This is a genomic window from Variovorax sucrosi, assembly GCF_051216635.1.
Lineage (GTDB): Bacteria > Pseudomonadota > Gammaproteobacteria > Burkholderiales > Burkholderiaceae_C > Variovorax.
In genome coordinates this window covers 1-54,414 of sequence record NZ_JBPJZU010000015.1, presented here as the reverse complement: position 1 = coordinate 54,414, position 54,414 = coordinate 1, and the positions used below count along the sequence as shown (strand labels likewise).

The window sequence follows — 54,414 nt, the reverse complement described above, 5'->3', positions numbered from 1 at the left end:
ATGAAGGGCGACACGTGGAATCGCTTGGCGCAGTGCTGGTCGATGTGCGCGGCCTCGCGCTGCGCATCGTCGACCGGGATCAGGTAGCTGTGGCGCTGGCCGAAGGTGTTATTCACCTCGTAGAGGATGGCCTGCAGTCCGCCCTCGGGTCGATCGCAGTAGTACACGCTCAACGGGTTGAAGGCATAGCCGAGGATGCGCGGCATCGTGAGCAGCCGGATCGCGCCACCGCCCGCCAGGCCGGCCGCGTGCAATTGGCGCTCGACATGCGCACGCAGGCCGTCGCCGTCGCTGGCACCGTAGTCGCGCTCGTGCAGGCTGAACAGGTTGAAGCGGTTCAGCGAGAACAGGCGCAGCCGCTGTGCCACCGCCGGCAGCGCGTCGATGTCGACCAGCAGCGAGAAGACGCGGTACTGCAGCCGATGGCGCGCCGGCTTCAGCCGCTGGTGCATCACCCGGCCGCTGTAGAGCGCACCGTCCGCCGTCAAGGGAGCGCCTCCGCCACCGATTTCGCGCCCAGGCGGATGCGGCCGGATTCGTTCGCCACCGACCAGGGCCGACGCACCCCGCCCAGCGCCTCGGCCACGGCCAGCCCGGCCTGCAGGCCGTCTTCGTGGAAGCCCGAGCCGAAGTACGCGCCGCAGAACCAGGTGCGGCGACGGCCCTGCAGCGACCACAGGTCGTCCTGCGCACGGATGGCTGCCATGTTGAACAGCGGGTGCTCGTAGATTTCGCTGCGTATCAGGTGCTCCGGCCGCGGCTCGCGGGTCGGGTTGAGCGTGAGGAACAGCGGCGTGGCCTGCGGAATGTCCTGCAGCCGGTTCATCCAGTAGGTGACGCACGGCGGCTGCTGGCGGCGGCGGTCGGCCGCGTAGTTCCAGCTCGACCACACGGCGCGGCGCTGCGGCATCAGCGCCGAGTCGCTGTGCAGCACGGCACGGTTGCGGCTGTAGCCGAAGGCGCCCAGCACGCGCTGCTCGTCGTCGCTGGCGTCGGGCAGCAGGCGCAGCGCCTGGTCGGCGTGCGTGGCGATGACGACCTGGTCGAAGCGCTCGGGGCTGCCAACGCCTTCGGCTCGCACATAGGCGCCGTCGACATCGCGCCGCACCTCGACCGCTGCGCTGTCCAGGCGCAGTCGATCGCCCAGGCCCGCGGTCAGGCGTTCCACGTAGCGCGCGCTGCCGCCGGCCACGGTGCGCCAGCGCGGGCGGTTGGTCAGCTGCAGCAGGTGGTGGTTCTCGCAGAAGCGCACGAAGGCTTCGGTCGGGTAGTCGCCGACGCGCGCGGCCGAGGTCGACCAGATGGCCGCTGCCATCGGGTAGAGGTGGTCGTCCCGGAAGGCCTGGCCGTAGCCACGCGCATCGAGATAGCTGTCGAGCGGGATCAGCCCGAAGCGCTCGGCGTCGCCCGGTGCCTGGCGGTAGAAACGCACCAGGTCACGCAGCATCGACCAGAAGCGCCCGCTCAGCAGATTGCCGCGCTGCGCGAACAGGCCGCGCAGGTCGGTGCCCGAATACTCGAGTGCGCCCTGGTCCAGGCTGACGCCGAAGGACATTTCCGAGGCCTGCGTCGCCACGCCCAGGTGCGCGAAGAGCGCGCTGAGGTTCGGGTAGGCGGCCTCGTTGTAGACGATGAAACCGGTGTCAACCGCGACCCGACCTGAGGCACCCTGCACTTCCACCGTGTTGCTGTGCCCACCGGGCCGGCTGTCGGCCTCGAACATCGTCACGCGGTGCCGCTGCGACAGCAGCCAGGCGGCCGACAGCCCTGAAATGCCGCTGCCGATGACGGCGACATCGAGCACCGCGCCGTCCCCGAGGGTCGGCGGCAGGCCATCGTCGTGGGCGGTGGCGAAGGTCACGGGCGTCTCCGGAAGTTCATGCGTCGAGCCTTCTACGCAGCTGTCGCCGGTTTGGATTCGTTTCATATCACCGTGATCCAGTCGCGCCGATGGTGCGTATGCTGGGCATGAACACCGCCCGACAACCCACGGCGCCAGCCTCTTCGCGAAATCCATCGCGCTCGCCCTGGCTGTCGATCGTGACACTGCACCCACGCCGCGACACGATGCCCACAAGCGAAGAACTCAACAGGCTGGCCCAAGCCGTGGCGCAGTCCGCCGACCGGCAGGCCTTCGCGGCCCTGTTCAAGCATTTCGCGCCCCGCGTGAAGACCTACCTGGTCCGCCTCGGCACCGCCGACGGTCTGGCCGAGGAGCTGACGCAGGAAGCCATGGTGAGTGTTTGGCGCAAGGCCGCCAGCTTCGATGCCGAGCGCGCCAGTGTCTCGACCTGGATCTTCACCATCGCCCGCAACCTGCGCGTGGACCATTTCCGCCGCATGGGCAACCGGGTCGTCGACGCCGAGGCGCAGGATGCGGACGAGACGCCCGACACCCAGCCCCAGCCCGACGAACTGCTGCTCACGCACCAGCGGGAGCAGGGCTTGCGACACGCGATGGAACGACTGCCGGCCGAACAGCTGCGCGTCCTGCGCCTGTCTTTCTACGAGGAGCAGCCTCATGCACAGATTGCCCGGGAACTGGGCATTCCGCTGGGCACGGTCAAGTCGCGCGTGCGGCTCGCCGTGATGCACCTGCGCCGACTTCTCGACGGACTCGAATAATGACGATTCAACACCATCCCGACGACGACCTGCTCCTCGCCCTGGCGGCCGGCAGCCTGGCGCGCGGCCCCTCGGTGGTTGTGGCCATTCACCTGGAACATTGCGCGCATTGCCGACAGCGGGTCGAAATGCTCGAAGCGGTGGGCGGCGCGATGCTGGAAGGGCTCCCGCCGGCACCGCTCGAACCTGAAGCGCTGGCCCGCACGATGGCCGCCATCGACGCACCTGAAGAACACGTCAAGGCAGGCAAGCCGGTACCTCACCCCGAGTTGCCGGCCGGCATGCGTTGGCCGCAATCGCTGGCCGGCTGCAGCGCCACCCGCTGGCGCTGGCTCGGCCCCGGCATGCGTTGGAGCCGCGTGACCCTGCCCGACGACTCGGCAGCCAATGTGTTCCTGCTGCGCATCGGCGCCGGCAAGAACCTGCCGGCGCACACCCACAGCGGCTGCGAGTTGACCCAGGTGCTGTATGGCGCGTTCCACGACGGCCGCGCCCGCTTCGGACCCGGTGACTTCGACGAGGCCGACGGCAGCTTCGAGCACCAGCCGGTGGTCGAGGCCGGCGGCGAATGCATCTGCCTGGCCTCGGTCGACGGCCGCGTGCTGTTCAAGGGCGCGATCGCGCGCACGCTGGGCGCGCTGGTGGGCATGTGAGCGCCGCGGCCCGCGCCGCCGCGGGCCGACCGATCAGCGGGTGGTGATCGCCATCGTGATCCGTGCTGCTGCCGCCGCCGACACGGCTGTCACGAAGGTGCCCCAGCAAAGGTCGGCGATGGTGACCGTCCACGACCAGTTCTTGAGCGTCGCCTGGTTGGTCAGGTCGTAGGTCGCGTAGGCCACGAGCCCGAGCATCGCGCCGTAGCCCAGTGCCGTCACCCACCGTCCACTCTGCAGGGCCGGCGCAACCGCGAACACCACGACGCCCGCGATGTAGATCAGATAGAACGCCGCGGCGGGCGCCAGCGCGAAACGCTCCAGCATGATCGAGCCCATCGCGGGCCGGTAGAGCCGATCGGCCATCGTGCCGAGCCAGAGGGCGTCGAGCAGCAGGAAGACGACGGCCGTCGACACGTAGGCGATGGCGTGGTGCCGGATGGACATGAAAGCTGCTCCTGAAATCGATGGTGCGGCACGGATCGTGCCCCGACGCCTTACGCATCGGGCCGGCGCCCGGATCACTTCAGCCGATAGCTCAGCTTGCGCCCACCGCCGACGGTCGAGTCCAGCCCGACCCAATCGCCCTGCGCGGTGTACCAGACATCCACCGGCTGCGCCGGCCCGTCGATGCGCCAGCGCACGGCCGGTACCGTCTGCCCGCGTGCCTCGACCGGGCCGCTGCCGACGCGGCTGACCTGCACCACTTCGTGGCGGCCCGTCTGTGCGTTGAGCAGCCGCGACTGCTGGCGAATGGCGGGGTTCCAGTAGGCGAAGCTCATGACGCAGCCATCGATTGACTGCGTGCCCTCCGGCGTCGTGACCTTCAACGCATCGTCCGCCGCTTCCGCCGTGACGCGGCTCGCGGTGCCGTCGTCGTCCGTGCTCGCCACGAGCGAATGCAGGCAGTTGCCGCGCCACTGCTCGACCGCGCGGTGCGTGTAGCGGTACACCGTGAGGCCCAACAGCTTGACCGCGAAGCGCGCATCGCTCGTCACCGAGCGCGCCTCGGCCGGCCCGCCGACGGTGAAGCGGTGCTCGCCGATGGGCTTGCCGTCGAGGAACACCTGGAAATCGAAGGTGGTCTCGGCGGCGGCGGACAAGTGCGACACGGCACTCAGCAGTGCCGCGATGCCCAAGCGCCATCGCGCACTCACGCCGGGTCCTTCGGCGGCCCCGGCACGAAGGCGTTGGTGCGCGCGATGTAGTCGCGGTAGGCCGGGCGACGCTCGGTGATGTCCTTTTCCAGCAGGCTCACGCCGGACACCTTGAGCAGCAGCATCGTCATCAGCAGCGGCGACACCACGCTCCATGCCGCGCTCCAGCCCGCGCCGCCCAACGCGCCCAGCCACAGGCCCCACCACACGCAGGCCTCGCCGAAGTAGTTGGGGTGACGGGTGTAGCGCCACAGCCCGCGGTCCATCACCTGGCCCTGGTGGCGTGGGTCGGCCTTGAAGCGCGCCATCTGCGCGTCGCCGATCGCCTCGAAGAGGATGCCGAAGGCCGCGAGCACCAGCCCGGAGACATCGAGCACGCCCCACGGCCGCGTGACGCCGAGCGCGGCCAGGAAAGGCGCAGCCACCACCCAGGCCAGCACCGCCTGCAGCAGGAACACCAGGTACAGGCTCTTCCAGCCGAAGTTCGGCTGGTTGCGTTCGCGGATCTGCCGGTAGCGGCGGTCCTCGCCATGCCCCCAGTTGCGCCAAGTGATGAACAGGCTCAGCCGCAGCGCCCAGACGCTGCCCAGCACCAGCATCCACAGCGGATGCGGGCCAGCATCGGGCGTCTGCAGGAAGAACACCCAGCCGGCGCCGACGATGGCGACGGACCAGACCCGGTCGACCAGGCTCGCGTCGCGTCGCACCAGGCTCGCGACCCAGGTGAGCAGCAGCAGACCCGTCGTGAACGCCAGGCCGGCGAAGGCCACGGGCCAGCGCGCTTCAAGCATCAGCCCACTCCGTCACCGCAACGCCATCCAAACGCGTCGCGAGCATCACCAGCACTGGCATCAGCACCGCCCAGACCAGGGCCAGCGTGAGCAGCGCCTCGGTCGGACGCAGCAACTGCGCCCCACCCAGCCGCGCGCCCGAACTGAAGGACAGCGGCCCCAGCACCGCGCCCAACACGGCCGCGAGCAGCAGGCGGCCACGCAGCCAGCGCATCGTCACGTTGAGCGCAATGGCGAGCAACCCCCACAGCGCCACGATCCAGTACGGCGCCAGGGTCGGCCACGGTTGGCCGGAGGGATAGGCCATGTGGCCCTGCCGGACGATCGCCGACTCGACCACGAAGCCGATCAGGCACGCCAGCGCGACCAGCCACGCCTCTCGCGCGGGCCGCGCCGACACAGCCAGGTGCCAGGCGACGGCGGCCACCACACAGGCGGTGCCGAGCAACGGCCGGTGGTGCGCGGCACCCAGAACCGCGGCGAACCAGGCGCATTGGAAGACGACCGCGTTGGTCCACTGCATCGCGCGCGTGGGCCGCAGCGTCGGCGGCGTGGCGCGTGGGGCGGGGATGTCGACGGACACGTGCATCACGCCACCTGCGAGGCGACGTTCGGTGCCGACTGCACCGGCGCCAGCCGCCGCGCCTCGACACGCGCCCGCTTCTCGAACAGGTAGTGGCTGACCCACCAGCGCTGACCGCCGTCGTAGCCGAACAGCTCCGACACCGAGAGGAAGAACAGCCGCCACCGGACCCACCACACCGAGGCGTCGGTGCCGTAAACCTGACGGAACAACGGCATCAGCGTCGCAGCGCGATCGTCCATGTTGCTCAGCCACGCCTCGGCAGTGCGCTCGTAGTGGGTACCGTCCCAGCGCCATTGCCGCAGCACCCGCAGGTCGTCCTGGCAGTGCAACGCAAGGTCGTCGCTGGGCATCATGCCGCCGGAGAAGAAGTGGCGGCTCATCCAGTCGCTCGCATCGCGCTCGACGAAGGGGTACGGCGCGCCGCGATAGGCAAAGACGTGCATGAAGAATCGCCCCTCGTCGCGCAGCCAGCGCGCCACGTTGGCGAAGGCCTGTGGCCAGTTGCGCAGGTGTTCGAACATCTCGACCGACACCACGCGGTCGAAGCGCGCGGCGGTGTCGAACATGTTGATGTCGCAGGTGATGACCCGCACGTTGGTCAGGCCGCGGCGCTCGGCCTCGGCCTCGATATGGGCACGTTGCGAGTGCGAGTTCGACAGCGCGGTGATGCGGCTTCCCGGGTACCGCGTCGCCATCCACAGCGTGAGCGAACCCCAGCCGCAGCCGAGTTCGAGCACGTCCTGCCCGTCGACCAGGCCGGCACGAAGGCAGGTGGCCTCGAGCGCGGCCGCCTCGGCGGCCGACAGCGTCTCGACACCCTCGGGCCACCAGCAACTGCTGTACTTGCAATGCGCGCCCAGCACCTCGCCAAAGAAGGCAGCGGGCACTTCGTAATGCTGCTCGTTGGCCTTCTCGGGCAGCGGCGCCAGCGTGGCACCGCGCATCGCCTGCAGGAAAGCGGCGGTCAGCTCGGCCGCCGCCTCCGTGTCGTCCACATGCATCTCCGCGAGGCGCTCCTTCAACAGGCGGCGGATGCCGATGCGAATGACGCAGTCGGGCACCAGCCCCCGTTCGACGGATCGGATCACGATTTCTGTGGCATGCGGCATGGGCGTCCTCGGGCACGGGCCCCCGGATGACGGGAGGAATGACCGGAGATACGCAGCAAAGGGGGTCCTGGATCAGCCGCTGCCGACCTTGTCGCCCTGTCGGCTGCCGTGGTTCGCTCCTACAAGACGACTGCGCGCCCACCGAGCGCCTGCATCCCCTGTTCGCGGCACGCTGTGGGCTGTCCCAACTCACACCCCGACTGGAACCCGTTTCATGAAAATCGTCCTGTGGATCATCGCCATCATCTTTCTCATCGGCCTGGCGGTCGTGCTGGGGCTCGGCAAGCTGATCTTCTGAACCTCCCGCACCCGCACCCGTCCTCGCTCGTCGGCGGACACCTTGCGCGCAGAATGGCGACATGCCTATCCGCTATGACATCGTCCACACCACCGTCTACCGCTACCGCACGCCCGTGACCTTCGGCGAACATCGCGTGATGTTCCGCCCGCGCGACAGCCATGACCTGCGGGTGCTGGCCACCGACCTGCAGGTGAGCCCGGAGGCGATCGTCCGGATGATCCAGGATCCGCACTCCAACTCGGTGGCTCTGGTGCAACCCATCCGGCCGGCCACCGAGCTGCGGCTGGTGTGTTCGTTCACCATCGAGCGGGCCGACGTGACGCAGGACCTGTCGCTGCTGTCGCCTTCCGCCGAGCACCTGCCCTTCGCCTACTCCGTGCAGGACCGGTTCGACCTGGAGCACTACCTGCGCCCGCACCACGACGACCCGGACGGGAAGCTCATCGCCTGGGCCCACCAGTTCTTCCGGCACGATGGGCCCACCGGCACGCGCGACCTGCTGGAGCGCATGAACCAGCACATCAACCAGAATTTTCGCTACGAGACGCGAGACGAGGAAGGCACGCAAACGCCGTTGCAGACCCTGGCGCTGTCCAGCGGCAGTTGCCGCGACTACGCGCTGCTGATGATGGAAGCGGCGAGGCGCCTGGGCGTGGCGACGCGCTTCGTCTCGGGCTACCTGTACGACGCGGCGCTTGACGACAACACCGTCGGCTCTGGCGAAGCGATCACCGGTGCTGGGGCCACGCACGCCTGGCTGCAGGCCTACCTGCCGGGCGCCGGCTGGGTGGCCTACGACCCGACCAACAACCTGCTCGGCGGCAACCAGCTGATCCGCGTCGCGGTGGCGCGCGACCCGGCCTTCGCGGCGCCGGTCTCCGGGAGCTGGTTCGGAGAGCGTGATGCCTACGAAAGCCTGGAAGCCACCGTTCAGGTGAAGCGCCGGGCCGGCTGACGACCTCCAGCTTCGACGGATTCGCATCTGTTGCCGGCGGCGCGCCCTTATCCGCACAAGGCCTTCAATCGCCCGCCAACCCGCATGGCCACTGGTGAATATGCTTATCCGCATAATGCGCAAACCAAAAAATAGTTGGTTTCCCTGAGCGTGACTTCTAAAGTCGATGCCCTCCGGGCGGTGCCGAATGCACCGCGCGTCAAGATTCACACACGATGTACCAATACACAGATTTCGATCGCCAGTTCGTTCGCCTGCGCGCGGCGCAGTTCCGCGACCAACTCGAGCGCTGGCAGGCCGGCAAGTTGTCGGAGGACGAATTCAAGCCGCTGCGGCTGCAGAACGGCTGGTATGTGCAGCGCTACGCGCCGATGCTGCGCGTGGCCGTGCCCTATGGCGAGCTGTCGAGTGCGCAGCTGCGGGTGCTGGCGCGCATCGCTCGCGAATACGACGAACCCGAGGCCGCCGTCTACCGCCGCGCCCTCGACATGCAGGGCAAGCTCGGTACCAAGCACATGCCGACGCATTACGGGCACTTCACCACGCGCCAGAACGTCCAGTTCAACTGGATCCCGCTGGACAAGAGCGCCGATGTGATGGATTTGCTGGCCACGGTCGACATGCACGGCATCCAGACCAGCGGCAACTGCATCCGCAACATCACGAGCGACGAGCGCGCCGGAGTCGCTGCCGACGAGGTGGCCGACCCGCGGCCCTTCGCCGAGATCATGCGGCAGTGGAGCACGCTGCACCCCGAATTCGCCTTCCTGCCGCGCAAGTTCAAGATCGCGATCACCGGCGCCACCGAAGACCGCGCCGCCACCGGCTGGCATGACGTGGGCCTGAAGCTGCGCAAGAATGAAGCCGGCGAGCTCGGCTTCCGGGTACAGGTGGGCGGCGGCATGGGCCGCACCCCCATCGTGGGCACGGTGCTGCGCGAGTTCCTGCCTTGGCACCAGGTCATGAATTACCTCGAAGCCGTGGTGCGGGTCTACAACCGATACGGCCGCCGCGACAACATCTACAAGGCGCGCATCAAGATCCTGGTGAAGGCCGAGGGCCAGCGCTACATCGATGACGTCGAAGCCGAGTACAAGCAGGTCGTCGAGCACGACGGCGCGCCGCACACGATCACCCAGGCCGAATACGACCGGGTGGCCGCCTCCTTCGTGCCGCCGACGCTCGCCACCCGTGTGCTGCAAAGCGCCGAGAAGACCGAGGCCGAATTGCAGAAGCATGCCGCCGACGACACGCTGTTCGCGCGCTGGCTGCAACGCAACGTGGCGCAGCACCAGAACCCGGCGCTGCGCGCCGTCACGCTGTCGTTCAAGCGCCTGAGGCAGGCGCCGGGCGACGCGTCCGCCGACCAGCTCGACACGGCCGCGCGCCTGGCCGACCGCTTCAGCGCCGGCGAGGCCCGCGTCACGCACGACCAGAACCTGCTGCTGCCCTGGGTGCATGCCGAAGACCTGCATGCGCTGTGGCTCGCCGCCCGCGAGGCCGGCTTCGCCAGCGCCAACGTGCGCCTGCTGACCGACATGATCGCCTGCCCCGGCGGCGACTTCTGCGACCTGGCGAACGCCCGCTCGATCCCGATCGCCGAGGCCATCACCGAGCGCTACCAGGACCTCGACGAGCTGGACGACCTGGGCGAGATCGACCTGCATATCAGCGGCTGCATCAACAGCTGCGGCCACCACCACAGCGGCCACATCGGCATCCTCGGCGTCGACAAGGACGGCAAGGAGTGGTACCAGGTGACGCTGGCCGGCTCCGACGGTTCCGCGCTCAGCGGCCCGGCCCAGGCCGGCAAGGTGGTCGGCCCGTCGTTCACCGCAGCGGAGGTGCCGGAGGTGATCGAGGCCGTGCTCTCGACCTACCGCGACACCCGCCAGATCGTCGACGGAAAGCGCGAGACCTTCATCGACACGCTGCGGCGCGTCGGGCCCGACCCGTTCAAGGCGGCCGCCAACGGCGCCCGTTTCAAGGCCGAAGAGGTGGCGGCATGAGCCGCCGGGCCGCTCCCAAGGCGAATACCGCAGCGCGTAGCGCGGAGGTTTCCGAATGAACAAGACCCTGCAACTGATCGCGGCCGAAGACCATGTCGACGACGGCAGTCCGAAGGTGCTGCAGCTGGCCAACGACGCCGATCCGCTCGCGATCGCCGTGTGCCTGCAAGACATCGAGCGCATCGACCTGCACTTCCCGAAGTTCACCGACGGCCGGGCCTACAGCCAGGCCTTCCTGCTGCGCCGTCGCATGGGCTTCCAGGGCGAGATCCGCGCCACCGGCGACGTGCTGATCGACCAGTTGGTTCAGATGCAGCGCATGGGCTTCACCAGTGCGGTGCTGCGCGAAGGCGTCGACGCATCGGCCGCCCAGCGCCAGTTCGATCGCTTCGCGGCCTTCTACCAGGGCGACGCGGTGACGGCCGAGCCGATCTTCAAGCGCGAGCACGCCTGACGGTCCCTCGGTGACCACACCCGGGCCGCGCTCTCTGCGCGGCTTTTTTTTTGGCCGTACAGGGTGTGCCAGGGTGACGGTCTCCATATCCAGGTTCGGACCCAAATCGCCCCGCAACCCGCATGAACACTGGCGCATTTGCTTATCCGCATAAAGCGCGAACTAAAAGATCGTTTGCTTCCATAAAGGCTCTCCCTACAGTTCGGGCTCCCACGAAAACTTCTGTCCCATGAGCATCGACCTCGCACACGTCAACACCGAATTCGGCCGCAACGCAGACGGCCTGGTCGACTGGGCCATCGGCCTCGGCCAGCCCGCGATCATCACCACCAACTTCCGACCCTTCGAGGCCGTGATCCTGCACATGGTCACGCGTGCCAAGCCGGACGTTCCCGTGGTCTGGATGGACAACGGCTACAACACCGAGGCCACCTACCGCTTCGCCGACGAGGTGACCAAGCAGCTGAAGCTGGACCTGCACATCTACCTGCCGCGCCGCTCACGGGCGCACCGTGAGGCAGTGGAAGGCCCGACGCCGGCGCTGGACGATCCGCGCCATGCGGCCTTCACGGAAGAGGTGAAGCTGGAGCCCTTCGCCCGCGCGCTGCGCGAGACGGCGCCGAAGGTCTGGTTCACCGCGCTGCGTGCCACCGACACCGCCGTGCGCGCGCAGATGGACCCGGTCAGCATCAACCCGGACGGACTGATCAAGGTCGCGCCGCTGCTGCACTGGTCGTCCAAGGAGCTGTACGCCTACTGCGAGACCCACGGCCTGCCCAACAACTTCGACTACGTGGACCCGACCAAAGGCGAAGACAACCGCGAATGCGGATTGCATCTCTCGCACTGAGGCCCCCCCGATGAACGCCCGCACCGACTCCGAACTGCTGACACCGATGCATTCCCCCGAGCGCCTTTCCAACACGCAACTCGATGCCCTCGAGGAAGAAGCCATCTTCATCCTGCGCGAGGTCGCTGGCGCCTTCGAACGGCCGACGCTCCTCTTTTCCGGCGGCAAGGACTCGCTGGTGCTGCTGAAATGCGCCGAGAAGGCCTTTGGCACGGGCCGCATCCCGTACCCGCTACTGATGATCGACACCGGCCATAACTTCCCCGAAGTGACCGACTTCCGCGACTTCCGCGCCAAGGAACTGGGCGCCGAACTGATCGTGCGCAGCGTCGAGGATTCGATGGCGCGCGGCACCGTGCGGCTGGCACACCCGGGCGAATCGCGCAACGTGCACCAGTCGGTCACCCTGCTTGAAGCCATCGAGGAATTCCGCTTCGACGCATTGATCGGCGGCGCCCGCCGCGACGAGGAAAAGGCGCGCGCCAAGGAACGCATCTTTTCGCACCGCGATTCCTTCGGCCAATGGCAACCGAAAGACCAGCGCCCCGAACTCTGGACGCTGTTCAACACGCGCCTCGCACCGGGGGAGCACTTCCGCGTGTTCCCGATCTCCAACTGGACGGAGCTCGACGTGTGGCAGTACATCGAACGCGAGGCCGTCGCCCTGCCCTCCATCTACTACACGCACAAGCGCGAAGTGGTCGAACGCCGGGGCCTGCTGGTGCCGGTGACGCCGCTGACCCCTGCGCGCGATGGCGAGACCATCGAGACGCGCGACGTGCGCTTCCGCACCGTCGGCGACATCACCACCACCTGCCCGGTCGCCAGCCTTGCGGCCGACGCCGGCGATGTGGTGCTGGAGACGCTCAGCGTCGACGTGAGCGAGCGCGGTGCCACGCGCATGGACGACATGACCTCCGAAGCCTCCATGGAAAAACGCAAAAAGGACGGGTACTTCTGATGACCGCCACCACCCTCGAATCCGACATCGCGGCCGACACCGGCGCCGCCCTGCGCTTTATCACCTGCGGCTCGGTCGACGACGGCAAGAGCACGCTCATCGGCCGCCTGCTGGTCGACAGCAAGACCGTGCTGCAAGACCAGCTGGCCGGCGTGCAGCGCGGTGGCGAGACCGATCTGGCGCTACTGACCGACGGCCTCTCGGCCGAGCGCGAACAGGGCATCACCATCGATGTCGCCTACCGCTACTTCGCAACGGCCAAGCGCAAGTTCATCATCGGCGACGCGCCCGGCCACGAACAGTACACGCGCAACATGGTCACGGCCGCTTCGAGCGCCGACGCCGCCGTGGTGCTGGTCGACGCCACCAAGCTGGGCTGGGCTGCAGAAGTGACCGACGGCGAAGTCGTGAAGGGCGAACTGCTGGCCCAGACCCGCCGCCATGCGCTGCTGTGCCATCTGCTGCGCGTGCAGTCGATCGTGTTCGCGGTCAACAAGCTCGACGCGATCACCGACGCCGAACTGGCCTTCGAGCGCATCTCGAACGCACTGAACGCCTTCGCCACGAGCGCCGGCGTGCAGGTCGCGGCCATCGTGCCGATCTCCGCGCTCAAGGGCTGGAACGTGGTGTCCGCGCACGAAGGCTGGTGCGGCTACGCCGGCCCGGCCCTGCTCGACCTGCTCGAAGGCTTGCCGGTGACCGCGCAGGACGAAGACGTGCCCTTCGCGTTTCCCGTCCAGTGGGTCGAGAAGTTCTCCTCGTCGTCGGACACCTCGCAGGGCCGCCGCGTGTTCTGGGGCCGTGTCGCCAGCGGCCATGTCGAACCCGGCCAGCAAGTCACGGTCATGCCCAGCGGGCAAACGGCGACGGTGGCCCAGGTGCTGGGCCACACACGCCAGCCGAAGACGGTGCATGCCGGCCACAGCGCGGGCATCGTGCTCGACCGCGAACTCGACGTCTCGCGCGGCGACTGGCTGCTGGCGCCCGATGCCTTCACCCCGGTGCGCGAGATCACTGCCACGGTCGCCGGGCTCGACGACGAGCCGCTGGTGCCGGGCCGCATCTACTGGGCGCTGCAGGGCCACCGCTGGGTCAAGGCAAAGGTTGCGCGCATCGTCGACCGCGTCGACATCGCCACGCTCGAAGCCAAGCCGGCCGCCCAGTTGGAGGCGAATGCGATCGGCGATGTGGTGCTGGCGCTGCAGCAGCCGCTGGCGGTGCTGCCCTTCACACGCTCGCGCGCGCTCGGCTCGCTGGTGCTGGTCGACACGGCCAGCCACAAGACCGCGGCCGCGGTGCTGGTTCGCCCGACGGTCGAATAGCGCCTTCCGCGAACCCCTAAAATCCGGGGTTTCCCCCGATTTCACTTCGCCGAGACAACCCGGCACAGATTCCCATGACCCACGTCGTTTCAGAAAACTGCATCCGCTGCAAATACACCGATTGCGTCGACGTGTGCCCGGTGGACTGCTTCCGTGAAGGTCCCAACATGCTGGTGATCGACCCGGACGAATGCATCGACTGCGCCGTCTGCATTCCCGAATGCCCGGCCAACGCGATCTTCGCGGAAGAAGACCTGCCGGCCGACCAGCTCGCCTTCATCAAGCTCAATGCCGAGCTCGCCCTGGCCGACGGCTGGAAGAGCATCACCAAGCGCAAGGCGCCGCTGCCCGATGCCGACGAGTGGAAAGACAAGCCGAACAAGGTTTCGGAACTGGTGAAGTAAGCAGCCGATGTCGGCGCGCCCTCCGATCGAGACCGACGCGCTGATCATCGGCGCCGGCCCGGTCGGGCTGTTCCAGGCCTTCCAACTGGGCCTTCTCGAGATCTCCAGCCACATCATCGACGCCCTGCCCCACGCCGGCGGCCAGTGCGTCGAGCTGTACGGCGACAAACCCATTTACGACATTCCCGGCACACCGGCCACCACCGGCCGTGGCCTGGTCGATGCACTGCTGCAGCAGGTGGCGCCCTTCCGGCCAACGATGCACCTGGGCGAACAGGTGGCGACGCTGGCACGCGAAGCGGACGGCCGCTGGCGCCTCGGCACCGACCGCGGCACCGCCTTCCTCGCGAAGACCGTCTTCATCGCGGCGGGCGTCGGCGCCTTCGTGCCGCGCCGAGTGACGATCGATGGCATCGAGGCCTTCGAAGGGTCGAAGCTTTTCTACCATCCGTCGGATCTCGCACGCTTTGCCGGCCAGTCGGTCGTGGTGCAGGGCGGGGACGATTCGGCGCTCGACACCGCGCGGGCCCTGGTCGGCCACGCCGCCCGGGTGACGCTGCTGCACCGTCGCGACGGCTTCCAGGCCGAGCCGGGCACCGTGGCTGCGCTGAGGGCGCAAATCGCGGCCGGTGCGCTCGACTTCGTCGTTGGCCAGCCGTCGGCCTTCGACGGCTGCGCGTTGCAGGTCACGACACCCGACACGCAGACCGTCGCCCTGCCCGTCGACGCCCTGATCGCCTGCCTGGGCATCTCGCCGCGGCTCGGGCCGATCGCCGATTGGGGCCTGGCGCTCGAGCGCAAGCAGGTCCCGGTCGATACCGAGAAATTCGAGACGCACGAGCCCGGCGTGTTCGCGGTCGGTGACATCAACACCTACCCGGGCAAGAAGAAGCTCATCGTCTGCGGTTTCCACGAAGCCACGCTGGCGGCCTGGGGTGCGGCGGCGATCGTCTTCCCCGGCAAGGCGATCCACTTGCAGTACACAACCACGAGCACGCGTCTGCACCAGTTGCTGGGCGTCTGACGCCTGCGCTGCGCGTGGTGCCCCCAGGGCGCCGTGCTGGGGCGCGGCGGCTCAGGAGGATCCGTCGCCGCTGAGCACGACCCACACGGTGCGTGCCAGGATCTTCATGTCGAGCCAGAGCGACCATTCCGTGGCGTAGCGGACGTCGAACTGCACCCGCTCGGCATACGACAGCCGGTTGCGGCCGCTCACCTGCCACAGCCCGGTGATGCCGGGCCGCATTTGGCAGTAGTGCGGCCAGTGGGCGCCGTAGAGGCTGCGCTGGCGCACCATGCAGGGCCGCGGGCCGACCAGGCTCATGTCGCCCTTGAGCACGTTGAAGAACTGCGGCAGTTCGTCCAGGCTCAGCTTGCGGATGAAACGGCCCACCGACGTGATGCGCGGATCGTTGTCGAGCTTCTGGAAGGTTTCCCACTGCTGGCGCGCGGCCGGATCGCGCTCGAGGTGCTGCGCCAGCACCTTGTCGGCGCCGTGGACCATCGAGCGAAACTTGTAGAAGCGGAAGCTCCGTCCGTTCTGGCCGAGGCGGGGCTGCCAGTAGTGCACCGGGCCGCCGGCACCGAGCAGCACGGCAATCGCCACCATCAGATAAAGCGGCGCGAACAAGATGAAGAAGCACAGGGCGCCCACGATGTCCATGCTGCGCTTCAGCGCACGTTGAACCGGCGACAGGCAGTACGGCGTCGCAATGTCAGCCAGCGCGGCGCGCGCCGGCGTGTGCCTGGGAGACGGGGGGCGCGAGACATCGACGAAAGGGATCGGCTCGGGTCGCATCAGGGTAAGTGCCTAAGAAAATGGATGGAATCTGTGAACTCTTCACAGGAACCCCGTTTGTCGCGGTTCTTCGGGGCCTTTGGTGTAAGACAAAAGCCCACGTCTGCCCCCTTCGATGCTGCACGCCGACGCGCCTAGAATGGCGGCTCGCTAGGGGTGCTGGTTCGGCTTGCCGATCCGGCTGAGAAAGTCCCTTTGAACCTGATTGCGCTTTCCGCTCACCCGGAAGGCCCGAGGTAATCCTCGCGCAGGGAAGCCGGCTCGAACCGCCGTGACGCCACAGTACCCGCCCGGGTGCGAGGGGCGTTCGGGCCACGCCCACCTGCCAAACAATTTGCAACGGAGCAAATGGATGGCACACACCAGCACTGCACAGGCCGCCCCATGGGCGGCGAGGCGCTTACGCGCGTGCGGGCGAGCCCTCGATCGGCAACTGCCGCATCGCCTGTGGCGCGAAGCCGTGGTTGAGCGGGCCCTCACCGCCACCCACTTGCGCACCCGCCCCTTCGGCGATCGCCCCGAGCAGGTAGCGGCGCGCCAGCTCCACGGCATCGGGCAGCGCATGACCGAGCGCGAGCTGCGCGGCAATGGCCGAGGACAGCGTGCAGCCGGTGCCGTGCAGATTCCGGCTCGCGATACGCGCCGAGGCAAAGCGCTGCCGCGCCCCACCCTGCAGTGCCAGCAGATCCACCAGCGCCTGGCCGGGCAGATGGCCGCCCTTGAGCAGCACGCCGCGGGCGCCGCGGGCGAGCAGTTCCTCGGCGGCGCCGTTCATCGCATCGATGCCGTCGACCGCATGGCCCACCAGCAGCGCCGCCTCGTCGAGGTTCGGCGTGACGAGCCATGCGCGCGGGAACAGCTCGCGCAGCAGCCGCGCGGCCGTTTCCTCGGCGACCAGGCGATGGCCGCTGGTGCTCACCATCACCGGGTCCAGCACCACGTTGGGCAACCGGTAGTGGTCGATGGCCCAGGCGACGACCTCCACGCTCTCGGGTGTCGGCAGCATGCCCAGCTTGACGGCGTCGACGCCGATGTCTTCCACCACCGCCCGGATCTGTGCCTTGAGGAAGTCGGCCGGCACGTGATGGATGGCGACGACGCCGCGCGTGTTCTGCGCCGTGAGTGCGGTGATGGCGCTCAGGCCGTAGCAGCCGAGCGCCGCGAAGGTCTTGAGGTCGGCCTGGATGCCGGCACCGCCGCCGCTGTCGGAGCCGGCGATGGACAGCACGCGCGCATAGCGGTGCGTCGGCGGTGGGGCGGCAGTGGGCGGCGTGGTCATGCCGAAAATTATGGGCGATGGTCGTGGCACGCGGTTGCGGCGACGCGATGAGCACGCTGCCCTTCGATGCCGCCTCTGTGCTCGGCGCCGGCCTGATGGGCCGGCTGATGGCGCTGTCGCTGGCCCGCGCCGGCTGCCAGGTCGCACTGTTCGATGCCGCCGGGCCGCAGGCCGACGGTGCCGCGGCACGCGTGGCGGCTGCCATGCTGGCGCCGCTGGCCGAATCGGCGGTGGCGCCGCCGGCGGTGGTCCGCCTGGGCCACCACGCGCTGGCGCGCTGGCCAGCGCTGCTCGCCTCGCTCGATGCGCCGGTCTTCTTCCAACAGGAAGGCACGCTGGTGCTGTGGCATCGGCAGGATGCGGCCGAGGCCGCACGCCTGGCACGGGTGCTCTCTCACAGCGCTGCGGCTGTGCCGGCATTGCCGCCGATGCAGCACCTGGACGCGAACGCCGTCGCCGCGCTCGAGCCGGCCTTGGCCGGCCGCTTCGCGCAGGGCCTGTTCTTGCCAGGCGAGGGCCAGCTCGACAACCGCGGGCTGCTCGCCGCCCTGCAGCACACGCTGGAGGCCATGCCCAACGTGCGGCTGCACTGGCACTGCGCCCGCTCGCCGGAGGACTTCTCACCTGCGCCGAACGAACGCGTGATCGACTGCCGCGGCCTCGGTGCACGGCCGCAGTGGCCGGCGCTGCGGGGCGTGCGTGGCGAAGTGATCCGCGTGCACGCGCCCGACGTGGCACTGACGCGGCCGACGCGCCTGGTGCATCCGCGCTACCCGCTCTACATCGCGCCGAAGCCCGATGGCGTGTTCGTGATCGGTGCGACCGAGATCGAATCGGGCGACCTGTCACCGGCCAGCGTGCGCTCGACGCTCGAGCTGCTGAGCGCGGCCTACGCGGTGCACAGCGGCTTCGGCGAGGCGCGCATCCTCGAGATCGCCACCCAGTGCCGACCCACGCTGCCCGACAACCGGCCGGCGATCCGGTCGCCGGGGCCCCGCGTGCTGCAGATCAACGGCCTGTATCGCCACGGCTTCATGATCGCGCCGGCGATGCTGGACATGGCGATGGAGGTGCTGGCCACCGGGCACTCGGCGCTGGCCGAGCGGCTCGACCTGCCGATGGAGACCATGGCATGCGCGTGCTGATCAACGACACCCCGCACGCATTGTCCGAGCCGGCCACGGTCGCCGATGCGCTGGCCGCGATGAACGCCGTGCCGCCCTACGCGGTGGCGGTGAACCGCGAATTCGTGCCGCGCTCGGCCCACGCCGTGCACGCATTGAAAGAAGACGACCGCCTCGAAGTCATTCGTCCGGTGACCGGAGGCTAGCCCCACATGCACGCAACGACATCCGACGACGCGCTGGTCCTGTACGGCCAGACCTTCCACAGCCGGCTTCTGCTGGGCACGGCGCGATACCCCTCGCCCGACGTGCTCGATGCGGCGGTGCGGCGCGCGCGGCCGGCCATGCTCACGGCATCGCTGCGCCGGCAAACCGCCGCGCCCAGCGCCGGCGGCCATGACGACAACGGTTTCTGGCGATTGCTCAAGCAACTCGGCGTGCCGGTGCTGCCCAACACCGCCGGCTGCCATGGCGTGCAGGAAGTGATCGCCACTGCGCAGATGGCGCGCGAGCTGTTCGACACACCATGGATCAAGCTCGAGCTGATCGGCGACGACTACACGCTGCAGCCCGACACGCTGAATCTCGTCGAGGCCGCATCGCAGCTCATCCGCGACGGCTTCCGGGTGCTGCCCTACTGCACCGAAGACCTGGTGCTGTGCCAGCGGCTGGTCGATGTCGGCTGCCAGGCGGTGATGCCCTGGGCGGCGCCCATCGGCACCGGCCGCGGGCCAGTCAATCCCTATGCGCTGCAGCTGCTGCGCGAACGCCTCGACGTGCCGCTGCTGGTGGACGCCGGCCTCGGCCTGCCCTCCCACGCCTGCCAGGTGATGGAGTGGGGCTACGACGGCGTGCTGCTCAACACCGCCGTCGCGATGGCGCAGGACCCGGTCGCGATGGCCGGTGCCTTCGCCGATGCGGTGCAGGCCGGCCGCAGCGCGCACCGCGCGGGCGCGATGGCGACGCAGCAGAGCGCGCAGCCCAGCACGCCGGTACTCGGCACGCCGTTCTGGCACCACGCATCGCCATGAGCCACGACATTGCCCTCGCTGCTGCGATCGTCGACGCGCACGCCGAACGCTTCGGCACCACGGCTGCGCCGCCCGCCACCTTCCGCTCCGCGCATCCGGTGTACCGGGCCGCCAAGCAGGCTTGCATGACGCTCGGCTTCATCGAGGCCGACGCCGAATGCCTGGCCTGCGCCTGGCATGCACAGACCCTCCGCAACGGGCGCTTCGACGCACTGGCGTGGCCCGCAATGCCGATCGACTTCGGCATGGGCCGGTTTCCCCTCGCGACGCGCAGCGATGCCTTCGCGCCCTGCCCCGAGCGGTTGGGTCTTTACGCCGTGCTGCCCGACGCCGCCTGGGTCGGGCGCATGGCGCGGGCGGGGGTGCCCACGGTGCAACTGCGCTTCAAGTCGAAGGACGCCGACGCCGTGGCGAACGAAGTCGCCGCCGCCGTGCGGACCGTGCAGGCGACCGGCGCCCGGCTCTTCATCAACGACCACTGGCAGGCGGCCATGGCCGCCGGTGCCTATGGCGTGCACCTCGGCCAGGAAGACCTCGATGCGCTGGCGCCGGCCGCGTTGCGGCGCCTCCGAACTGCCGGCCTGCGGCTCGGGGTCAGCACCCACGGCTACGCGGAGATGGTGCGCGCCGACATGGTCAGCCCGAGCTACATCGCGATGGGCGCCGTGTTCCCGACCACGCTCAAGCAGATGACCACCGCGCCGCAGGGCGTGGCACGGCTCGACGCCTATGCGCGACTGCTGCGCGGCTATCCGCAGGTCGCCATCGGCGGCATCGATGCCGAGCGCATGCCGGCGGTGCTGGCCACCGGCGTCGGCTCGGTCGGCATGGTGCGCGCGCTGATCACCGCCGACAACCCCGAGGCGATGGCCGCACGACTGACCGCCGCCGTTGCCGCTGCGCACTGACCCGATGACTTCTTTCCCTGCTTCCACCCGCCCCATGCACACCGCTCGCCCCACCTCCATCGCCCTGGCCGTTGCGGCCGCCCTGCTCTCGATGACGGGTGCCGTCGCACACGCCCAGGAGGCCACGCTGCCTTCCGTCACGGTCGATGCACGCAGCGCACCACCGCAAGCCGACATCAGCGGCTTCGGCGACCTGCCGCTGAGGGAGGTGCCGATCTCCGCCACCGTGATCGGCAGCCAGCAGCTGCAGGCCAGCGGTGCGAGGCGCCTGGCCGATCTGACCCAGTTCGATGCGTCGGTGACCGACGCGTACAACTCGGCCGGCTACTGGGACTACCTCACCATCCGCGGCTTCGTGCTGGACAACCGCTTCAACTACCGCCGCGAAGGCCTGCCGATCAGCGCCGAAACCGCGATCCCGCTCGACAACAAGGAACGCATCGAGATCCTGCGTGGCACCAGCGGCATCCAGGCCGGCACCAGCGCGCCGGGCGGGATCGTCAACTATGTCGTGAAGCGGCCGACCGAGCAGGACCTGCGGGAAGTGCGCACGGAAGTCTCGGGGCGCGGCAGCGTGCTGGGCGCGGTCGATCTGGGGGGCCGCTTCGGCGCCGATCGGCAGTTCGGCTATCGGCTGAACGTCGCGGCCGAGGACCTCAAGCCGCGCACCTATGCGCTCGACGGCGAGCGGCATCTGCTTTCGCTGGCGGCCGATTGGCGCATCACCCGCGACTCGGTGTTCGAGGCCGAGGTCGAATACAGCAAGAAGACGCAGCCGAGCCAGAACGGCTTCAGCCTGCTCGGCAACGCGCTGCCTCCACCGGTCGACCCGCGCATTAACCTCAACAACCAACCGTGGTCGCAACCCTCGGTGTTCGAGGGCCTGACCGGCACCCTGCGCCTCACGCAGGCGATCAACGCCGACTGGCGCTGGAGCGCGCAGGTGGGGCAGCAACGCCTGAAGAGCGACGACCGGCTGGCCTACGCCTTCGGCTGCGGTGCCGAGGGCAACTTCGACCGCTACTGCTCCGACGGCACCTTCGATTTCTACGACTTCCGCAGCGAGAACGAGCGACGCACGCAGACCGCGGGCAACCTGAGCGTCAAGGGCAACCTGGCGACCGGCAACGTGCGCCACGAGCTCACCCTGAGCCTGCTCGCGAGCCGCGTGCGCAACCGCTTCCAGGATCAGGCCTACAACTACGTCGGCACCGGCAACATCTGGGGCACCGCGGTCGTGCCGGCCGACCCTACGCTGACGGATGCCAACACCAATCGCGACGAACGTTCGACGGAGTTGTCGCTGCAGGACGCGATCCGCTGGAACGACCGCCTCACGACCTGGCTAGGCGTCCGTCAGACCCGGTTCGACCGCGACAGCGTGCGCACCGACGGCTCCCGCCCCACCGGCTACAAGGACGGCCTCACGACCCCGTGGGTCGCGGTCAGCTATGCGTTGCAGCCCGGGCTGCTGGCGTATGCGAGTTGGGGCGAAGGCGTGGAGTCGCAAGTCGCGCCGAACAAGGTGTCGCAGTACGCCAACGCGGGCGAGGCGCTGCCGGCACTGGTCTCGCGCCAGCGCGAGCTCGGCCTGAAGGGCGGCACGGGCGGCCTCAACTGGCAGGCGGCGCTGTTCGACATCTCGCGCCCGATGACCAACATCGACACCTGCAACGCCACCGGCGCCTCTTGCACCGCCGGCTACGACGGCAAGGCCGAACACCGCGGCATCGAACTCAGCGGCGATTGGACGCAAGGTCCGTGGCGGCTCGCCGGCGGCCTGACGATGATCGACGCCAAGCGCAGCGGCAGCGCCAACACCAGCATCAATGGCGAACGCCCGACCAACGTGCCGCGGCAGGTGCTGCGGGCGCAGGCAGCCTATCGCTTTGCAACGCTGCCCGGACTTGAACTGCAAGGCCAGCTCTCGCACGAGGGCCGCCGCAATGTGCTGCCCGACGGATCGATCACGCTGCCTGCATGGACGCGCTTCGATGCCGCACTGCGCTACGACACGAAAATCAGCGGCGTGGCGACGCGCTGGACCTTCGGCATCGAGAACCTCACCGACAAGCGCTACTGGAAGGAATCGCCTTACCAGTTCGGTCATGTCTACCTGTTCCCGGGTGCACCGCGCACGTTCCGCCTCGCCGTCACGGCCGCGTTGTGAAAACTTCGAATCGCATCACGGCCCCTCTTGGAGCCGGCTCAAAAAGCACGCTATAATCTGAGGCTGTTGTTCCTCGATAGCTCAGTTGGTAGAGCGCCGGACTGTTAATCCGTAGGTCCCTGGTTCGAGCCCAGGTCGAGGAGCCAAAAAGTTCCAGTTGAATCAAGCACTTAGGTCAAAAGCCTAGGTGCTTTTTTCTTTGCCGCTATCTCCTTTGCTGTCCGTGTCCGACACGTGTCCGAAACTTGCCATGTGTGGTTCAAGGTACGCTGCGTGGCCCTAGGGCCACACCGGCACTACACACCGGATCGTGGCGCAACATAACTCTGTGGATCGCTGATCCATGCTTGCAGTGCCTCGGGCGTCCAACCGCACGCCCGTCCTCCAAGATGTACGGGCTGCGGGAACCTCTTATCCGAAATGCGTCGATACAGCGTGGCACGGCTTAGCGCCGTGATTCGCAATACATCGGCAATACGATAAAACGCTGGCGCGGCAAGCGTAACCCTGCGCACCGATGGGTTGTCTTGCAGTTCTTGGGGCATGGCGGACTCCTGACGTTCAGGCCCTAGATTGCCTCATGCGCTCTCAACGACATACCCAGCCCATCGCGAGCCGGCGAAGCGCGGCAGGGCTAGTGCGGATAATGAAGGCCGGACACACGCTGATGCAGCGGCAGACTGTTGCGCGTTCTGACCCATCGTCGCGAGCGCCCAGTCCTCGACTGCTGTGGCGTTCGAACCCGTGGTTGGAGGGAACCCACGCCTGACACAGACTCGGGGGGTCCGAACGCATGTGGCCCGGTCTCATCGGCGACAGGGGAACAGGCTGCCTGGGCAGGCACTTCAACTCCCCGGTGCCGCCGTCGAGCAAAGCCGTCGCCACGGGCAGAAAGGTTGCCCAGGCCAGGCGTGTCAACGCCACTTGATGGGGGAAAGACCAGCACGTGTAAAGACGCCTGGACTCCTTCGGCGATTGGCGCCGGCTCCGGGGCGGTGGTGCCAGTGATGGCGGAGGTAACGACAGCGTGATGAACTGGGGCGCCGACTCGGCACCGTCGTCGATGTTGCCGATAAGACTGGACTCGCCCCGCGCCCGCGGCGCCATTGGTGCACCAAGTTGTCGTTCAACTTAAACGACAGCGCGACTGATGCGACAGATGCCCCATGCTCTGCGCAGGCAGCAAGGACCTGCGCCTTGAACTCTGCGCTGTGACCGGCGCCGTTGCCTTGGATTGACGTCGATCGATGATGTCCAGCTAACGTAGATGGGCAGCATCGTCTCCGGCTTGACCTCAGTTCTCAAGGTGGGGTGGCTGGCCGCTTACCCGTCGAGCGCGGGTACTGCCTGTCGTGGCGCGGGAACGGACCCGTGTGGATGAAGGCCAGCACTTGCACGGCATGGCTCTCCTGCTTTCGCAGCGTCTCGGCTGGTATCAATGGGCGCCTACCCTACAGCGGAACGTATGACGGGTGTCGTTCGCTCACGACGCGCTTAAGCGCGCCCGCTTCGGGTTGCTCCCGTCGCAGACATTGCGACGCCGCCGCAGGCGTAGGTGTCTTCTGGAGCGGCGAGCGGCGCTGGTAGCGCTTCGAGGAACCGGCGGCATGTGGGCAACCACAGTTCAGCCGATCGGACAGTGCCGTGCCCTGCGGTATGCGCACTGCCGGGCACGAGTAACAGTTGGCCGCGCGCCAAGCGCTTCATAGCGCTTTCGGCGCTGCCGGTCTCCGGCGGGTTGCGCTCGTCGTCGGAGGAGTTGATGGCCAGCACGTGGGCGCGGATGCGGTCCAAGCCGAACGAGGGATCGTAGTCACGCGCAGCGGCAATCTGGTAAATGAGGTCGTTGGCATCCACGTCGAACGGCAGGGCGCGCCTTGCCCGCAACCACTCGTCGGCCTTATCGGGATGCGAAAGGGCCGCTTGCAAGGCCAAGGTTCCCCCATTGGTGGCTGCGCTGAAAAACTCCCAGGCCCGTCGAGCGCCAACGGGTTGCTCGACGTAGTTTCCTTGGCACCACTGCGGATCGCTCTGGATCTGGTCGATCAGCAGCAGGCGCAGTAGCCAGTTTCGCCCGGACATTGGCGCTGGCAGCGATGCCAGGGGCAGTAGTGCGTCCATGAACGCCGGATGGTGCACGCCCCACAGCCAAGTGTGCATACCGCCCATCGACATACCCAGGACTAGCCGCAAATGCCGCAGGCCCAGCGCTTCACTTATCACGCGGCGTTGACCTTCAACCATATCTTCATAGTTGTAGCGTGGAAATGCCGCGCGCAGACCATCGGAAGGCTTCGCACTGCGCCCATGTCCGATGGCATCAGGCAAGACGATGAAGTGCTCGGCAGCGTCCAGCGGCCCACCCGGACCGAACAGGTGGGCGCCGAACTCCTGCGACAGCAGGTCACTTCCCTTGCCGCCCGTGCCGTGCAGGGCGAGCACAGGAGTGCCACCAGGCCGGCCCAGCACGGTGTAGGCTAGGCGCAGTTCAGGCACCACCTGGCCCGTGTGGAAGGGGAAGTCACGCGTAATGAACTCATGCGTGACGGGAATGCGCCAGACGGAATTTTCAGGTTTTGGCGTCATGGATGTTCGGGGGATGACAGGCTAACTCTTGCCGGCCGCATCAAAGTGGGGGCAGGCGTGCCTCGCGCCAGCGGGCGCCCATCGCCTCGTCGTTATAGGCCACGACCGCCTGGCTCTGATGACCCAATTGTGGCGAGCCGAGGGCGACGCGGTCGCCTGCCTTCAGGAACAGTGGAGGCTTTTGGCCCAGACCGACGCCCGGGGGTGTTCCCGTCGCGATCACGTCACCGGGGGCCAGGGCCATGAAGCGGCTCAGGTATGACACGATGTGCGCGACCCCGAAGATCTGCGTGCGCGTGCTGCCGCTCTGGCGCCGCACGCCATTAACCTCGAGCCAGAGCTCGACGTCCTGCGGGTCCGGTACCTCATCCGCCGTGACTAGCCAGGGGCCCAGCGGCGCGTAGCCGTAGTAGCTCTTGCCCTTGGTCCACTGGCCCTCATGTTCAAGCTGCCACGCGCGTTCAGACACGTCGTTGCAAAGGCAATAGCCCGCGACGTGGCGCAGGGCGTCTTCCTCGCGCACGTGCCAAGCTGGCGTGCCGATCACAATGGCAAGCTCGACCTCCCAGTCCAACTTGACCGAACCCGGTGCCACGATGAGTGCATCGTTCGGGCCGGCCACGGCGCCCGTGTGCTTGTTAAACACGATCGGCTCTGAAGGAATCGGCGTGTTGGTTTCGGCCGCGTGATCGGAATAGTTGAGGCCGATGCAGATCAAATTGGGGATGCTGCCCACACATGCGCCCAGGCGCACGCCTGTCGGCACGGCGGGCAGCGTCGTGCTGTCGATCCTGCGCAGACGATCGAGCGCCGAAGGTGAAAGTATCTGGCCGTCAATGTCGCCGACCAGGCCCGAGAGGTCACGCACGATGCCCTGCGCATCAACGAGGCCAGGCTGCTCGGCGCCGCGGGCACCAAATCTGACGAGTTTCATGGCTGCGGTCCTTGCCGTTCAGTGCAGGGTTTCGACTCGGTCTCCCGAGTCGGCGTGGAACAAGTGAAGACGCGAAACGTCGACGCCCAACCGCACGTCGTCGCCCGGCCGCAAGCTCACGCGTTCACGCAGCACGCACGTCAGCTTGGTACCGCCTGCATCGACCGTGAGGTGCGTTTCGGAACCGGTGGACTCCACCACCTGCACGCGCGCTTGCACTCCTTCGGGGTCCAGGCGGATGTGCTCGGGACGCACGCCCAACGTCAGTGCCTGGCCGTTCACGGTCGGTATGCCTGGCACTGCCCAGCGGTTGCCGGCGTTGTCCACGGCGGCGTGGCCGTTGGATTTGACGGGTAGCAGATTCATCGAGGGCGAGCCAATGAAGCTGGCCACGAAGACGTTGCGCGGACGGTCGAATAGCTCCAGTGGCGAGCCAACCTGCTCGACCACCCCGTCATGCATAGCGACGATCTTGTCCGCCATCGTCATGGCCTCGATCTGATCGTGAGTGACATAGATGGTGGTGGCTTTCAGGCGCTGATGTAGCTCCCTGATCTCTGAGCGCATCTGCACGCGCAGCTTGGCGTCCAGGTTAGATAGTGGCTCATCAAACAGGAAGACTTGCGGGTCGCGCACGATGGCGCGGCCCATAGCGACTCGCTGGCGCTGTCCACCGGAGAGTTGTTTGGGCAGCCGCGCGAGCAGCGGCTCGAGCCCCAGGATCTTGGCGGCGCGCGCAACGCGCTCCTCGATTTCTCGCTGCGGCGCGCGGCGCAGCTTCAGAGAAAAGGCCAGGTTGTCGGCCACGGTGAGGTGCGGATAAAGCGCATAGTTCTGGAACACCATCGCGATATCCCGCTCCTTGGGCAGCAAGCCGTTCACACGTTTGTTACCGATGCGGATCTCGCCTGAATCGATGCCTTCCAGGCCGGCGATCATGCGCAGCAACGTAGACTTTCCGCAGCCCGAGGGGCCGACGAGCACCACGAATTCACCGTCGTGAATGTCGATGGTCACGCCCCGGATGATCGGCGTCGTGCCGAACGCTTTCACTGCGTCTTGGATATGTACCGTTGCCATGTCTTGTCTTCCTTGATGGGTTCGAATATCTTGATCAGTGCCCGATCAACCGGCCTGCCAGGCGGTTTTCAAGCGGGTGTGCTCATGCACATAGCGTCCGGCGGCCGCTTGCTTCAGCTCGCCAAATGTCTGAAGCGAAGCCAGCGCCGGGGTGAACGCCTCGACGTCGCACGCTTCCAGCAGGATGATCCAGCGCGCAGGCACCAGGAGGTCCTTGCGGCCCGCGCTTTCTGCGGTCGACTGGCTCGACACACTGGCGTCGGAGCCCAGCAGATGGGCGCCGCCGATGCGCGGCATCCTTGCCACCGCTTCCAAGGCGGAGGCCAAGCGCGGCACCGCTGCGGTCATGGCGTCGTCCGCCATGTCGAAACGCAGTGTCAGAAGTGCGCCGCCCGAGCCCACCCCGTGGCTGGCGAACACTCGCGTCAAGGAGCGCGTGGTGGCCCGGAAGTAGGCAGTGGCCGCACGCGTCCAGTCCGTCGGCTCGTTCAGGCGCGACAGGTAGTCAGCGCCCTGGATCACCTGGAACGTAGTCGTTTCGTACAGCGTGAAGAATTCGGGTTGCGTGGCTGCGTCGGCCGCGCGATAACGGCGCCCACGCACGAACCCCGGAATGCCCACCCGCTCGGGCATGTGCTCCTGAAGATGCCAGGCATAAAACTGCGCCCGCCCAGCCTCGGCAATGTCGTTCCAGATAGCCACCGCACCTTCACCTGCCAACATGGTCTTGCTCCTTGAATGACGCAGCCGCGCTATCACGAACGCTGAGCTCGACCGCGCCGATCCCTTCGAAAACACAGCGCAGCCGTTGCCCGGCTTGCGCACGATGGACGCCAGCGTGCGAGCCGGCGAGAACGAAGCTTCCGGCCGCCAGGCGCTCGCCACGCAGCGCAAGATGGTTGACGAGATGGACGACCGCAAGGAGGGGATCTGAAAACGGATTGCCGCCTTGCTTGTCCACCACCGGCGTGTCGTCCACCGAGAGCGTCATGCGCAGGCTCGCGAGGTCTAGTGAACGGGCGTCTTCGCAAGGCGCGCCGAGCACGACTGCGCCGTTGCCCATCCCGTCTGCCACGATGTGTTCGCGCGGCGAGACGAACTTCGCGGGCAATCGGCTGCACAGCAGTTCGAAGGCCGGCATGACCGCGCCAACGGCGGCCAACACATCGTCACGCGTGCAGCCGCCAGCGGGCAACGGATGATCGATGCGCACTGCGAGCTCGCATTCGACGCCGTCGCGCATCAGCGTGGTGTCGTCGAACACGGCGCCACTGCCTGCGCAGGCGCGGTCAAATATCGGCGCAGACATCACCTCTCCGGCCGGCGGGGCCGCGACCTTCCAGCCCGCCCGCGTCCATCCCAGCTCCACGCCCACGGCTTCCTGGATCCGGTAGGCGTCTGCGAAGCCGCTCAGCAGCTCCAATGCATCGGCGGCGACGACGCCAGAGGTGCCGCGTGCCATGGAAAGGCTGTGCACGCGAGCCGCGAACGCGGGGTCGGGCGCGCCGGCGTTTCCGCGTTCTGCCCAAGCTTGGGGGCCCGTGTCAACCATTGAGCACCTTCAGGGGCGTCATCCCCATCGTGGCTTCCATCACCTTGCGGCTGGGCCACAGATCGGAGATCTCGGCTGCGGTGGCTTGCACGTCAGGTGCGATGGCGGCGATGCGCGCCGCGGACAGCCGGGTGACCGGACCCGCCACGCTGACGGTGCCAATGGCGCGCCGCGTCTGCGGGTCGAGGATGGCGCAGCCCACCGCGCAAGTGCCGGGCTCGCTCTCCTCGATGGAGGTACCGTAGCCGCGCTCACGTGTCAGCGCGAGTTCCTCCAGCAGGCTGGCCTCATCGCGCACCTTGGGCTGACCGAAGCGCGAGGGCACGACGAAGCCGCGCGCCTTGACCAAGGCCACGGCGCGTGCGTCATCCATGGTGGCGAGCCACGCCTTGCCGGTGGACGTCGCATGCAACACCACTGGCTGGCCCATGTCCGGGTCGTAGCGCAGGCCCGAGAGCGCTCCCTGGGCCTTGGCGATCCAGATGAGCGCATCGTCTTCCACCAGGGCGAGGCGCGCGAGTTCGCCCGTGCGCGCGGCCAGCCTGTCCAGTGAGGGCTGGCAGATTTCCGTGATGCCCGAAGCGGCCAGGAAACGAAAGCCCAGCGCGGCCAGTTTCACCGTCATGCGGTAGCGCTGGCTGTACTCGTCCTGCATTGCCAGCCCCTTGCCCACCAGGACCGACAGCAGCCGGTGCACTGCGCTCTTTGGCAAATCCAGTCGCCGCGCGATCTCGCTGATCGGCAGGCCCTGGGGGTGATCCGCCAGCAGCGCAAGGATGTCCAGCACCCGCTCGATCATGTCACCAGTGGCCAAAATTTCTCCTTAATCAGAACGTCGTTCCACTTTAGTCGCTTCATCTCGCGCCGCCATGCGGGATTTCCCCGGTGACGGTGCTTAATCTGGGCACTACATTGGAACATCGTTCCAACTATTCCACGCGTCCTTATGAATGCGATTCCCTCGACAGTGCCGAACGCCGTGACTCAGGCCGACCCCCGGCCGCCCGGCTTCATGAGCCGTTTCGTCTGGTTCGCACCGGCCGTGGTGATACTGCTGGCCGTCACCCTCTACCCGACTGCGGTGGTACTGTGGCTGAGCGTGCACCGCACGCGGCTGTATGAAGTCATCGAAGGCGTGGGCTTGGCCAACTACGCCTCGGTCATCACCTCGCCCGCTTTCATCGAACTCAGCATCAACTCGCTGCTGTACGTGTTCGGTGCCTTGGCGGTGGTGCTGCCGCTGGGACTGGCCGGCGCACTGGCCCTGCAGAACTTGGCCCGTGGCGCGGCACTCATGCGCACCCTGCTGCTGCTGCCCTGGACGCTTTCAATGGGCGTGGTGGGCTGCTTCTGGCTGTGGCTGCTCAACCCCTCTTATGGCCCGATCAGTTACCTGCTGCGCTCCCTGGGCCTGGAACCGGGCCTGATGCTGGGCGACCCGTCGCTGGCCCTCATACTGGTGATCGCCGTCACAGCCTGGTGGTCGTTTCCCTATGTGATGGTGATGATGAGCGCCTCGCTCCAAAGCATCCCGGCCGAGCTTTACGAGGCCATCGAAATCGATGGCGGCGGGCTGCGCACACGCCTGCGCCATGCCGTGTGGCCGCACATCGCACCCACGCTGGGCAGCACCGCGCTCACCCTGGGCATCCTCTACCTCACGCTTATCACGCTGATCCTGGTGCTCACCGGCGGCGGGCCACTGGGCTCCACCGCCACCTGGAGCTTCGAAGTGTTCTCCAGCGCTTTCCGCTCGGTGGACCTGTCGCCCTCGTCGGTCATCTCGGTCGTCGTGCTGCTCGTCAACCTCTTCCTTGGCTACCTCTACTCGCGCCTCACCGGACGCGTTTCGGGCTGAACATCATGCATATCCGCCGTTCCGAAAAGATGCTGTCCTGGGCGGTACTCGCCGTCCTGGTCCTGGTCGTGATGATTCCACTGTCTTGGGCCGTGCTCACCTCGCTCAAGAGCGAGGCGAACGTCATGGCCTACCCGCCGACCTTCCTGCCGACCGATCCGAGCCTGTCCGCGTATGCAGCGGTGTTCCGGAATCAGACCTTCGGCTCCGACCTCTTCAACTCGGTGTTGTATGCGGTGGGCGCGGTGCTGCTTGCCGTGCTGCTGGCGGCACCCGCAGGCTACGCCGCGTCGCGTTTCGAGTTCCGCGGCAAGCGCACCGTGATGCTGATGATCCTGTCCACGTCCATGATTCCGGGCGTCGCGCTGCTGGTGCCCACCTACTTCCTGCTGGATACCCTGGGCCTGCTGAACAACGCCGCCGTCATCATCGTTGTGCAGGCGGCGCGACTGGTGCCGCAGACGGTGTGGTTCATGCAGAACTTCGTCGATGCCGTGCCGCGCGAGCTGGACGAGGCCACCCAGGTGGACGGTGCAAACCATTGGCAGACCTTCACCCGCATCATCCTGCCGCTGGTGCGGCCCGGCATCGCCGCCAGTGCCGTCATCGGCCTGGTCACGACCTGGAACGACTACATCACCGTCGCCGCGTTCGCGCCCGAGGTCGCCCACCGCACGATGCAGGTTGCGCTCGTCAACCAAGTGTTCGACAGCATCGGCATCACGTGGTCTTACGTCATGGCCTATGCCGTGATCTCCTCCCTTCCCATCGTCGCCATCTTCGTTCTCGCGCAGCGATGGTTCATCAACGGCCTGACCGCCGGCGCCGTAAAGGGCTAGTCCGCCCCATGCCTACTTCAATAACAGGAGACATCATGAACGAACACCTCCCGATCCGCGTGACCGAACAACAGCACGCACCCCGCACCAGCCGGCGTATCTTCTTGGGAGGCATGGCCGCCGTACTGGGCGCTCCCGCTGGCCGGGCCTTCGCGCAAAGCACCGAGACGATCGCCTACGACACCTTCCTCGACCCGGCGAACGCTAACGATCCGCGCGCGGCGGCGCAGACGCAGATGATCGCCGCCTTCGAGGCCAGCCAGCCGCGCGTGAAGGTGCGTGTCGTCGTGGATCCGGCGGGCCAGAACGGCGTGCGCGCGGCGCGCGCCAAGTCGGACAGTCCAGACGTGATCCGGGTGAACAACTTCCAGATGCCGGAGTTCGTGTCCACCGGCTCGCTGCTGTCCCTCGACGAGCTGATCGCGCGCGACAAGGTGGACATCACGGACTGGCTGATCAACATCGACCAGACCCGCGTCAACGGCAAGATCTGGGGCTTGCAGCAGGACTACCGGATTCCGATCTACGTCTATCGCAAGAGCAAGTTCGATGAGGCGAAGATTGCCACGCCGCCGCGCACTTACGAGGAAGTGGGCGCGCTCGGCCCGCTGCTGACCAAGCAGAACCAGATGGCCTACGGGGTCCCGATCGGCCTGAGCGGCGGCATCGGCGGCGCGCAGGCCTTCATGGAATTCATCGTGAGCTCCATCGTGGCGGGCAACAGCGACCCCTTCTTCGCGCCCAGCGGCCGCGAGATCGGCTTTAGCGAGAAGCGGCTGCTGCTGGCCGCCAGCATCGTCAAGGATCTGTTCCAGAAGAAGGCTGCGACACCCGTGAGCCTGCAGTTCGCCTACAACGAGCTGCAGGATGGGATGCGTGCGGGCACGGTCGCTTCCGCCACCTTCGGGCTTTACCGCTACCGCGGCCTGAAGGCGGCCGTGGGCGGCGACCTGGCCTGGGCACCGGCCCCTTCGGTGGAGCCTAACGCCAAGCACGCGGTGTACGGCTTCCAGATGTGCATCAACCGTCATTCACCGCGTCAGGCGGGCGCATGGGAATTCGTCAAGTTCATGGCCAGCCCGGCGGCGCAGGCGCTTGCGGCACGCGGCGGCGAAGTGGTGGCGCGCGCCAGTGCCTATAACGATGCCTACTTCAAGACGCCGGAAGCGCAGGACCAGCTGGGCTGGAAAGCGTTGGTCGAACAACGCGGCCGCATGGTGAACTACTCCATCATCCAGTCCACCTTCAATCAGATCTGCGGCGAAGCCTTCCAGCGCATGATCCTGAAAGACCTGCAGCCAGCCGCCGCGGCGCTCGAGGTGCGCACCCGCTACGCAGAGGCGCTGTCCAAAGCATGATGGCCCACATCACAGGGAGCACGCGCCTCTACGCATTGGTAGGGGATCCGCTCGGCAAGGCGAGGTCGCCTCAGCTGTTGAATCCCCTTTTCGCCGACCAGCGGCACGACGCCGTCTGCATTCCCTTCACGGTCGGCCAGGACGCGCTGCCCGCCTTCGCCGCCGGTGCCCGGGCCATCGGCAACCTTTCGGGGATGCTCGTCACGATGCCTCACAAGCAGCGGATGATGGATTTCGTCGATGACCTGCATCCGACGTCGCGCCAGGTTGGCGCGCTCAACGTCATCCGCTGCGATGCCGACGGGCGGTGGGTCGGGGCCATCTTCGATGGCGTCGGCTGCGTGCTGGGCATGGAGTGGGAAGGCAACCACCCGGCAGGCAAGTCCGTGCTTCTCGTCGGGGCCGGCGGCGCGGGCAGAGCCATCGCCTTCGCGGTGGCGGCTGCGGGCGCCCGCAGCCTGACTCTGTTTGACATGGACGCGCGCCGCGCCAAAGAGCTGGCCAGATCCGTCGAGGCCTCGACCGGCTGCCCCACGCAGGCCGGCCCGCCCGACCCCCACGGCTACGACATCGTCATCAACGCCACGCCCATGGGGATGGGTCCAACGGACGCGATGCCGGTCGATCCCGAGCGGCTCACGCCGGGCAGCACGGTCGTCGACATCGTCAATGCACCCGAGCCGACCGCGCTTTGCCGTGCCGCCCAGGCGCGCGGATGCCGGACGCAGGACGGACGCCCGATGCACGAAGGCCAGGCGGTTCATGCGCTGCGCTTTCTGGGATTCGACTACCGGCCCGAAGGCCGACCCGCGCCGCAAGCCGGTGTGCAGCCCGCTCCGGTGGGGCATGCCAACCGATGACGCAAGGCCGGCGCAGCGCAACGGCCGCCCTGGCCCTCATCCCCATTGTTGGAAGGAAGATGTCATGAACAGATTCATCTGCGCCGACGCTGAAGGGCGCACGGCAGTTTTCGTCGCGCGCATCGCGCATCAATTCCCAGGAGTATCTGCATGAAGGTCGCATTGATCGAAGCCAGCCATTGGCACGTCCCGCTATACCTGGGTGCACTCGAAGCACCTGGCATCGAAGTGGTGGCCATCTCCGACGCGGAAAACGTCAAGGGGCCAGCCATCGCCGAGCGATTCGGCTGCAAGCTGTATGCATCGGCCTACGAACTGATCGAGCGTGAGGAGCTCGACTTCGCGTTCGTGTTCGGCCGGCATTCCGAAATGCCCGCCCTGGCGGAAGCGCTGATTGCACGCAGGGTTCCGTTCGCGCTCGAAAAGCCGTGCGGAACGAACATGGCGCAGGTCACCCGGCTTCGGGAAATGACGGAAGCCGCCAACCTCTATTGCGCCGTGCCGTTCATTTTCCGGATGAGCGACCTGCTTGCCGCGTTGCATGGCGCCGAGGGGAGCATTCCGTCGGCCTACAACTTCATGTCGTTCCGCTTCATTGTGGGCCAGCCCAGCCGCTACGAGGCTGCGGGTGCCGGTTGGGCGCTCGACCCCGCGTTTTCCGGCGGAGGCTCCACGATCAACGTGGCGACCCACTTCATCGACTTCTTCCGCTTGCTGACCGGCAAAGAGATCACAAAAGTATCCGCCACGATGAACGCCCGCACGCACGGCGGCAAGGTGGAGGACTACTCGCTGCTCACCTTGCAGACCGAAGATGGCGTGATCGGCCTCGTGGAAAGCGGCTACAGCTTTCCTAGCACCCAGGACGAGCAGAGAGAGTTTTCTTTCACGCTGTCCTCGGACCGCATGTATGCGAAATCGGGGCCAGATCGCATCGAGTTCCGGGACCGTAACAACCTTGCCAGGGGCACCCGGAGTCTGCGGCTGCAGCTGGAGACCGACGCCTACTACCCCCTGTTCGTCAAACAGGTGCTGGCGGAATGCCGCACGGGCACGAAACCACTGGCCTCCCTGCGGGACGCGGAGGCCATGATGCAAGTCATGGACGCCGCCTACGCGTCCGCGCGGCAAGCGGGCGCCCTCCAGACCTTGAAACCGATCGCGCCTTGACCCAGGCCCCCAGCCAGTGCTTGCCTGCCAATCAACCGAAAGTGAACCATGAACAGATCTGCGCGATACGCAGGGCCCCTGCCCCTCGACCAGGCGAAATCGAAGTTTCTCCTAACGCCGCTCGAAGACAGCCGCTTCCACCGGGAGGGCCCCCGCTCAAACGTTGAGTACCGCGACCTCGGCATGGCGGAAGCATCCGACGGCCGCATCACGGCAAAGCATATCCGTGCAATCCAGCCCTTTGACAAAGAGACGGGTTGGCACTGGCACGACATGACTGGGCATTTCGTGTATGTGCTCAAAGGTTGGGTTGAGTTCCGCTTCGACGGGATGGACGACCTGGTGCGCGTCAGTGCCGGCGCCTGCCTCAGTCAGCCCGCCGGTGTCGCGCACAACGTCATCCGCCAGTCCGACGACCTCGAACTGATCGAAATCAACATGCCGGCGGAATACGTGACGGTCGAAGGGCGGCGCTGAACGAGGCCGCCCACAGTCGCGTTCTGGAGAATCTTCGTCGCCCACTGCGCCGTTTGAGGGACTGCAAGTGTTGCCTCGCCGAGGTGGAGAAAGTTTAGATAGGCAGGCACGCGTGATGTTGCCAGTCTATCGCTGCTGGATACGCCGCTTACATTGGCGAGCACCGCGCGCTCCCCGGGAGTTCGCAGTTCAGCGCGCGGGTTCGCCTCCGGCACAAGCTGAGCGACCGCGCTCGCGCGCTGTGGCAGCATGCCGCCGCCAAAAGCGGACGTACGTCTCCGCCTCTCGGTCCAGCCTTGGGCGCGTCAACGGCGACGTGCCATGTCACCTGTCCTGCGGAAAATTTGGCCATCACGCATGGCTGTTGCAAGCATTCCTGGCGGATGTGCGGTGTGAGTTCGAACCGAGTCGCGTTCGGGCAAAACTATTCGTCTCCGCCTTTGAAGCGCTTCAACCCCTTGAAGATCAACGGCGCAACCAGGGCCAGTAGCGCGAGTGCGAGCAGCGTGGCCGACCCCGCATGCTTGAAAAACACCAGCCCATCGCCCAGACTGATCTGCAGGGCGCGCCGGAACTGGCTCTCCGCCATGGGGCCGAGGATCAGCCCGACGATCATCGGCGCGACCGGGTAATCCCAGCATCGCATTAGGTAGCCGCAGATGCCGAAGGTCACGAGCATCACCAGTTCGACCGTCGACGGGTTTGCGGCGAGCGTGCCCATGACGGCGAACACCAGAATGCCGGCATAGAGCCATGGCTGCGGCACCTTCAACAAGCGCACCCACAAGCCAACGAGCGGAAGGTTGAGCACCAGCAGCATCAGGTTGCCGATGAAGAAGCTGGCGATCAGGCCCCAGACGAGGTCGGCATTGGTCACGAACAGCAGCGGACCGGGCACGAGGCCGTACTGCTGGAAGCCCGCCAGCATCATGGCGGCGGTGGCGGATGTCGGCAGGCCAAGGGCCAGCAGCGGTACCAGGGTGCCAGTCGCTGCTGCGTTGTTCGCAGCCTCGGGACCGGCCACGCCTTCGATGGCGCCCTTCCCGAACTCCTCCGGCTTGACGGCGAGCCGGCGTTCGAGGGTGTACGACAACAGCGTCGGCACTTCGGCGCCGCCCGCGGGCAGCGCGCCGATCGGAAAGCCCAGCCCGATGCCGCGCAGCCAGGGCTTCCAGGAGCGCTTCCAATCCTCCTTGGTCATCCACAGCGATCCGCGCACGGCTTCGATCTTCTCCTGCACCCCGGTGAAGCGGGAGGCGATGAAGAGCGTTTCACCCATCGCGAACAGGCCCACCGCCAGCGTCGTGATCGACACGCCATCAAGCAGGGACGGCACGCCGAATGCCAATCGCGCCTGGCCGGTGAGCTTGTCGATGCCGGCCAGGCCCAGCACCAGGCCCAACGCCAGGCTCGTGATGCCGCGAAACACCGAATCGCCGAAGGTAGCCGACACGGTGATGAAGGCCAACACCATCAGCGCGAAGTAGTCCCACGGCCCGAACTGCACCGCGAAATCGACGAGCCACGGCGCCAGCACCGAGATGCCGATGGTGGCGATCAGGCCCGCGACGAACGAGCCGATGGCGGCAGTCGCCAGTGCGGGTCCGCCGCGGCCGGCCTTGGCCATCTTGTGGCCTTCGATCGCGGTGGCGATCGATGCCGCCTCGCCGGTAGGAAATTTAGAACTAATACGCTGGCCGCGCCTTGAGGAGAAGTTCATGTCATCGGCACGTACCGGCGCTACTCTTAGAAGCTCAAAATTCAGCTCTGCCAGCACATTCGAAGCCGCCCGAAGCTGCTTCATCCGACGGTGGTGCCAATTGATCGATCTGCCGCGCAGTGCCTATACTAATGGAGATGGTTAGGGGCCTGTGAAGACGTCACGCTTGCCGAGCCGATGGAGACATCCAGGACGACGCCGGGCTATGGTTAGCGCACTTTGAGTAGGTGAGCGCGAACGGCGTCCGCAAACCTAACCGCAGCTGCGCTTCGCGTGCGACGGCCGTTCCAGACGAGCGCCGCAGTCCGCTGCACCTGCGGATTTGCAATTGGTACGGAAACCAAATTCGTCGTTTCAGGGATCGCGCGTTCAAAGACGACGGCTCCCAATGCGCTGGCCGCGACCGTTTTAAGCATTGCATCGATGGAGCTCATCTCCAGGCGCACCTGCTTGTGAATCCACTTTCCAAGTGCTTGGTCTATGCGTTGCCGTGACGAAAAGCGGGGTGTTTGCACGGCGAGTTCCATGCCTGCGAGCAGCGACGCCTCTACCTCCTTCAGGCCGGCTGCAGGATGGTTCTTGCCGACCACGAGCACCAACCTTTCCGAGAACAGTGGCTCCGCTGTCACGTCCTCTCTGGTGGCCCGCGCGAACGCAACGCCCAAATTCAAATCCCCATTGGCAACATCTTGCTCGATCTGGGTTGCAGTCAAGTCCTCCACGACGACGTGCACGCCAGGAAATTCGGAAGCGAACTGTGCGATGACCGGTGGGAGCAAGGTCGCGTTGTAGGTTTGGATCACACCGATTCGCAACCGCCCTCGCGTCAGGGCGTGCAACTCTTCGATGGCGACCTTGCCCTCCTCCACTTCAAGGACGGAACGCGTCGCGTAAGCAACGAAGGTTCTCCCAGCCTCATTGAGGCTCAACCCGCGGCCGACGCGATCAAATAGCGCCATCCCAAGCGCCTCTTCAAGCTGCCGCAGCTGGTGCGACAACGTGGACTGCGTGATGTTGAGAGCGTCTGCAGCACGCGTGAGGTGCTGCTGGCGCGAAAGCTCAAGAAAGTACCGTAGATGGCGAAGCTCGATCATATTCATTCGATCATATCGAACGATGCGTGCGATATCTATCATCGACCGAACGATATCTCGTTGCAAGATTTGCGGCATACCAAAAGCCGGAGACTCTCATGCGACCCCTACCCCTTCTTGCAGCGATTGCAATCGGGCATCACCCTGCAAGCCCAGGTAAGGGATCAAACCGACTTGGCTGCAGCGCTGGCGATGAAGCGGACCAGGGCAGAGCTGTTCGCGCTGTTTAACAAGCCCAGAGTGCCCTGCCGGGCCTGAGCTGCAGCGCGATCATCGCCGCCCGCAGGGGCAGGATGGGTACATGCGCATGATCGGGGGCGCCTGCGGCGGCTTGGGAGGGGCCTCCGACTTCGTCTCTTCGAAGACCACCGTCCTACACCGGACACCCTTAACTCGGTCAACCCACTCCCTGACTGACGTCAACCGTGCCCAGCTTCAGGCTCATACCTGAATTGGAAACTACTGGCCGCTTCAGATAGCAGCGGCCGCATATTACCTCGAGTTACAGCGTCGGGTAGTCGGTATAGCCCTTGGCGCCCGGGCTGTAGAAGGTGCTTTGATCGGGCGTGTTCAGCGGGGCCTTGAACTGGATGCGTGCGGGCAGGTCGGGGTTAGCCAGGAAGGCGGTTCCGAAGGCCACGGCGTCGAGCTTGCCGGCGCTGATGGCTTCTTCGGCTTCTTCGGCGGTGTAGCCCATGTTGCCGACCAGCACACCTTTGTATTTCTCGCGGGCGATGGTCAATACATCGCCCTTTTGCACGCCGAAGAAGTCGGTGCGCATCACGTGCAGGTAGGCCAGCTTGTAGGCGTTGAGCTTGTCGGCCAGGAAGCCGATCAGCGCCAGCGGGTCGCTGTCTTTCATGCTGTTGTAGCTGTTTACCGGCGACAGGCGCAGGCCCACCTTGTCGGCGCCAATGGCGGAGGTCACGGCGTTCAGCACTTCAAACAGGAAGCGCGCGCGGTTCTCCAGCGAGCCACCGTAGCCGTCGGTGCGCTGGTTCGGCGTGTCGCGCAGGAACTGGTCGATCAGGTAGCCGTTGGCGCCATGCACTTCCACGCCGTCAAAGCCGGCGGCGATGGCGTTCTTGGCGCCCTGGGCGAAGGCGGCGACGATGGCCGGAATCTCTTCAGCAGCCAGCGCACGCGGCACGGCGTGCGGTACCTCGCCGGTCAGCGTGTGGATGTCGCCTTCCACCGCGGTGGCGGCGCTGGAGACGGTGGGCACACCGTCGTTGATATCCGGGTGCGCGGCGCGTCCGGCGTGCCAGATCTGCATGAAGATGCGGCCGCCCTTGGCGTGTACGGCGGCGGTGACCTTCTTCCACGCGGCGATCTGTGCGTCGTTGTAGATGCCGGGCTCGTTGATGAAGGCCGAGGTGCCGGGCGCGACCATGGTGCATTCGGTGATCAGCAGGCCGCCGGTGGCGCGCTGGCTGTAGTACTCGGTCATCAGGTCGCTGGGCACGTGGCCGGCATTGGCGCGGCTGCGGGTCAGCGGCGCCAGCAAGATGCGGTTGAGCAGGGTAAGGGAGCCGAGTTGCAGGGGATTAAATAGCATGGTTTACCGTGAGTGGGTGGTGAATGGGGAAGGAAATAGCAGGTGGCGAAAAGTAGCAGCCGCCGAATACTTGTACTGCTGTCGGGTTACTGCAAACTAAGGCAACTCGGTGAGAAGGGATTGGTGCGCTTCAAGCCGGGCGTCACTCTGCAGGGTTTGCAGACTCAGGCCAGGGCTCAAACCGATCTGGCCGCAGCCCTGGCGATGCAGCAGGCCAAGGCCGATCTGTTCGCGCTGCTCAACAAGCCCAGAGCGCCTTTGCAGGCATGAGCTGCAGCGCAATCATCGCCGCCCGCAGGGGCAGGATCATGCATGGGTACGTGCGCATGATCGGGGGGTGCCTCCGGCGGCCTAGCAGGGGCCTTCGATTCCATCCGCCCGAAGACCACACCACCACCCTACACTGCACGCTTTCAGCCCGGTCAACCCACCCTCTGACTGGCGTCAACCGTCCCCGGCTTCAGGCTCATACCTGAATTGGAGAATACTGGTGCTCATGTGATGACCTTTCGGGGTATGTGTGTGAAGAAGGAACGGTGCAAGTCTGGTGGCGCGAAGGCTTGTTGTATATGGAACTCTGGCGACTTCAGACTTCCCTGTTCTGGAATACTGGCGCCATGAACAACCGACTCGAATCGCTGCGCGTCTTTTTCACCGCTGCCGACGCAGCGAACTTCCGTGATGCGGCGCAACGCTTGGCGGTATCGCCGCAAGTCGTCACGCGCGCGGTGCGCGAGCTGGAGGACGAACTGGGCGAGCCGCTCTTCCACCGCAGCACGCGCGGCGTGCGCCTGACCGACTTCGGCCGCGCGCTCGCCGAGCGCGCGCGTGTCGCGGTCGGCGGTGTCGATCAGCTGTTTCAACGCATTGACCGGCGGGCGCAGTCGCAGCACGCGGGCACGGTGCGGGTAGCGGCGCCGGGCGTGCTCGGCCGCCAACACATTCCCAGGGCGCTCGCGCCGATGCTGGCTGAGCATCCCGGCTTGGTGCTGGACCTGCGCCTGTCGAACCGCCTGGCCGATGTGGTCGGCGAGAAGATCGACGCCGGCGTGCGCGTCGGGCCGTTGCGCGACAGCCGCTTCGTGGCCAAACCCGTGGGCGCGATGCCGCTCTACACGGTGGCGGCTCCCGCACTGTTGGCGCGCACCGGCCCGCCGGCCGACGTGGCGGCGCTGGAGAAGCTGCCGCTGACCGCGCTGATCGAGCTCAACTCCGGCCGCCCCTACCCGTGGCGCTTCTCGCGCGACCGCGAGTTCGTGCCGGCCGCGCCGGTCTTCGTCACCGACGACCACGATGCGGAGTACGCGGCGGCGCTGGCCGGTCTGGGTTTCGCGCAGATGGTGGCGCCGCTGGCGGAACCCTGGCTCAAGTCAGGCCACCTCGTGCGCGTGCTTGAGCGGCACGACCCCGAACCGTGGCCGATCTTCGTGTACCGCGTACAGCGCGCGCCAGTGCCAGCGCGGGTGCGGCTGGTCTATGACGCTTTGATCGAGGTGCTGCGCTGACGCGATCGGCAACAGCGGACGGTTCGGGACGGCCGCATTTGGACGTGCCGCAAGCCGCATTTTTTTTCTCGGCCTCTGGACTCCCCTGGTGACTGAGGCTATCGAACTGGTGATTCCGCGAGGGTGCCACCTGCCCAAAGCGGTTGTACAGCGGGGCTGTACGCCTCAGAGATTGCTGGGAAAGATTCTTCGCACGGCTTCCACGACGGCATCACGGCGCGACAAAGTTTTGCCCTTGACCGGTTCGCCTGATCGCCGAGCGGGCCAGTTCGATGGGCCAACTGTTTCGCAGTTCGCCTCGGCATGCTGCTGGGGCAAGGCGACGAAATTGTCCAATCCCAGGCACTCGACGCATTGCGCGACTCGAAGAGAATCTCGGCGTTCTCGCCCGCGACTGACGGATGCCGATTGAGGTTGTGAGTGACGTGCTTCCGAAGGGCGGTTTCGGCGCGCGCTATGCCAAGGACTCAATGCCGAACTGGCAGTAAAGGATTCAGCCGGCGCCGATGTGCTCTTCATCCCGAGGTTCTTGTATGCGGGGCGGTCGCCACACCCATCACGTGCTCGATGTTTTCGTCGGGAAGGCCAAGCTCTGAGAGAACGGCCGCCGTTTCCCAGCCGCGAGGCTGCGCGGGCCTCGAAGTGGCAGGTACGCGTGGTCGACCTTGATCGATGCACGAAGGACCTTCGTCATCCCCTCCGTCGGATGCCGTTCCTCCTGCAACAGTCCGACCGCCTGCAGATGGGGGTCGTTCTGCAGTGATTCCAGGGTATGGCATCGTTGGGCCGCGATGTCGGCGTCCTGCAGCAGCTTCAGCCACTCATCGCTGTTCTGGTGCGTGAGCGGCGCGCCCCGGACCTCGAACCACTCAGCCACGTTGCGTGCACGACCTGACACGCTGTCGAACCTGGGATCGTCCAGGAGCGCATGCCGTTCGGTCACCGTCAGGAAGGCACGCACCTGTGCGTCGGTATTGACGGTGAACGATATCCATCCATCCGCCGTCGCGACCGGCTTGTTGTGCGGGCTGAGCAATCGAAGGTCTCCTGCGGGCCCCACTGGCGGGTCGAAGGTGGCCTGCGCCAGGTGCTCCTGAAGCACGAACGCGGCCATGGTCTCGAACATGGGCACCTCGATGCTGCAGCCGTTGCCCGTCTCGCTGCGCTCCACCAGCGCGGCAAGGATGGCCCCTGCGGCGATCTCGCCGGCCACATGGTCGCAAATGAGCATCGGCACGTAGGCAGGTGCACCGTCACGCCGCAGCGCCAATCCGGCCATGCCTGTTGCACCCTGGATGACGCTGTCGTAGGTGGGCTGCCCGGCGTAGGGGCCATCCGTACCATAGCCAGTGATCAGGCAGTAGATCTTGTCCGGATAGCGCGACCGTACCGCGGCTGGGTCCAGCCCCAGACGGGCCAGCGCATCTGGCCGCATGTTCGCGACGACGACATCCGCGGTCTCCAGCAAGCGTTCCAGCGCCTCCCGTGCCTCCGGTGCCTTTAGGTCCAGGCAGACGTTGCGTTTGCCCCGGTTGAGGTGCAAGTAGGTTCCCGAATGCTGACCGGTCGGCGACGGTCCGCCGAGGCCGCGCATCAGGTCGCCGCCCGGACTCTCGACCTTGATGATTTCGGCCCCGTACTGGCCGAGTCGCCAGGTGGATACCGGCCCGACAACGACGCTGGTGAGATCCAGGACGCGAATCCCTTTGAGCGGTTCGAAGCTCATTGCGTTTCAACCTCCATCCTGGCGCAGAGCACGCCTTGGTCGTCCAGCGCGCCCACCCGCCACACCGGGCCGACCTGCTCGGCCACCAACGTGAGCGGTCGATCGCAGTACAGCGGTGCGAAATGCCGCGTCTGCAAGCGAAGGGGGATTGCCGCCAAGTCGTGCGCGACGAACTCGGTCATCAGCAACGTGATCAGGCCGCCATTGACCACCAGATCGGGCAGTCCTTCGACGTCCTGCGCGTACTGCCGATTGATATGGATCTTGTGGGAGTTGAAGCCGAGCGCCGAATATTGAAAGAGCAGCGTTTCGTCGGGCACGATCGTCCTTTGCACGCCGCCAGGCGATGGCGTATGCGCCACGTCGGAACGTCACGCCGCATGCTCGCGGTCCGCCGCGAGCAGCGCGTAGGTCTGCGTCTCCTTCAACACCGGTTCGTCGCCAAGAACAAGTCGGTGACCGACCGTGAGAAGCGCCATGGGTCCCGACGGGCCCTCCTTCTTGACGATGTCCTCGATCAAACTGGACCGTCGAAGCGCCGCGCCGACGGGGATGTCCGCCAAGAAGTCGACTGTGCGTCCCGCCAGCATCAAGCGTGGCAGGCCCAGATCGAGAATGGGCACGCCGAGGCCGGGGAAGCCATCGCTGCGCAATGCCTTCCGGGGGGTGTCTGCGCCGAGCAGGATGAACTGCCATCCGCGCGGTAGCGGCAGCCCCTCGTGCATCGCGTCCGGCTCCTTGTCCAGCATGGCGGCCACCCGCCTCACGGTCGACAGGGAACACACCTCGGATCGAGTCACATAGTCTCCGTTTTTGTTGCGTTTCAGCGAGCCCCGTCTCGACGCGATTGCCAATTCAGAAGAAACAAGCCCCGTCGCAAATTCTATTTGTGCACCGTCTAGGCGACAATCATTTCATTTGTGCCACCTGTGTTGACTCATGATTGACAATAGCCTGGACCTCAATCTCATGCGCCTGTACGTGACCATGGTGGAGTCGCCGTCGCTGACCGCCGCCGCGGCAAGCAGCGGCATGACACGCTCCAACACGTCGAAGCGTCTGAAGATCCTTGAGAAGGCCGTCGGTGCCCAGCTGATGCGACGAACGACACGCCACGTGGAACTCACCGAGGCGGGGCAACTCCTGTATGCCCACGCGTTGCGGATGCTGGAAGAACTCCGGTCGGCGACCACATCGATCGACAGCCTCGGAAAGACCGTGCGCGGAGACGTTCGGGTTCGTTTGCCGACCGGGTTGGCGCACCTCTACCTCACACCGGTGCTGCTCGATTTCGCCCGCAGGCACCCGGAGATCTCGCTGCGGGTCGTGATCAACGACAGCATCGGCGATCTCATCTCGGCAGAGATCGATGTCGCCCTGAAGGTGACCTCTCAGCCACCCGACGACCATGTCGCCCGACGGATCTGCGATGTCGGCTGGTGCTTGTGCGCAGCCGCGACTTTCCTCGACGCGCACACGCCGATCACCGTCATGGCCGACCTCGAGCGCTGTGACCTCATCACGCCGCAGTCGCTCGGCAGGCGCTTCAACCTGAAGCTGACGATCGCCGGCCATCCCCAGACCCTTCGCGTCAGCCCGCGCATCCAATCGGGCGACTATCCCTTTCTGTTCGAATCGATGATGGCGGGCCTCGGGGTGGCGCTTCTGCCGCGCTACGCCGTCTGGCGGCAGATTCAGGCGGGGACGGTCAGAGAAGTCCTAGAGAACTGTGATGCGGAGGGGGTCGGCGACAGCGTCTACATGATCACGACGTCAACGCGCTTCCCCACGGTCGCGACCCGGACACTGATGGATTTCATCAGTGGACATCTCGAAAGCCAGGCCCCCAATTGGCGAAAACAGACTGTAGACCGGCACACCGCGCGGTGAAACATGCGCGTCACGCCGGTTCGTTTTTCGACGGAGCGGCGTGTTGCCACACGGGGTTATCGTGGGTCATCGCGGGTCATCGGCCGTGGGGCGATGGAAAGTATCCGCCCAGAATCGACAAGATATCGACGTGCGACGCTCGTTCCCAGCGCTGCGTCACCTGGTACCCACTGAGGCGCATTGCGCTCTTCAGTTCAGAGGGAACATCGGCCAACACCTGCACACCGGTCGCGAGCATGCTGGCATGGTTACGCTGGACTCGCGACGAAAGCTCCTGCCAAAGAAAGTCTTCTACTGCTTTCGCTGCCGTATCCAGGCATTCTCGATGGCTCTCCTCCATCGACCGATATAGCGCAGTCCCGATGATCGTGAAAGAGATCGGCATTGCGTAACGAACATCATGGAAATAGCACAGGTGCTCGGCCAAGCGCTGGCCTGCTTCTCCATCTCCTGAGGACAACACGCCGTCCAGCCCGCCTGAACGCAACTGCTCGAATGCTTCACCGATAGGCATCTGCTGTGCCTCTCCCCCTGTGAGGCGTACCACCGCAGCCGACATATCGTCATAGGTGCGGATCCTCAACCCAAAAAAATTTGACCCGTGTGCAATGGGCTCCCGCGTCCAAAGTCCCGTCGGCGGCCAGGGACTGACATAAAGAAGGTGAACCCCACGCTGAGCAAACCTTCGTTCATATTCCGACCGTGCGGCCGCGAGCAGTTGCCATGCGGCGGCCGGCGTACCAGACTGAAACGGCAACGATCCGATCTGGAAAATGCGATCGACTTTGCTCAGCGCACCACAGTACAAGTCGACGATCTCCAATCGCCCAGCTGCAACGCTTTGAAGCATCGAAGATGCCTCGAGCGGCTCGTCGAAGTTGCATCCCAAGACGATTGAACTCGACGATCGCTTGTGTAATTCCTCGGCCAGCCTGACCAGACCGAGGCCGGGCATGGTCGCCTTGGGGTACGCAGTAACTGCCTTCCACCTCAGGGGCTCATTCGATGAAAGATCAAGGTGCGATGCAGGGGTCATGGTCTGAACGAGCGTCTGCCGGGCAGAAGAGTCACCATCCGTGCAAGTAAAGATTCTCCGGAGGCGGCTTGGCTACGGCGTCCAAGGGGCTCAAGTGCCTGTACCGGCCACCACAAAAGATCAGCGATGGCTCGGGTTGCAGTGAGACCTCGAACGCGGTAACCCGGCAGATAAAGATCTCGTGGTCTCCGCCGTCACAGACGTTCCAGGGCTCGCATTGAAAATACGCGATCGCGCCCGGCACCAGGGGCGCACCATTGCCGGCAAACGATGGGTCAATGCCGATCCACTTGTCGCTTCCCGCCTTTGCGAAGCGATTGGAGAGATCCCGCTGCGACTCCCCCAGAACGGCGATGCAATACGACTTCGCGGCTTTCCACTGGGCAATGCCGAGGGAACCGCGGATCATGCTGAACAGCACGAGCGGCGGGTCCAGCGACACCGAATTGAACGAGCTGATGGTGGCACCGATCCGGATGCCATCGACGCTCGCGGTCACAATCGCCACACCTGTGGCGAAGTGACCCAGCGCATTGCGAAATTCCTTCGAATCCATGGACACGACTGACTCCTTCGGGCGATTCAGACGTTCCAAAGCGGCATGAATTGCTCGCACACCACGTCCCCATAGGCCGGATGGCCATGGAGCAAGCCAAGTGATCGGGCAAAGTCATTCATGCCATCGACTGCCTGGCGAGAGATCGAGGCGTCGTAGTAGGGAAGGTCGCGCTCTACGAGCTGGGCGATCAATGACGCCTCCGTTGGCGGGAACAACTTTTCGCCAACCTTGGCGGCAATCCCGTGGTCTGCGATCAACGCCTTGTGCGTGGCAACGAGGGCGCTCACGGCCGCCGCAGCAATTTCCGGGGTTTTCTCAATCACCGCATCCGTGGTCGCGATGCTTGCAAAGGTGTAGTCGAAGCAGCCCGGTGGTCCATCGCCGCGACGCACGTCGAGGACCACCTTACCCACGCCGTCACGAACAGCGACTTCGGTGCCCATGCCGTTCGCCCAGAAGCCGTCGACCTTTCCGTCCGCCAGCGCCTTGGCAGCCGCCACACCGAAATTGACGTTTCCAGCCTGTACACCTGGCACCGGCGTGATTTGCACCCCGTCGCGTTCCAGGTCAATGCCACCGGCAATCAGCAGTCGCCTCAATCCCATTTCGACCCAGGGCGCGGCTCCAATCTTTCGACCCTTCACCACGCTCAGGTCACCGCGTTGCGTAACCAGATCGGAACGCATCACAAGGAACCAGTACATGCCTTGACCTTGAGCTGCCAAGAGCTTCACGCCACGCCACTCCGGAAACGAAGCCAGCGCAGAGTGCGCAGACCCGCCGACGAAGTCGACCCGGCCTTCCTTCAAGGCGGCATAAGCCTTGTCGACTGGGAAGATCAGTTCGAGCGCGATGTCCAGCCCTGCGGCCTTGAAGAAACCTAGTTCCACGGCCGCCTCGACCGGGAAGTACGAATTCGAGATCAGATCGGGAACTGCAATCTTGAAAGCCATGGGAATCCTTTTACTTTTTGCTCTCGTCGTAATAGTGGATCTCGTAGAGCAGACATCCCGTCTCCGATTTGAACGGTCCATGCCACACGCCCGGAGGACGGCACGCGTACGTTGGCGCGGCAAACGCTTCGCCACCCACGCCCTTGTCGTCATTCCCAACGGTCAGGTCGCCCGAGACCAGGAAGACCTCTTCCCAATGGTCATGCACAAACGGCTTGGTCGAAAATGCGCCGGCTTCGAAGCGAAGCAGACGTGTCCGGCTGCCGGACTTCTGCACCTCGTCGATGTCACTGGCAAGGATCTTCTCCTTCACGCCTGCTCCGGGCGGATATCCCGGAGGGCTCTGCCAGCCTTCAGTCATGTTCAGAGGATGAAACTCAAGGTGGGGCTTGTTCATTGGCATTGCGTTTCCTTTCAGCCCTCGATGGGCAGTTCTGTCACACGATAGGAGTGGTGCAAACGGCGTTGAAGAACAGGGTCTTCCAACTCCATTTCAAAGATTTCTGCCGGCTCGAGCTTGCCGTGCACAGCCAGCGTCCCGCAGAACATGACCAGGCCGGCTTCTGGAACGTAGCCCTGCCCGCCATACAACTGAAACAGTTGGGAGGGATGGCGCATCTTGGCGAGTGGCCCTTCCTGATAAAGCCGGCGCTCACCACCCTTGGTCATCCACGAGCGAACGATGAGGTCGTTCCAGTGGTTGGCGACTTTGTCGAAGTTCCAGACCTCCGTCGAGACCGGCTTGGCGCACATCTGCTTGGAAATGGTGATGCCCACCGTCTCCACCTCCCGGTCGGTGTGATCAGAACCCAAGCCAAGCCACAAGCCTGAAGTGGTACTGAAGATCACCGGCTCCACCTCGCCGCTGGCGGTGCTTCCCACGACCTCGATGCCATCGTGCTGTGTCAACAGCGTAGAGGCGCCCCTGTAGAAGATGGGCGTTCGCTTGGGGCGCCGCACACCCAAGGCCTCGAGTTCCAGGATATGCGCCTCGATAGCAGCGGCATCGCTGCCGGTCCAGCCGGCGATGACCAGGTGGGTGACCGGCATATCGAACGACGGCTCGTCCAGGCTGTCCGCCGTCCGAAGACGCAGGGTGGTGCGAATTGGGTTCATCCCGTTCACTTCCTTGTTTGTTGATCAACGCTCGCCGCCACCCAGCTTTTCAACGACGCCCCAAGGCGTTGCATTCGTCAAGTACATGAGTTAGCATAGCTATATGGCTCAGTATGCAGCGTTTGTGACCCGACGTCAACCACGCGGGTTCGGCAAGGCCGCCCTGGTCATATCGGTCGTCCTTTCATGGCGGCGTTCAATCGTTTAACTAGGAGCTACTGTGGTAACAGCGAACATGCGTACGGGTAACGAGTACCTGCGCGCTCTGCGCGATGGTCGACAAATCTATGTGGATGGCGAGCGGGTGTCCGACGTGACGACCCATCGCGCGTTCGCAAGAGGAGCACGCTCTTTGAGCAACCTCTATGACATCGCAGCGGCGCCCGCGAATCGAGAGGTGATGACATACACGTCACCCTCTACCGGCAACCCGGTACTGCGGGGATTTCAGATCCCGAAAACGCACGCCGATCTGAAGGCCAAGCGTCTTGCCTCCGAGATGTGGTCGGAAGCGACCTTCGGCTTAATGGGGCGCTCGCCGGATCATGTCGCCGGTTTCTTTGCCGGCTATGCAGCAGTTCCCAGCGTGTTTGCCGCAGGCGGTCAGCAGTTCGCCGATAACGTCGTGACGTTTTATGAGCATCTGCGTGAGAACCACCAGTACGTCACGTATGCCATCGTGCCCCCACAGATCGACCGCAGCAAGCCAGCGCATCAGCAGACCGACCCGACGCTGTACGCCGGTGTCGTGAAGGAGCGCGACGACGGCATCATCATCAAGGGCGCACAGCAGCTGGCCACGGCCGGTGTGTACTCGGATTACATCTACATCAGCAGCATCCACCCGCTGCAGCCGGGCGACGAGAACTACGCGATCGGCGTGGCCGTGCCGGTCGGCGCCCCTGGCGTCAAGTTGTATCCGCGCCGCCCCTTTGGCGGTCTGGCGCTCAATTCTTTCGACTACCCACTGTCGAGTCGCTTCGACGAATCGGACTGCTTCGTCGTGCTCGAAGACGTCTTCATCCCCTGGGAACACGTCTTTATTTACCGCAACCTGCAGGTCGCGCGTGATCAATGGTGGAAAACGCCTGCGCATCTCTATGGCAACCTGCAAGCGCAGGCACGCTACGCGACCAAGCTGCGATTCATGACCGGTCTCGCCAAGCGCATGAACGAGCTGACTGGCAATGACGCCAACCCTGCGGTTCAGATCCAGATGGGCGAATTGACCTCCCTGGTGTCCATCGTAGAGAACATGCTGCTGGCTCAGGAAGTTGCGGCCGAGCCTGATGCGAACGGCGTCTTGTGGCCCTCGCGTACCGCGCTCTATTCCGTCATGGCACTGCAGTCCGAACTCAACGCGCGGATGGTCGAGATCATCCGAGAGTTGTCTGGCGCCGGCATGATCACGCTTCCCTCGTCGCACAAGGATTTTTCAGGCGCCGACACGGCCGCAGATGTGCATCGGTATTACCGTTCGGCCACCACGTCTGCAGACGAGCGCGTGGCCCTGATGCGAATGGCCTGGGACTTCATCGGCTCGGAGTTCGGCAATCGCCACCAGCAGTACGAGAAGTTTTACGGGGGTGCTTCGTTCCTGGTGAAGCAGAACGTCAACCGCAACTTCGACTACGCGCGAGCCACGGGCTTGGTCGATCGTGCCTTGGCCCTGCCAAGTTTCACGGGCGCCTTTGGACCCGAAGACAGCGATTGATGGCAAGCCGACGACATGCGCCACGCCGGCCTCTTTGCAGGCCCTAAGCGATTAGCAAAAAAACCCACATCACTCAGTTATATTAGCGCGTTGACTATACTATCGAGCTGATATACATTCGAGGGGCTTGTCGGCTTTCGAGAAGTGATGTGGTGGGGCGCGTGCGTCTCTGGGGACCGGGACAGTAGAAGAATGAATTTAGCATCGAAACCGACGCGCGCAACGGTTAAATCACGCGAACCGAATCTTGGCGTTTCCGTCGCTTTGCAGCCCTTGGACGTGAACCGCGTCCGTCGCAAGAGCGACGTCTCGCGCAAAGCTCGCGAGGGCAACAAGCATCTCTACTTCATTTCAGTCGCCGAGGCGCGCTACGTACTGCGCAAGGTTTTTCGCATCGTAGAAGAACAAGCCAAGAAATTTGGTCTCGATCCTTTGGCACACCAGGCATTGATTCAGATTTACGGCAGTCCCGCCATGGAACTCCAAGTCAATCAAATTGCAAGCCGCCTGGACATCACGCCGGCCTTCTCGTCCAGTCTCGTCAAACTTCTTGTGGAAAAGGAAGTCGTGCTGCGCCGCCGCGGTGATGTGGATCAGCGGACGACCTACGTGACCATGACCGATGCCGGTAAGGAGATGCTTCACAGCATCGACGAGAACGTGAAGTTCCACGTCGAGTATTTCGTGAGCCAGTTGAGTACCGAGGAGCGCGAAAGCGCCCTGTCGACGCTCATGTTCTACGTTGGTGCAAAGCTCTGACCTGGCTAGCCCGCCCTGATGGGCTTGAATGATGAGGCGGCGAGTGCAAAAGCACTCGCCGCCTTTTTTTTTGCGCCGCGCGCAGGCCTGCCACCAAATGAGTGCGCCCGCACCGAGATGCCGCACAGGAACTTGCGACGGCGCCGTAGCGGGCTCTTTGGTGCAGCCAGGGACTGGCCCCAAATTTGCATTACTCAACAAGCTCATTTGGCAACGTATGTTCTGTCAGCCCACGGTTCGAAAAGACGACAGCGCCTCCGCCAATAGCGCACCGAAACGTCCAGTGTCCCCAATCCTGAAAGGATCGTCATGTTGCTTCGCCGAACACTTTTGGCTGCCGCCGTCATCATCGGCTTCGGAACGCCTGCTATGGCGCAGGACTACCCCGCCCGCCCCATCAAACTCGTCGTCCCGTTCGGTGCCGGCACTACGGCGGACATCGTGGCCAGGGTATTCGGGGAAGGCATTGCACATCAGCTAGGCCAACCTGTGGTCATCGAGAACAAGGCCGGAGCGGGAGGCAACGTCGGCGTGAGCGCGGTTGCGCGGGGGACTGCCGAAGGCTATACGATTCTGCTTGGCACCGTCGGTACCCATGCGATCAACCCGACGCTCTTCAGCAAGCCGGACATCGACGTTATGAAAGAGTTCGCTCCGATTGCCTTCGCGGGTTCGACGCCAACTTTGCTGATCGTTTCCGCTCAGTCCCCCTATAAGACCTTGAAGGATCTGCGTGATGCCGCTGCAAGTGGAAAGCACCTGAGCTTCGCCTCCGCAGGGAACGGCAGTTCCGGGCACCTTGCCGGAGAATTGCTCAAGCTTCGTGTGGGCGGCGACATGGTGCATGTTCCCTACAAAGAAGGGGCTACAGCGCTCAATGACGTGATGGCTGGCCAAGTTGACTTCATGTTCTACCATCCCGTCGCGGCCCTTCCCCACATTCGCGCGAACAAGTTACGTGCGTTGGGCGTTTCCACAGCGCAGCGCACTTCTATCGCGCCAGAGTTGCCGACGATTCAGGAGCAAGGTGTGGAACGCTTCGACCTTATGGCTTGGATGATGCTCTATGCCCCCGCAAAAGCGCCTGCCGCCGTGCTTGCAAAATTGCGAGACGCTTCGACGAAAGCAGTCAGGAGTGAGGCCATTCATGCAAAGCTGGCGGCCTTGGGGTTGAGTGTTCCGACGATGGACGAAGGCCAGATGGCGAATTTCGGGGCGACGGAGTCTCAGAAGTGGGCCGAGCTGGTCAAGCTCTCTGGCGCGCGGGTCGACTGAATTTAGCGCATCAGCAGATGGTGCCCGGTGTTGATTCGGATCGAACTTGATTGAAGCGGCCCGGGTTTCAAGGAGGCCAGTTGGTTAAGTCAGACCGCTACCGGCGTTGTCACAGCTATCGCCCTTGCTGCCGACTGACGGCTCGATGCCCGCTTCTGCCAACCGTTCGGTGTAGCGAATGCTGACGTACGGCGCCCCTCTGTCCGAATGACGGACCAGCCATCCATCGCGCTCCGCCTGCCGGGCGTATAGCGCCTGCTCCGGCGCATCGAGCACGAAGTCGTTCGCATCGAACTGCTCACGCGCCAGCCGACGATGCGACGGGCGAATACATCGATGGCGAAGGCCAGGTACAACCGGCCCTGCCAGGTCGAGACTGACGTGAAATCGCTGACCCACAGCTGGGTCGGTCGTTGCGCCCGAAACTGCCGGTTGACCCGGTCCAGCGGGCATGGCACCTTGGCATCACCGACCGCGCACCTCGGGAGAGAACTTGTTCGACTTGCTCATGGCTCGGCTCAGACCTTTCAGAGTGTTGAGCCTCCTTAAAAACCGGGGCGATTCACGCTGACATCATGGGATCGTTAGTGTCTCGATTCAGTTCACAATGGCCTGAGACACGAGGCTCTTGATGAGTCGACGATAACTGGCGCGAAGAGGGCTGGGCGCCTGGGTCATGTAAACCGCGCACAGTTTCTCTTTTGGCTCGGCCCAGAACATAGTTCCGGATGCTCCGGGCCAAGTGAATTCGCCAGCCGAGCCATGCGCTAAAGCAAGACCATCTTGCTGCCGCACTGCAAAACCCAAGCCAAATGTGTAGCCCGGGCTGCCAATCAATATCGGTCCCACGAAGTTTGCGTTGTTTATCGTGCTGCCCAATTGATCAGATGTCATGAGCCTCACAGTGGCAGATGAAACGATGCGGGCGCCGTCGAGCTGCCCGCCATTGAGCATGGCCTGGCAATATCGCAAGTAGTCGCTTGCCGTTCCCACACCGCCGCCGCCGCCCGAATCGGTCAGCGGTGGAGTGATAACGTCGAACATCTCTTGAGACACGCCTGTAACTGGGTCTTTGGAAAACGGCTCTGCCAAACGACGCGTTTGAGCAGCCGGGACATGAAATCCGGTATCCGCCATTCTCAGCGGTTTAAATATTCGCTCGGACAAGAAGTCAGCTAAGCGCTTGCCGCTCACAACCTCAACAACCCGTCCCAGCGCGTCAGTCGACAGCGAATACTCCCAAGTGGTGCCAGGCTGCTGCGCTAAAGCAATCTTTCCCAACGCTTCCGACATGTCATCGGGATTCAGAGCAGAAATGCTTTCAGGAAGCAGCTTGGCTTTGACGTAAGCGTCTCGTACTGGCGCATTGCTGGTCAGTTGAGGATACGCTAGCCCTGAAGTGTGCCGCAGCAGATCATAGAGCGTCGGCTCCTGATTTGCGGCGACCATTCTGTATGTGACCGCACCGGTTACTGGGTGAATAGATGGCGTGCTCACAACCGGGTTCTTGAAAGTGGGCAGATACTTAGAAACTGGGTCACTAAGTTGGACCTTGCCCTCTTCAACCAGCATCATGAGCGCTGTTGAAGTCAGCGGCTTTGTCATGGAGTAAAGGCGAAACAGCGAGTCGACCTTCATGTCGCCGCCCGATGCGTTGTTGAGCTTTCCAAAAGCTTCGGAGTAGACCAACTTGCCCTGTCTAGCGACCATAACGACCACCCCTGGCAACCGGCCATTAGTCACCTCTTCTTTCATTGCAGTCCCAAGGACCGCCAAACGTTCTGCTGACATGCCCACGGATTCAGGTGACGCCCTGGAGAGGCCTTGTGCCGAAGCCCAAGTTGTCCCGGCGGCCAGCACACAGAAGATAGTGAAGTTGCGCAAGTGTTCACTTCGGTGGTCATGAAAGTTGGTACGCACGATTGACTCCTTACAGTTGTTGATAAACAAGCCTGCCTCCCAGCCGATTAGGTAGGGGCTGTCAGCCTAGCGATGCCACCGAGAACAGTTCGCGCACTTAGGCTTCCGCTTGTTCAATGCGTTCAAATAAGATCTCTGAAAGTCGCTGGACGCCCTTGCCGCGCTGCAGAGAATGGAAGCTGCTGACGGCGTTGGCGTATGTCACCTTGGAAAGGCCTATCACGATGTCTGCCTTGTGATTTCAGCTTGGCGATATTCAGAACGCGTCCACTGCCAGCGCCGTCACGCTTTCGGCGCCGTCGACGATGCTGTCGCGGATGCCCGGCGCCTTGTTCAGGATGTGCTCGGCATAGAAGCGCGCGGTGACGACCTTGGCCTGCATGAAGGC

At 65.0% G+C, this 54,414-nt stretch carries 58 protein-coding genes, 1 tRNA gene and 1 pseudogene (1 of these 60 only partly in view); 30 read left to right on the top strand and 30 right to left on the bottom strand.

Annotated elements, in window-relative coordinates:
* Both ACSFBE_RS23635 and ACSFBE_RS23630 read right to left on the bottom strand, forming a co-directional pair.
* Positions 1 to 488: the 5' portion of a DUF1365 domain-containing protein gene (locus ACSFBE_RS23635; protein ID WP_435492841.1), read on the bottom strand. Its footprint begins 307 nt before the window's first position; 488 of the gene's 795 nt are visible here — the first part of the coding sequence; the start codon lies at positions 486 to 488; its stop codon lies beyond the left edge, outside the window.
* Complete coding sequence (locus ACSFBE_RS23630; RefSeq protein ID WP_435492840.1) at positions 485 to 1,861, bottom strand: NAD(P)/FAD-dependent oxidoreductase; 1,377 nt, start codon at positions 1,859 to 1,861, stop codon at positions 485 to 487. Before ACSFBE_RS23630 ends, ACSFBE_RS23635 begins: the two co-directional genes overlap by 4 nt.
* Before the next feature lie 206 nt (positions 1,862 to 2,067).
* On the opposite strand from ACSFBE_RS23630, the gene ACSFBE_RS23625 reads away from it, so the two are divergent.
* Together ACSFBE_RS23625 and ACSFBE_RS23620 are read left to right on the top strand one after the other, a co-directional pair.
* Positions 2,068 to 2,625 (top strand): sigma-70 family RNA polymerase sigma factor, encoded by a 558-nt coding sequence (locus ACSFBE_RS23625; RefSeq protein WP_435492839.1) that lies wholly within the window; start codon positions 2,068 to 2,070, stop codon positions 2,623 to 2,625.
* Complete coding sequence (locus ACSFBE_RS23620) at positions 2,625 to 3,278, top strand: ChrR family anti-sigma-E factor (protein WP_435492838.1); 654 nt, start codon at positions 2,625 to 2,627, stop codon at positions 3,276 to 3,278. The genes ACSFBE_RS23625 and ACSFBE_RS23620 overlap by 1 nt, the downstream gene beginning before the upstream one ends.
* A gap of 33 nt (positions 3,279 to 3,311) precedes the next feature.
* Here the strand turns inward: ACSFBE_RS23620 and ACSFBE_RS23615 are convergent, their stop codons facing one another.
* From ACSFBE_RS23615 to ACSFBE_RS23595, 5 genes are all read right to left on the bottom strand, one after another.
* Positions 3,312 to 3,725, bottom strand: coding sequence for a DUF2177 family protein (locus tag ACSFBE_RS23615; protein WP_435492837.1), 414 nt, complete (start codon positions 3,723 to 3,725; stop codon positions 3,312 to 3,314).
* 74 nt (positions 3,726 to 3,799) lie between these two features.
* Positions 3,800 to 4,435 carry a DUF6134 family protein gene (locus ACSFBE_RS23610; RefSeq protein WP_435492836.1) on the bottom strand — a complete coding sequence of 212 codons (636 nt, stop codon included), beginning with the start codon at positions 4,433 to 4,435 and terminating at the stop codon, positions 3,800 to 3,802.
* Complete coding sequence (locus ACSFBE_RS23605; protein ID WP_435492835.1) at positions 4,432 to 5,226, bottom strand: DUF1295 domain-containing protein; 795 nt, start codon at positions 5,224 to 5,226, stop codon at positions 4,432 to 4,434. The genes ACSFBE_RS23610 and ACSFBE_RS23605 overlap by 4 nt, the downstream gene beginning before the upstream one ends.
* Entirely contained in the window at positions 5,219 to 5,815 is a 597-nt protein-coding gene (locus ACSFBE_RS23600; RefSeq protein ID WP_435492834.1) for a DUF2878 domain-containing protein, read from the bottom strand. The genes ACSFBE_RS23605 and ACSFBE_RS23600 overlap by 8 nt, the downstream gene beginning before the upstream one ends.
* On the bottom strand, positions 5,815 to 6,921 hold the full coding sequence (locus ACSFBE_RS23595) for an SAM-dependent methyltransferase (RefSeq protein ID WP_435492833.1): 1,107 nt from the start codon (positions 6,919 to 6,921) through the stop codon (positions 5,815 to 5,817). Before ACSFBE_RS23595 ends, ACSFBE_RS23600 begins: the two co-directional genes overlap by 1 nt.
* On the opposite strand from ACSFBE_RS23595, the gene ACSFBE_RS23850 reads away from it, so the two are divergent.
* From ACSFBE_RS23850 to ACSFBE_RS23555, 9 genes are all read left to right on the top strand, one after another.
* Complete coding sequence (locus ACSFBE_RS23850; protein ID WP_475539691.1) at positions 6,845 to 7,219, top strand: small membrane protein YohP; 375 nt, start codon at positions 6,845 to 6,847, stop codon at positions 7,217 to 7,219. The genes ACSFBE_RS23595 and ACSFBE_RS23850 overlap by 77 nt on opposite strands.
* 61 nt (positions 7,220 to 7,280) lie before the next feature.
* Positions 7,281 to 8,177: a transglutaminase family protein gene (locus tag ACSFBE_RS23590; RefSeq protein ID WP_435492832.1), complete on the top strand. Its 897-nt coding sequence runs from the start codon at positions 7,281 to 7,283 to the stop codon at positions 8,175 to 8,177.
* A 215-nt stretch (positions 8,178 to 8,392) separates the two neighbouring features.
* Positions 8,393 to 10,186: a nitrite/sulfite reductase gene (locus tag ACSFBE_RS23585; RefSeq protein WP_435492831.1), complete on the top strand. Its 1,794-nt coding sequence runs from the start codon at positions 8,393 to 8,395 to the stop codon at positions 10,184 to 10,186.
* A gap of 55 nt (positions 10,187 to 10,241) precedes the next feature.
* Positions 10,242 to 10,640 carry a DUF934 domain-containing protein gene (locus ACSFBE_RS23580; RefSeq protein ID WP_435492830.1) on the top strand — a complete coding sequence of 133 codons (399 nt, stop codon included), beginning with the start codon at positions 10,242 to 10,244 and terminating at the stop codon, positions 10,638 to 10,640.
* Between the two features lie 229 nt (positions 10,641 to 10,869).
* Positions 10,870 to 11,490, top strand: a complete 621-nt coding sequence (locus ACSFBE_RS23575) for a phosphoadenosine phosphosulfate reductase domain-containing protein (protein WP_435492829.1) — start codon at positions 10,870 to 10,872, stop codon at positions 11,488 to 11,490.
* Positions 11,491 to 11,500: 10 nt separating this feature from the next.
* On the top strand, positions 11,501 to 12,451 hold the full coding sequence (cysD, locus tag ACSFBE_RS23570) for a sulfate adenylyltransferase subunit CysD (RefSeq protein WP_435492828.1): 951 nt from the start codon (positions 11,501 to 11,503) through the stop codon (positions 12,449 to 12,451).
* The gene (locus ACSFBE_RS23565) at positions 12,451 to 13,773 is read left to right on the top strand and encodes a sulfate adenylyltransferase subunit 1 (protein WP_435492827.1); all 1,323 of its coding nucleotides are present in this window, start codon (positions 12,451 to 12,453) and stop codon (positions 13,771 to 13,773) included. The genes cysD and ACSFBE_RS23565 overlap by 1 nt, the downstream gene beginning before the upstream one ends.
* 74 nt (positions 13,774 to 13,847) lie before the next feature.
* A complete protein-coding gene (fdxA, locus tag ACSFBE_RS23560) occupies positions 13,848 to 14,177 on the top strand; it encodes a ferredoxin FdxA (RefSeq protein ID WP_435492826.1) in 330 nt (109 codons plus the stop codon).
* Between the two features lie 7 nt (positions 14,178 to 14,184).
* Positions 14,185 to 15,201, top strand: coding sequence for an NAD(P)/FAD-dependent oxidoreductase (locus ACSFBE_RS23555; RefSeq protein WP_435492825.1), 1,017 nt, complete (start codon positions 14,185 to 14,187; stop codon positions 15,199 to 15,201).
* Positions 15,202 to 15,252: 51 nt separating this feature from the next.
* Here the strand turns inward: ACSFBE_RS23555 and ACSFBE_RS23550 are convergent, their stop codons facing one another.
* Positions 15,253 to 15,975: a sugar transferase gene (locus ACSFBE_RS23550; RefSeq protein ID WP_435492824.1), complete on the bottom strand. Its 723-nt coding sequence runs from the start codon at positions 15,973 to 15,975 to the stop codon at positions 15,253 to 15,255.
* Between the two features lie 400 nt (positions 15,976 to 16,375).
* Positions 16,376 to 17,254 carry a bifunctional hydroxymethylpyrimidine kinase/phosphomethylpyrimidine kinase gene (gene thiD, locus ACSFBE_RS23545; protein WP_435492823.1) on the bottom strand — a complete coding sequence of 293 codons (879 nt, stop codon included), beginning with the start codon at positions 17,252 to 17,254 and terminating at the stop codon, positions 16,376 to 16,378.
* Between the two features lie 47 nt (positions 17,255 to 17,301).
* Between thiD and ACSFBE_RS23540 the strand changes: the two genes are divergently transcribed.
* The 6 genes from ACSFBE_RS23540 to ACSFBE_RS23515 all read left to right on the top strand — a co-directional run bounded on the left by ACSFBE_RS23540 (position 17,302) and on the right by ACSFBE_RS23515 (position 22,633).
* Positions 17,302 to 18,399 carry an FAD-dependent oxidoreductase gene (locus tag ACSFBE_RS23540; protein WP_435492822.1) on the top strand — a complete coding sequence of 366 codons (1,098 nt, stop codon included), beginning with the start codon at positions 17,302 to 17,304 and terminating at the stop codon, positions 18,397 to 18,399.
* Positions 18,387 to 18,584 carry a sulfur carrier protein ThiS gene (gene thiS / locus ACSFBE_RS23535; RefSeq protein ID WP_435492821.1) on the top strand — a complete coding sequence of 66 codons (198 nt, stop codon included), beginning with the start codon at positions 18,387 to 18,389 and terminating at the stop codon, positions 18,582 to 18,584. The genes ACSFBE_RS23540 and thiS overlap by 13 nt, the downstream gene beginning before the upstream one ends.
* 6 nt (positions 18,585 to 18,590) lie before the next feature.
* Positions 18,591 to 19,409, top strand: coding sequence for a thiazole synthase (locus ACSFBE_RS23530; protein ID WP_435492820.1), 819 nt, complete (start codon positions 18,591 to 18,593; stop codon positions 19,407 to 19,409).
* Entirely contained in the window at positions 19,406 to 20,317 is a 912-nt protein-coding gene (locus ACSFBE_RS23525) for a thiamine phosphate synthase (protein ID WP_435492819.1), read from the top strand. Before ACSFBE_RS23530 ends, ACSFBE_RS23525 begins: the two co-directional genes overlap by 4 nt.
* 34 nt (positions 20,318 to 20,351) lie before the next feature.
* On the top strand, positions 20,352 to 22,487 hold the full coding sequence (locus ACSFBE_RS23520; RefSeq protein ID WP_435492818.1) for a TonB-dependent siderophore receptor: 2,136 nt from the start codon (positions 20,352 to 20,354) through the stop codon (positions 22,485 to 22,487).
* 70 nt (positions 22,488 to 22,557) lie between these two features.
* Positions 22,558 to 22,633 (top strand) — tRNA-Asn (locus ACSFBE_RS23515).
* A 150-nt stretch (positions 22,634 to 22,783) separates the two neighbouring features.
* On the opposite strand, the gene ACSFBE_RS23510 is transcribed toward ACSFBE_RS23515, so the two are convergent.
* From ACSFBE_RS23510 to ACSFBE_RS23480, 7 genes are all read right to left on the bottom strand, one after another.
* Positions 22,784 to 23,032 (bottom strand): helix-turn-helix transcriptional regulator, encoded by a 249-nt coding sequence (locus ACSFBE_RS23510; protein ID WP_435492817.1) that lies wholly within the window; start codon positions 23,030 to 23,032, stop codon positions 22,784 to 22,786.
* A gap of 949 nt (positions 23,033 to 23,981) precedes the next feature.
* Positions 23,982 to 25,073 (bottom strand): alpha/beta fold hydrolase, encoded by a 1,092-nt coding sequence (locus ACSFBE_RS23505; RefSeq protein ID WP_435492816.1) that lies wholly within the window; start codon positions 25,071 to 25,073, stop codon positions 23,982 to 23,984.
* Positions 25,074 to 25,113: 40 nt separating this feature from the next.
* The gene (locus ACSFBE_RS23500) at positions 25,114 to 26,007 is read right to left on the bottom strand and encodes a fumarylacetoacetate hydrolase family protein (RefSeq protein ID WP_435492815.1); all 894 of its coding nucleotides are present in this window, start codon (positions 26,005 to 26,007) and stop codon (positions 25,114 to 25,116) included.
* An 18-nt stretch (positions 26,008 to 26,025) separates the two neighbouring features.
* A complete protein-coding gene (locus ACSFBE_RS23495) occupies positions 26,026 to 27,087 on the bottom strand; it encodes an ABC transporter ATP-binding protein (protein ID WP_435492814.1) in 1,062 nt (353 codons plus the stop codon).
* Positions 27,088 to 27,132: 45 nt separating this feature from the next.
* Complete coding sequence (locus ACSFBE_RS23490; RefSeq protein WP_435492813.1) at positions 27,133 to 27,810, bottom strand: hypothetical protein; 678 nt, start codon at positions 27,808 to 27,810, stop codon at positions 27,133 to 27,135.
* Complete coding sequence (locus tag ACSFBE_RS23485; protein ID WP_435492812.1) at positions 27,797 to 28,549, bottom strand: 2-keto-4-pentenoate hydratase; 753 nt, start codon at positions 28,547 to 28,549, stop codon at positions 27,797 to 27,799. Before ACSFBE_RS23485 ends, ACSFBE_RS23490 begins: the two co-directional genes overlap by 14 nt.
* An 82-nt stretch (positions 28,550 to 28,631) precedes the next feature.
* On the bottom strand, positions 28,632 to 29,438 hold the full coding sequence (locus ACSFBE_RS23480) for an IclR family transcriptional regulator (protein ID WP_435492811.1): 807 nt from the start codon (positions 29,436 to 29,438) through the stop codon (positions 28,632 to 28,634).
* Positions 29,439 to 29,585: 147 nt separating this feature from the next.
* On the opposite strand from ACSFBE_RS23480, the gene ACSFBE_RS23475 reads away from it, so the two are divergent.
* The 6 genes from ACSFBE_RS23475 (at position 29,586) to ACSFBE_RS23450 (ending at position 35,201) form a co-directional block, all read left to right on the top strand.
* Positions 29,586 to 30,497 (top strand): carbohydrate ABC transporter permease, encoded by a 912-nt coding sequence (locus tag ACSFBE_RS23475; protein WP_435492810.1) that lies wholly within the window; start codon positions 29,586 to 29,588, stop codon positions 30,495 to 30,497.
* Positions 30,498 to 30,502: 5 nt separating this feature from the next.
* Positions 30,503 to 31,336 (top strand): carbohydrate ABC transporter permease, encoded by an 834-nt coding sequence (locus tag ACSFBE_RS23470; RefSeq protein ID WP_435492809.1) that lies wholly within the window; start codon positions 30,503 to 30,505, stop codon positions 31,334 to 31,336.
* Between the two features lie 35 nt (positions 31,337 to 31,371).
* The gene (locus tag ACSFBE_RS23465; protein WP_435492808.1) at positions 31,372 to 32,694 is read left to right on the top strand and encodes an extracellular solute-binding protein; all 1,323 of its coding nucleotides are present in this window, start codon (positions 31,372 to 31,374) and stop codon (positions 32,692 to 32,694) included.
* Entirely contained in the window at positions 32,691 to 33,554 is an 864-nt protein-coding gene (locus ACSFBE_RS23460; RefSeq protein WP_435492807.1) for a shikimate dehydrogenase family protein, read from the top strand. The genes ACSFBE_RS23465 and ACSFBE_RS23460 overlap by 4 nt, the downstream gene beginning before the upstream one ends.
* Before the next feature lie 150 nt (positions 33,555 to 33,704).
* The gene (locus ACSFBE_RS23455; protein ID WP_435492806.1) at positions 33,705 to 34,724 is read left to right on the top strand and encodes a Gfo/Idh/MocA family protein; all 1,020 of its coding nucleotides are present in this window, start codon (positions 33,705 to 33,707) and stop codon (positions 34,722 to 34,724) included.
* Positions 34,725 to 34,772: 48 nt separating this feature from the next.
* On the top strand, positions 34,773 to 35,201 hold the full coding sequence (locus ACSFBE_RS23450; protein WP_435492805.1) for a cupin domain-containing protein: 429 nt from the start codon (positions 34,773 to 34,775) through the stop codon (positions 35,199 to 35,201).
* A 424-nt stretch (positions 35,202 to 35,625) separates the two neighbouring features.
* Here ACSFBE_RS23450 and ACSFBE_RS23445 read toward each other — a convergent pair whose 3' ends face one another.
* Positions 35,626 to 36,921, bottom strand: coding sequence for a tripartite tricarboxylate transporter permease (locus ACSFBE_RS23445; RefSeq protein ID WP_435492804.1), 1,296 nt, complete (start codon positions 36,919 to 36,921; stop codon positions 35,626 to 35,628).
* Positions 36,922 to 37,130: 209 nt separating this feature from the next.
* Complete coding sequence (locus tag ACSFBE_RS23440) at positions 37,131 to 38,021, bottom strand: LysR substrate-binding domain-containing protein (protein WP_435492803.1); 891 nt, start codon at positions 38,019 to 38,021, stop codon at positions 37,131 to 37,133.
* Between ACSFBE_RS23440 and ACSFBE_RS23435 the strand changes: the two genes are divergently transcribed.
* Positions 37,998 to 38,273, top strand: coding sequence for a hypothetical protein (locus ACSFBE_RS23435; RefSeq protein WP_435492802.1), 276 nt, complete (start codon positions 37,998 to 38,000; stop codon positions 38,271 to 38,273). The two genes, ACSFBE_RS23440 and ACSFBE_RS23435, sit on opposite strands and share 24 nt — an antisense overlap.
* Positions 38,274 to 38,517: 244 nt before the next feature.
* Here ACSFBE_RS23435 and ACSFBE_RS23430 read toward each other — a convergent pair whose 3' ends face one another.
* Positions 38,518 to 39,573: an alkene reductase gene (locus ACSFBE_RS23430; RefSeq protein WP_435492801.1), complete on the bottom strand. Its 1,056-nt coding sequence runs from the start codon at positions 39,571 to 39,573 to the stop codon at positions 38,518 to 38,520.
* Positions 39,574 to 39,615: 42 nt separating this feature from the next.
* Here ACSFBE_RS23430 and ACSFBE_RS23425 point away from each other — a divergent pair, with 42 nt between their 5' ends.
* Positions 39,616 to 39,843, top strand: a complete 228-nt coding sequence (locus ACSFBE_RS23425) for a hypothetical protein (protein WP_435492800.1) — start codon at positions 39,616 to 39,618, stop codon at positions 39,841 to 39,843.
* 347 nt (positions 39,844 to 40,190) lie between these two features.
* Positions 40,191 to 41,078: a LysR family transcriptional regulator gene (locus tag ACSFBE_RS23420; protein WP_435492799.1), complete on the top strand. Its 888-nt coding sequence runs from the start codon at positions 40,191 to 40,193 to the stop codon at positions 41,076 to 41,078.
* Between the two features lie 556 nt (positions 41,079 to 41,634).
* On the opposite strand, the gene ACSFBE_RS23415 is transcribed toward ACSFBE_RS23420, so the two are convergent.
* From ACSFBE_RS23415 to ACSFBE_RS23405, 3 genes are read right to left on the bottom strand one after another with little or no spacing between them, the layout of a single operon-like run.
* Positions 41,635 to 42,804: a CaiB/BaiF CoA transferase family protein gene (locus tag ACSFBE_RS23415; protein WP_435492798.1), complete on the bottom strand. Its 1,170-nt coding sequence runs from the start codon at positions 42,802 to 42,804 to the stop codon at positions 41,635 to 41,637.
* Positions 42,801 to 43,124 carry an HTD2 family dehydratase gene (locus ACSFBE_RS23410; RefSeq protein WP_435492797.1) on the bottom strand — a complete coding sequence of 108 codons (324 nt, stop codon included), beginning with the start codon at positions 43,122 to 43,124 and terminating at the stop codon, positions 42,801 to 42,803. Before ACSFBE_RS23410 ends, ACSFBE_RS23415 begins: the two co-directional genes overlap by 4 nt.
* A 51-nt stretch (positions 43,125 to 43,175) precedes the next feature.
* Positions 43,176 to 43,553, bottom strand: a complete 378-nt coding sequence (locus tag ACSFBE_RS23405; protein ID WP_435492796.1) for an FAS1-like dehydratase domain-containing protein — start codon at positions 43,551 to 43,553, stop codon at positions 43,176 to 43,178.
* 190 nt (positions 43,554 to 43,743) lie between these two features.
* On the opposite strand from ACSFBE_RS23405, the gene ACSFBE_RS23400 reads away from it, so the two are divergent.
* A complete protein-coding gene (locus ACSFBE_RS23400) occupies positions 43,744 to 44,694 on the top strand; it encodes a LysR family transcriptional regulator (protein WP_435492795.1) in 951 nt (316 codons plus the stop codon).
* Between the two features lie 76 nt (positions 44,695 to 44,770).
* Here the strand turns inward: ACSFBE_RS23400 and dctP are convergent, their stop codons facing one another.
* The 5 genes from dctP to ACSFBE_RS23375 are packed head-to-tail and all read right to left on the bottom strand — an operon-like array spanning position 44,771 to position 48,358.
* Positions 44,771 to 45,730 (bottom strand): TRAP transporter substrate-binding protein DctP, encoded by a 960-nt coding sequence (gene dctP, locus ACSFBE_RS23395; RefSeq protein WP_435492794.1) that lies wholly within the window; start codon positions 45,728 to 45,730, stop codon positions 44,771 to 44,773.
* Between the two features lie 31 nt (positions 45,731 to 45,761).
* On the bottom strand, positions 45,762 to 46,286 hold the full coding sequence (locus tag ACSFBE_RS23390) for a flavin reductase family protein (RefSeq protein ID WP_435492858.1): 525 nt from the start codon (positions 46,284 to 46,286) through the stop codon (positions 45,762 to 45,764).
* Between the two features lie 26 nt (positions 46,287 to 46,312).
* Complete coding sequence (locus tag ACSFBE_RS23385) at positions 46,313 to 47,242, bottom strand: ABC transporter substrate-binding protein (protein WP_435492793.1); 930 nt, start codon at positions 47,240 to 47,242, stop codon at positions 46,313 to 46,315.
* A gap of 10 nt (positions 47,243 to 47,252) precedes the next feature.
* Complete coding sequence (locus tag ACSFBE_RS23380) at positions 47,253 to 47,645, bottom strand: cupin domain-containing protein (protein ID WP_435492792.1); 393 nt, start codon at positions 47,643 to 47,645, stop codon at positions 47,253 to 47,255.
* An 11-nt stretch (positions 47,646 to 47,656) separates the two neighbouring features.
* Positions 47,657 to 48,358 carry a DUF2848 domain-containing protein gene (locus ACSFBE_RS23375; protein ID WP_435492791.1) on the bottom strand — a complete coding sequence of 234 codons (702 nt, stop codon included), beginning with the start codon at positions 48,356 to 48,358 and terminating at the stop codon, positions 47,657 to 47,659.
* Positions 48,359 to 48,593: 235 nt separating this feature from the next.
* On the opposite strand from ACSFBE_RS23375, the gene ACSFBE_RS23370 reads away from it, so the two are divergent.
* From ACSFBE_RS23370 to ACSFBE_RS23360, 3 genes are all read left to right on the top strand, one after another.
* Positions 48,594 to 50,072 (top strand): 4-hydroxyphenylacetate 3-hydroxylase family protein, encoded by a 1,479-nt coding sequence (locus ACSFBE_RS23370; protein WP_435492790.1) that lies wholly within the window; start codon positions 48,594 to 48,596, stop codon positions 50,070 to 50,072.
* A gap of 192 nt (positions 50,073 to 50,264) precedes the next feature.
* Entirely contained in the window at positions 50,265 to 50,831 is a 567-nt protein-coding gene (locus ACSFBE_RS23365) for a MarR family winged helix-turn-helix transcriptional regulator (RefSeq protein WP_435492789.1), read from the top strand.
* Between the two features lie 309 nt (positions 50,832 to 51,140).
* Positions 51,141 to 52,106 (top strand): Bug family tripartite tricarboxylate transporter substrate binding protein, encoded by a 966-nt coding sequence (locus tag ACSFBE_RS23360; protein WP_435492788.1) that lies wholly within the window; start codon positions 51,141 to 51,143, stop codon positions 52,104 to 52,106.
* A 102-nt stretch (positions 52,107 to 52,208) separates the two neighbouring features.
* On the opposite strand, the pseudogene ACSFBE_RS23355 reads toward ACSFBE_RS23360, so the two are convergent.
* The 3 genes and pseudogenes from ACSFBE_RS23355 to ACSFBE_RS23345 form a co-directional block, all read right to left on the bottom strand.
* Positions 52,209 to 52,573 (bottom strand): annotated as a pseudogene (locus ACSFBE_RS23355) (DDE-type integrase/transposase/recombinase); the annotation flags it as partial.
* A 130-nt stretch (positions 52,574 to 52,703) separates the two neighbouring features.
* Complete coding sequence (locus tag ACSFBE_RS23350; protein WP_435492787.1) at positions 52,704 to 54,026, bottom strand: serine hydrolase domain-containing protein; 1,323 nt, start codon at positions 54,024 to 54,026, stop codon at positions 52,704 to 52,706.
* A 256-nt stretch (positions 54,027 to 54,282) separates the two neighbouring features.
* Positions 54,283 to 54,414: acyl-CoA dehydrogenase C-terminal domain-containing protein (locus tag ACSFBE_RS23345; protein WP_435492857.1), on the bottom strand; the 132-nt coding region annotated here is incomplete at its 5' end.

Bases quoted from the DNA above. Each gene is read 5' to 3' on its own strand.
- ACSFBE_RS23620 (WP_435492838.1), top strand. From the start codon at position 2,625: ATGACGATTCAACACCATCCCGACGACGACCTGCTCCTCGCCCTGGCG.
- dctP (WP_435492794.1), bottom strand. From the start codon at position 45,730: ATGACCCCTGCATCGCACCTTGATCTTTCATCGAATGAGCCCCTGAGG.
- ACSFBE_RS23455 (WP_435492806.1), top strand. From the start codon at position 33,705: ATGAAGGTCGCATTGATCGAAGCCAGCCATTGGCACGTCCCGCTATAC.
- cysD (WP_435492828.1), top strand. From the start codon at position 11,501: ATGAACGCCCGCACCGACTCCGAACTGCTGACACCGATGCATTCCCCC.
- ACSFBE_RS23400 (WP_435492795.1), top strand. From the start codon at position 43,744: ATGATTGACAATAGCCTGGACCTCAATCTCATGCGCCTGTACGTGACC.
- ACSFBE_RS23485 (WP_435492812.1), bottom strand. From the start codon at position 28,549: ATGGCACGCGGCACCTCTGGCGTCGTCGCCGCCGATGCATTGGAGCTG.
- ACSFBE_RS23600 (WP_435492834.1), bottom strand. From the start codon at position 5,815: ATGCACGTGTCCGTCGACATCCCCGCCCCACGCGCCACGCCGCCGACG.
- ACSFBE_RS23445 (WP_435492804.1), bottom strand. From the start codon at position 36,921: ATGAACTTCTCCTCAAGGCGCGGCCAGCGTATTAGTTCTAAATTTCCT.
- ACSFBE_RS23530 (WP_435492820.1), top strand. From the start codon at position 18,591: ATGCACGCAACGACATCCGACGACGCGCTGGTCCTGTACGGCCAGACC.
- ACSFBE_RS23585 (WP_435492831.1), top strand. From the start codon at position 8,393: ATGTACCAATACACAGATTTCGATCGCCAGTTCGTTCGCCTGCGCGCG.
- ACSFBE_RS23390 (WP_435492858.1), bottom strand. From the start codon at position 46,286: ATGGATTCGAAGGAATTTCGCAATGCGCTGGGTCACTTCGCCACAGGT.
- ACSFBE_RS23465 (WP_435492808.1), top strand. From the start codon at position 31,372: ATGAACGAACACCTCCCGATCCGCGTGACCGAACAACAGCACGCACCC.
- ACSFBE_RS23520 (WP_435492818.1), top strand. From the start codon at position 20,352: ATGCACACCGCTCGCCCCACCTCCATCGCCCTGGCCGTTGCGGCCGCC.
- ACSFBE_RS23415 (WP_435492798.1), bottom strand. From the start codon at position 42,804: ATGAGCTTCGAACCGCTCAAAGGGATTCGCGTCCTGGATCTCACCAGC.
- ACSFBE_RS23370 (WP_435492790.1), top strand. From the start codon at position 48,594: ATGCGTACGGGTAACGAGTACCTGCGCGCTCTGCGCGATGGTCGACAA.
- ACSFBE_RS23510 (WP_435492817.1), bottom strand. From the start codon at position 23,032: ATGCCCCAAGAACTGCAAGACAACCCATCGGTGCGCAGGGTTACGCTT.
- ACSFBE_RS23470 (WP_435492809.1), top strand. From the start codon at position 30,503: ATGCATATCCGCCGTTCCGAAAAGATGCTGTCCTGGGCGGTACTCGCC.
- ACSFBE_RS23540 (WP_435492822.1), top strand. From the start codon at position 17,302: ATGAGCACGCTGCCCTTCGATGCCGCCTCTGTGCTCGGCGCCGGCCTG.
- thiD (WP_435492823.1), bottom strand. From the start codon at position 17,254: ATGACCACGCCGCCCACTGCCGCCCCACCGCCGACGCACCGCTATGCG.
- ACSFBE_RS23480 (WP_435492811.1), bottom strand. From the start codon at position 29,438: ATGATCGAGCGGGTGCTGGACATCCTTGCGCTGCTGGCGGATCACCCC.
- fdxA (WP_435492826.1), top strand. From the start codon at position 13,848: ATGACCCACGTCGTTTCAGAAAACTGCATCCGCTGCAAATACACCGAT.
- ACSFBE_RS23475 (WP_435492810.1), top strand. From the start codon at position 29,586: ATGAATGCGATTCCCTCGACAGTGCCGAACGCCGTGACTCAGGCCGAC.
- ACSFBE_RS23525 (WP_435492819.1), top strand. From the start codon at position 19,406: ATGAGCCACGACATTGCCCTCGCTGCTGCGATCGTCGACGCGCACGCC.
- ACSFBE_RS23375 (WP_435492791.1), bottom strand. From the start codon at position 48,358: ATGAACCCAATTCGCACCACCCTGCGTCTTCGGACGGCGGACAGCCTG.
- ACSFBE_RS23380 (WP_435492792.1), bottom strand. From the start codon at position 47,645: ATGCCAATGAACAAGCCCCACCTTGAGTTTCATCCTCTGAACATGACT.
- ACSFBE_RS23430 (WP_435492801.1), bottom strand. From the start codon at position 39,573: ATGCTATTTAATCCCCTGCAACTCGGCTCCCTTACCCTGCTCAACCGC.
- ACSFBE_RS23565 (WP_435492827.1), top strand. From the start codon at position 12,451: ATGACCGCCACCACCCTCGAATCCGACATCGCGGCCGACACCGGCGCC.
- ACSFBE_RS23590 (WP_435492832.1), top strand. From the start codon at position 7,281: ATGCCTATCCGCTATGACATCGTCCACACCACCGTCTACCGCTACCGC.
- ACSFBE_RS23360 (WP_435492788.1), top strand. From the start codon at position 51,141: ATGTTGCTTCGCCGAACACTTTTGGCTGCCGCCGTCATCATCGGCTTC.
- ACSFBE_RS23595 (WP_435492833.1), bottom strand. From the start codon at position 6,921: ATGCCGCATGCCACAGAAATCGTGATCCGATCCGTCGAACGGGGGCTG.
- ACSFBE_RS23850 (WP_475539691.1), top strand. From the start codon at position 6,845: ATGCCGATGCGAATGACGCAGTCGGGCACCAGCCCCCGTTCGACGGAT.
- ACSFBE_RS23615 (WP_435492837.1), bottom strand. From the start codon at position 3,725: ATGTCCATCCGGCACCACGCCATCGCCTACGTGTCGACGGCCGTCGTC.
- ACSFBE_RS23505 (WP_435492816.1), bottom strand. From the start codon at position 25,073: ATGACGCCAAAACCTGAAAATTCCGTCTGGCGCATTCCCGTCACGCAT.
- ACSFBE_RS23550 (WP_435492824.1), bottom strand. From the start codon at position 15,975: ATGCGACCCGAGCCGATCCCTTTCGTCGATGTCTCGCGCCCCCCGTCT.
- ACSFBE_RS23385 (WP_435492793.1), bottom strand. From the start codon at position 47,242: ATGGCTTTCAAGATTGCAGTTCCCGATCTGATCTCGAATTCGTACTTC.
- ACSFBE_RS23420 (WP_435492799.1), top strand. From the start codon at position 40,191: ATGAACAACCGACTCGAATCGCTGCGCGTCTTTTTCACCGCTGCCGAC.
- ACSFBE_RS23460 (WP_435492807.1), top strand. From the start codon at position 32,691: ATGATGGCCCACATCACAGGGAGCACGCGCCTCTACGCATTGGTAGGG.
- ACSFBE_RS23435 (WP_435492802.1), top strand. From the start codon at position 37,998: ATGGCGAAGCTCGATCATATTCATTCGATCATATCGAACGATGCGTGC.
- ACSFBE_RS23575 (WP_435492829.1), top strand. From the start codon at position 10,870: ATGAGCATCGACCTCGCACACGTCAACACCGAATTCGGCCGCAACGCA.
- ACSFBE_RS23450 (WP_435492805.1), top strand. From the start codon at position 34,773: ATGAACAGATCTGCGCGATACGCAGGGCCCCTGCCCCTCGACCAGGCG.
- ACSFBE_RS23580 (WP_435492830.1), top strand. From the start codon at position 10,242: ATGAACAAGACCCTGCAACTGATCGCGGCCGAAGACCATGTCGACGAC.
- thiS (WP_435492821.1), top strand. From the start codon at position 18,387: ATGCGCGTGCTGATCAACGACACCCCGCACGCATTGTCCGAGCCGGCC.
- ACSFBE_RS23405 (WP_435492796.1), bottom strand. From the start codon at position 43,553: ATGCTGGACAAGGAGCCGGACGCGATGCACGAGGGGCTGCCGCTACCG.
- ACSFBE_RS23365 (WP_435492789.1), top strand. From the start codon at position 50,265: ATGAATTTAGCATCGAAACCGACGCGCGCAACGGTTAAATCACGCGAA.
- ACSFBE_RS23490 (WP_435492813.1), bottom strand. From the start codon at position 27,810: ATGTTGGCAGGTGAAGGTGCGGTGGCTATCTGGAACGACATTGCCGAG.
- ACSFBE_RS23605 (WP_435492835.1), bottom strand. From the start codon at position 5,226: ATGCTTGAAGCGCGCTGGCCCGTGGCCTTCGCCGGCCTGGCGTTCACG.
- ACSFBE_RS23625 (WP_435492839.1), top strand. From the start codon at position 2,068: ATGCCCACAAGCGAAGAACTCAACAGGCTGGCCCAAGCCGTGGCGCAG.
- ACSFBE_RS23555 (WP_435492825.1), top strand. From the start codon at position 14,185: ATGTCGGCGCGCCCTCCGATCGAGACCGACGCGCTGATCATCGGCGCC.
- ACSFBE_RS23500 (WP_435492815.1), bottom strand. From the start codon at position 26,007: ATGAAACTCGTCAGATTTGGTGCCCGCGGCGCCGAGCAGCCTGGCCTC.
- ACSFBE_RS23495 (WP_435492814.1), bottom strand. From the start codon at position 27,087: ATGGCAACGGTACATATCCAAGACGCAGTGAAAGCGTTCGGCACGACG.
- ACSFBE_RS23440 (WP_435492803.1), bottom strand. From the start codon at position 38,021: ATGAATATGATCGAGCTTCGCCATCTACGGTACTTTCTTGAGCTTTCG.